The organism is Mesorhizobium sp. B1-1-7 (assembly GCF_006442705.1).
Classification (GTDB): domain Bacteria; phylum Pseudomonadota; class Alphaproteobacteria; order Rhizobiales; family Rhizobiaceae; genus Mesorhizobium; species Mesorhizobium opportunistum.
Genome location: NZ_VFWQ01000015.1, coordinates 57158 through 112840 on the forward strand (window position 1 = coordinate 57158; position 55683 = coordinate 112840).

The window sequence follows — 55683 nt, forward strand, 5'->3', positions numbered from 1 at the left end:
GGCGCGCAGGCCGTGGCAACGGATGTCTCCGATCCCGCATCGGTCGAGCGTTTGTTCGATGTCGCCGACAAGGTCGGTCCGCTTTCGATCGTGACTTTCAATGCCAGCGGGCGCGCCCGCGGCCCGATAACCGAGCTCGATCCCGAGGCGGTCCGGCAGGCATTGCTGGTCGGTGCCTATGGCGGGTTCCTGGTCGGTCAGCAAGCGGCCCGGCGGCTCCTCGCTCGAGGGGCGGGCTCGATCTTCTTCACCGGCGCGACGGCAAGCGTGAAAGGATTCGCCGGCTCCGCCGGTTTTGCCATGCCGAAATTCGGCTTGCGCGGACTGGCGCAATCCATGGCCCGCGAACTGGCCCCGAAGAACATCCACGTCGCGCATTTCATCATCGATGGCGCCATCGCTTCGGCCATGTCCGGCCAGGAGTCCGAGCCGCAGGATCGCCGGCTGTCACCGGATGCGATTGCCGAGGCCTATCTCTCCATCCATCGCCAGCAGCGCAGCGCCTGGACCTGGGAAATGGAGCTCAGGCCTTGGGTGGAGACATTCTGACGGGGCTGGCTGACGGGGCTGGCAAAAGGTGCGACTTTCCGCGTCTTGCGGGCAAGATCGAGAGGAGTCGACATTGAGCGGGGATATCACTATATAGCGGCGGCTTCGTAACGCATGCCTGAGGGCTGCACCACGGAAGCGACTGTAAATGTGCTAGGTACTGCGCCATCTTTTGTGACGAAAATCGGCTCGAAAACCGGAAAAAAGCAAATAGAAACAGTGGCGCACAGCCGGGTCGATCCGGCTAAACGGTACCAGCCCCTCCAGAATCAGAAAATGTTCTTCAAACCTCGATTTCCTACGGCTCTGTGGACCTTGGACGGCATCGGCTTGCCGGGGCGTTACGACTCGGTTGGAATGGGGACAGGCATCCTTTGCGGGATGTCGGCGTTTATGATTACCAACCGGCTTTGCCGCCAGGGAACAGCAGTATGAGTGAACACGCGATCGAGTTCTTGCAGGGATGGATCGGCGAAAAGGTCCATTGCCAGTCCCACGCCAGGATCGAGAAGCAGGCCGAGACCCTGGCCAAGGAATGCGCTGCCAAGGCGGCGGAGGTCGGCATTCCGTTGGAAGACATCCAGGAAGAAGTCGGCGACATCAAGGAACTCATCGCATCTCGGCTCGAGGAGGCAGCCGAGGCGGACGAGAACCAGCAGGCGTCCAGCAAAGCCGCCGAATAGATTTTAGGGGCGACCCTGTCTGAATGCGCGAGCCCTTCGGCCCGCGTTTTCGTCTCAGCCGAACTTTTCTCTTAGCCAAGCCTTCGGCAGTGCCGGCACGAAATTGCCGTCGCGCCCGGTCATATCGTCATTGGCGGTCAGCGCGTTGAGGATCGCCTCCTCCACGGCCTGGATCACCGCGTCGAAGAACGGGTCAATGTCGCTATCCGGGATGAAATCGGCATTGGCGATCCGGCCCGACGGCGCCAGCGCCGCGGCGGGATTGGCTGTCGAGAAGGCGAGAAAGATGTCGCCCGAGCTGTGATAGCCGAAGCCGCCGGTCATGGCGACGCCGAGCGGCACGCGGCGGGCCAGTCGTTTCATCTGGTGCGGCAGGAATGGCGCATCGGTGGCGATGACGGCGATGATCGAGCCTTCTTCGGCGCGCGGCGTGCCTTCGCGGATCGCCGGCTCCACGAGCTCCGGCCCGGCACGCAGGCCGCGAAGGATAAAATTGCGCCGCTTGCCGAAATTCGACTGCACGAAGGCGCCGACCGTATAGCCGCGGCCTTGCCATTCGACGACGCGCGACGCAGTACCGGAACCGGCTTTGAAGGCGAAGGTGATCATGCCGGTGCCGCCGCCGACGCTGCCTTCCTCGATCGGGCCGCTGGCGGCGCCGTCGAGCGCCTGCGCAACATGCTCTGACGTCAGATGGTGGCCGTTGATATCGTTGAGAAACCCGTCATAGGTCTCCGCCGCCACCGGCAGGCCCCAGGCGCTGTCGAGTGCTGCCGGCAGCACATGATGCATCCAGCGCAGCGTGCCATCGCGTGAAACACCGCAGGAATGCGTGTTGGTGATGGTGATCGGGAAGTTGAAGGCGCCGGTTTCCTCGATGATGTGCGAGCCGGTCAGTTCGCCATTGCCGTTCTGGCTGAAAATGCCGGCAAAGACCGGCGTGGCCAACTCGGCGCGCGGCCTGGGCAGGATCGCGGTGACGCCGGTGCGTACCGGCCCCTTGCCGACGACGAGCGCGCCGTCGCCCGATATCAGCGTCGCATAGCCGACTGCGACGCCCGGCACGTCGGTGATCGCGTTGAACGGCCCTGGCGTTCCGTCGAAGCCGATGCCGAAGCTTCGCGCGCGCGGCTTGCCGGACGGCGTTGCCAGATGGTGCGGATTGTCGGTCATGGTCTTAGAACAGCGATCCCTGATTGCCGGGTTCCCTAGTCTTGGCAACCGGGGTCTTGGCGGATGGCTTGGCAGCCGGCTTCGGCCGGGCCGCACCGCTGGTCGCCACCGCATCAGCAATGCCGTCGGCGAACTCCAATGAAAGCGCCATTCCCGACGCCACGTCGGCGGCCTGCTTGATGACGGCGCCGTCGGCATCCTTCACCAGCGCGAAGCCACGCGCCAGCACGGCCTTGTGCGAAAGCGTCGCCAACAGCCGGTCTGCTTGGACGACGCGCCCGCGCAACCGCTCCAGCCTGATCAGCATCGCCTGGCCGCCGCGTCGCACCAGAGCCGTCAGAAAATCCCTTTGCACGCGCTGGCGCCGCGCTGTCGGCTCGATCGTGATGCGGCCTTGCAGCAAGGCCAGCTGCTGCCTGTGCCGCTGTAGCGATGCCCTCGCGCATTTCGGCAACTGGTCCGCTGCCCGATTTAGCTCCGCACGCCGGGCCCGCGCCAGCGCGCGCAGCGCTCCTTGCGCCCGCAAAAGATTGCGTTCGTTGGTACGCCGCGCCTCGGCAATTCGCTGCGAAAGCATCGTCGGCGTCAGCTTCACGGCAACAAATCGTGCCCGCTTTCGTTCGGTGGAAACCATCAGGCCGCGGCCGAGCCGGCTTGTCGCCTCGTCGAGGCGCCGGCGCGGCAGCGCCAGCAATTGATCGGGCGAGGGCAGGGCACGGGCCGCCGCACGGGCGGCCTGCCGCTTGCGTTCGAAGTTGCGCAGGACCGCCGCCTTGAGCCGCGCGCCCAGGCTGGCAAGCGTCGCTTCGAGGTCGGCCTTCACCGGCACGGCGATTTCGGCGGCGCCCGTCGGTGTCGGCGCCCGCACATCGGCGGCGAGGTCGATCAGCGTCCAGTCCGTTTCATGGCCGACGGCCGAGATCACCGGAATGCCGGAGGCGGCAACGGCGCGCGCCAGCGCCTCGTCGTTAAAACCCCACAGATCCTCGAGGCTGCCGCCGCCGCGCGCCACGATCAAGAGATCGGGGCGCTGGATGGCGCCGTCCCATGCCAAGGCGTTGAACCCAGCGACGGCATTGGTCACTTCCAAGCCTGACGTCTCGCCCTGCACGCGGACCGGCCAGACCAGCACGTGCAGTGGAAAGCGATCCTTGATGCGGTGGATGATGTCACGGATGACGGATCCGGTCGGCGAGGTGACGACACCGATGACGCGCGGCATGAACGGCAGCCGGCGCTTGCGGTCGGCGTCGAAAAGCCCTTCTCCCTGCAGCCGGCGCTTGCGCTCCTCCAGCAGCGCCATCAGCGCTCCGGCACCTGCCGGTTCCAGATTGTCTATGACGATCTGGTAGTTGGACTTGCCGGGATAGGTGGTGAGCTTGCCGGTGGCGATCACCTCCATCCCTTCCTCGGGACGGAATTTCAGCCGGCTCATCGTCCCCTTCCACACCACGGCGTCGAGCCGGGCGCGGTCGTCCTTCAGCGCGAAATAGGCATGGCCGGAGGAGTGCGGCCCGCGATAGCCGGAGATTTCCCCGCGCACCCGCACATTGCCGAAGACGTCCTCGACCGTGCGCTTCAGCGCGCCGGAAATCTCGCTGACCGTGTATTCGGTGGCGTTGGTGCGTGATTCGGATGCTGCGTCGCTCATCGCTCGATTGGGGGCCGGTTGGCGTTCCGCGTCAAGGCGCAGTGTCGATCCAGGCACTCATGGTCCGCATATGCCTGATCCCTCCTACCAGCCCGGGAGGATCTGGTTTGGCTTGCTCCGCTTCATCTTGGCGAAGGCGAGTGCCGCGAAGTCGAATGTTCCCGTCTCCTCGCCAAGCGGCACGGAAATATTGTCCAGGCTTTCCGAAATATGGCGGGCGAGTGCGTCGACGATCTCCGGCCGCGACGTCTGGCCGCGCATGATGCCGATGCGGCAATCGGGCAGGGCGCCAAAGCCGTCGGCTTCACCCAGCACCCGCATGCCGGGCCTGAGCGCGCATTCCGGCAGCACCGAGATCGCCAGGCCCGAAAGCACCGCGGCGGTGATGACGGTCGCCGAGAAGCTGGTGAACAGGATGCGGTAGTCGCGGTTCTGCTGGTCGAGCACATCGACGGCGGCGCGCCGCCAGATGCAGTTCGGCCGGCCAAAGGCCATAGGCAGCGTTACCTGTTCATGCGTGGCATGGTTGGCCGAGGTGACCCACAGCAGCGGCTCGCGCCGCACGACCTCCGACTGGCCGCGGACATCGTTGTGCGTCACCAGCGCCAGATCGAGATTGCCGCGCTTGATATGCTCGACCAGCCCCGGCGTCGGCTCGCAGATGACGGTCAGCTCGACGCGCGGGTTGGAGCGCGTGAAGCGGGCCATGATCTCAGGCAGGAAACGGTCGGCATAGTCGTCCGGCGTGCCGATGCGGATCGTGCCTTCGAGGCGCTGGTCGTCGAAGGCGGCGAGCGTTTCGCGGTTGAGATAGAGCAGCCGTCTTGCATAGGAAAGCAGCTTGTCGCCTTCCTCGCTCAGCCTGTTGGTGCGCCCCTCCTTCTCGAACAGCGGCTTGCCGATCCGCTCCTCCAGCCGGCGCATCTGCATGGACACCGCCGACTGGGTGCGGTGAACCTCCTCCGCCGCGCGGGTGAAACTGCCGGTGTCGGCGATCGAGATGAAGGTCTGCAACTGATCGAGATCGAGTGGCGCTTTCATCAGTCCAATCCATCATTGTTGTTGATGTCTATGATTAGAAACATTCGTTGGATTAATCAATCGGCTGATGGCAAATTGGTATTGTCCACATGAAGGCATGTGAATCGAAGCCGAAACGGCCGCTGTCGCCAGCGCCGATCGCTCGGCTTTGTTCGCTCGACTCCGAAGGAAACTGCTATGACCACGATCGATTTCGCCACCGAGACCTCGCGCATCACCTCGCGTCCGGCTGTTGCGGCGCGCGTGGCAAACACCGTCTCAAACGCCTATCGCGCCTGGAAAAATCGCCGCGCCTTCTACCGCCTCGGCGAGATGTCGGACGCCGAGCTCGCCGACATCGGCCTGACGCGCGCCGACCTGCATGTCGCCATCGACGTGCCGTTTGGCCGCGACCCGACGGCGATGTTGCGGGAAATTGCCAGCGATCGTGTGGAAACGATCGAGGACATCGCCCGCAAGGTGGCTTGATCATTGAGCGGTGAACCTATTCACGGTTCAGCGCGACAAAGGTTCTGCAGGCTCCCCACTCCCTGCCGGTCCCCGCCGGCCTGCCTGCACGTTGCCCGGTCCTCCCAGGACCGGGCTTTTCTTTTGTGGCTTGCCGGGAAATGGCTGTTGGCTTGACTCCTACCGCCGGTCCATGTCCCGCTTGAATTGATCGAAGATCGTTTCCACGCCCTTCTGGTACTCGTCACGCTGCTGGGCGCCGGTCTCGAACATTTTGCCGAACAAATCGTCGAACGGGTTCCTCGCCCTACCGCTCGGATTGGTCTCTGGCTGCGGCGCCTGTCGTTGCTGCGGCCGTTGCGACGCCTGAGGTTGTGGCGCCGGCTGTCCGCCGGGCAAGCCGCCGCCACCACCTCCTTGCCGTAGCATCTCCTCGAAGATCTTCCCGAGCGGATTGTCGCCATAGGGACTCTGGGTCTGCTGCTGCGGCTGGGGCCGGCCTTGCGGCTGCGGCGTGCCACCGCCGAACATGTCCTGCAGCACCTTGCCGAGCGGGTTGTCGCCATAGGGATTGGGTGCCGGTTGCGGCTGGCTTTGCGGTTGCGGCGTACCGCCGCCGAACATGTCCTGCAAGACCTTGCCAAGCGGGTTGTCCATGGGGTTTTGAGGTGGCGGCGCCTGGCGCGGCTGTGGAGCCGGAGCCTGCATGCCCCCGCCTTGCCGCATCATCTGCTCGATGATCTCGCCGAGCGGATTGTTGCCGCCACCGCCGAAACCGCCGGCGGCCTGCATCTGATTGGTCGTCTGCTTGAACAGCCCGCCCATCACCATCGAGGCGATCGCGGGCAGCATCTGCTGCAGGATCTGCTGGCTGACACCGCTGGCTTGCGCCGCCTGGCTGGCGACCGCGCGCGACAGGTCCTTGGAGCCGAACAGATGCCCCAGAATGCCGTTGCCCTCATCGACGCCCTGCGGCGAGAAAGCCCGGGTCGCGTCCTCGAAATATTTGGCGTGCTGTCCGCTTGCCATCGCCGTCATGAAGGCGCCGAGCCCATAAGGGTCGGCGGTGTTGCGTTGCAGCCCCTGCGAAAAGGCCGGCAGCAGTGCTGCGACCGCCGCCTGTGTCTGTTGCATCGAAAGCCCATATTGTTGGGCAAGCGCCTGCATGCCATTGCCGTTCTGGGCCTGGGTCAGCATGTCGAACAAGGTAGGCATCGGCTTCTCCTCCGGGAAATCCTGGGCGGAGAGCCTAATTCGTTTCAACGCCCGATTGAAGCAGCTTTTGTCGCTCGTTATGGCTCGCGGTTAATAGGCATATTCCATGAACACCGGCTCGATCGAACCGCCCCAGCGCGTGTGATAGGCGGAAAGCATCTCCTCGGCGCTGGTGGTGCCGCGCGCAACCACTTCGTCCAGTGTGTTGAGGAACGAGGTCTCGTCGTAGCCGTCGCGGTTCTTCTTGCCGCGGTTCTTCAGCCCCGTGCGCGAAATGGCCAGCACGTCGCGCGCGATCTCCCGCAGCGTGGTGTTGCGGAAAGGCGCGGAAATGCCGAGCTCAGGCACCGCATTGCGCATGGCCAGTGTTTCTTCATATGTCCAGCTCGAGGTCAATGCCTCCGCCGCGTCGAGCGCGGCCTCGTCGTAGAGCAGTCCGACCCAGAAGGCCGGCAGCGCGCAGATACGCCGCCACGGCCCGCCATCGGCGCCGCGCATCTCGAGGAACCGCTTCAGGCGCACGTCCGGGAATAGCGTCGACAGATGGTTGGCCCAGTCACCCATCGTCGGCAGCCCGTCGGGCACTTCATTGCGCGCCGCACCGGCCATGAACTGGCGGAAGGTGATATGGGTCATGTCATGATAGCGGCCGTCGCGAATGACGAAATACATCGGCACGTCGAGCGCCCATTCGACATAGTCGGCGAACCCGAACTCGGGCGAGAAGCAGAATTCCAGCAGGCCCGAGCGCTGGTTGTCGGTATCGCGCCAGATGTCGCCGCGCCAACTCTGCAGGCCGTTCGGCCGGCTCTCCGTGAAGGGCGAATTGGCGAACAGCGCCGTCGACAGCGGCTGCAGCTTCAGCGACACCTGCATCTTGCGGCGCATGTCGGCCTCGCTCTCGAAGTCGAGGTTAACCTGGATCGTGCAGGTGCGGTACATCATGTCGAGGCCCTTGGTGCCGACCTTGGGCATGTAGCGCGTCATGATCTCATAGCGCGACTTGGGCATTTTCGGCGTCTCGACCAGCGACCATTTCGGGCTGCCGCCAAGGCCAAGGAAGCGGATTCCCATCGGCTCGGCGATCTCGCGCACCTGGGCCAGATGCGCATTGCCCTCGCGGCAGGTCTGATGGATGGTTTCCAGCGGCGCGCCGGAGAGTTCGAACTGGCCGCCAGGCTCGAGCGAAATCGCACCTTGGCCGGTCGGCTCGACCAGGCCGATGATGCGGCCGTCATCCATGATCGGATCCCAGCCGAGCTTTGACTGCATGCCTTCGAGGATGGCGCGGATGCCGCGCTCGCCGCCATAGGGCACCGGCGCATTGCCATCGACGTAGAAGGGGAATTTCTCGTGCTCGGTGCCGATGCGCCACTTGTCGCGCGGCTTGTTGCCTTCGGCCAGGTGCTCGACGAGTTCGTCGATGTCTTCGATCGGCCGGAAATCGGTTGTGTCGCGCGCCATGATTTAGCCCTCAGCACATGACCCCGAAAATCGACTTTCGATTTTCGGAAAGGATCATGTGCCCCAATCGAATGCTACAGCGTCCTTTGCGCGTCCGAAAGGACGCGCGGCGCTGTAGAGCGGCCGGACGACCGCCGGCGCTAGATGGACGAAATGTCAGTAGCCGATCAAGCGAAAAATCCTGAGCCACAGGTCAAGAGGAATTGAACTGCGGCTTCTTTCCTTCTCCCCCTGTGGGAGAAGGTGGATCGGCGCACAGCGCCGAGACGGTTGAGGGGTGGGTGACGGAGTAATGTCCGCGCCAAGCTGGAGCACCCCTCATCCGACCGAGCTTCGCTCGGCCACCTTCTCCCGCAAGGGGAGAAGGGAAGATCCTTTACCAGTCTCCGACACTTGCCTGGATCACCGCAAGCGCGGCCACGGCTGCCGTGTCGGCGCGCAGGATGCGCGGCCCGAGCGGAATGGCGCTCACGAAGGGCAGGGCGCGCAGCATCTTGCGCTCCTCATCGGAAAAGCCGCCCTCCGGCCCGACCAGCAGCCCGAGCTTCTTTTCCTTTATCGCCTGCAAGGCCGGCAGCGGATTGTTGGTCGAGGCGTCCTCGTCACAGAAGATCAGCCGCCGTTCCTTGTCCCAGCCGGTCAGCAGGCGCTCGAATTTTTCCGCCTCGCGAATCTCCGGCACCGCCAGGATGCCGCATTGCTCGGCGGCTTCGACGACATTGGCGCGCAGTCGGTCGATGGAGGGCTTTGCCACTTGCGTATGCTGGGTGATGACGGGCTGCAGGATGCCGGCGCCCATCTCGACCGCCTTCTGCACGAGATAGTCGAGCCGCCCCTGTTTCAGGGGCGCGAAACAATAGATCAGGTCGGGCAGCGGCGGCTGCGGCCGCTGCAGCGCCAGCACCTTCAGCCGCACCGCCCTTTTTGTCTTCGCGGCGATGGCCGCCGACCACTCGCCGTCGCGGCCATTGAAGACAAGGATCTCGGCCCCTTCGCCGAGCCGCAGCACGTGCATGAGATAATGGCTTTGCTGCTGGCCGGCATCGAACTCGGCATCCCCTGCGAGATCGTCGGGCACGAACAGCCGTTGCATCTTGTAGTTGGCGCGCATGGCCGAGGAATGGGCGAGCCGGCCGCTGGCGTCAAGCCTCGGCCGACGGATGCCACACCGGCCGAAAGCGATGACGCAGGACCGCAAGCGTCGTCTCCGGGGTCAGCAGGACAAGCGCCTTGCCTTCGAACTGGTCAAGGTCGATGGGCGGGCCATATCCGGCAAAGGACCACGGCAACGCCTTGCCGTTGCGTAAGGCATATGCGCAGCCGTTGGCCGCGATCACCGCACCGTCGGGCAGGGAGGCAAGCTCGGCCGTTGCGACATCCGGCCTTTTGCCGCCCGAGGCCAGCCGCTCCTTGTGCAGTCGCTTGTCGACCTGCGGCGCCCGCGGCTCGGCAATACCGAAGGCTTCACCGAAATGGCCGACGAAATCCTTGGCCCGTTCGCGCTGGCAGAAGAAGCAGGGACGATGCCCCGCCGCCAGTGCCGTCACCTCGTCGAGGAAGAACAATTCCGTCCAGCCGGCCTTGCCGCCCAGATGGTCGTCGCTCTTGCGGTTGCGGCCCATCGGCTGGCGACGCACATTGCGGAATTGGCAGACGCAGATGATCCAGGCTTGAAGCGCCCAGCGTTTCCTGAGCAGCGTCCTGGTCTCGGGGTCGTGGATGATACCGCGATTGCCCGTGAACAGCCCGCGCTCGGGCACGGCGTGGATGGCGCCGAATGGATCGACCCGGTTCTGCAGTGGCATAGTTCTCTCCTGGGATACGCATCTTGGCTGCAACGCTGGCGGCATGATATCGCTCGTCGCATCTTTTTCATGTCAGCAGGGTTTTGCGATGCGGGTGCTGGTGGTCCAGAACTACGACAATACCGGCCTCGGCCAGGTCGGAGCCGCACTTGCGGAAGCGGGTGCCGATCTCGATGTGCGCCTGCCCTACAAGGGCGACCCCCTGCCGGAAGATGCGGCCGGGCACGACGCCATGGTGGTGCTCGGCGGCGGCCAGAATGCGCTGGCCGACGATGAATATCCCTATTTTCCGGCGCTGCTCGAACTGACCCGCGATTTCGCCGGCAAGGACCGCGCCGTGCTCGGCATCTGCCTTGGCAGCCAGCTGGTCGCACGCGCCTTCGGTGGCGAGAACCGCATCGGCGGCGCCAACGAATTCGGCTGGCGCGGCGTGTCGCTGACGCCGGATGCCAAGGCCGATCCGGTGCTGGGCGCACTGCCGGAAAAGTTCCCGATCTTCCAGTGGCACGACGACACGTTCGAGCTGCCGCGAAACGCCGTACGGCTCGCCGGCAACGATGTTGCCCAAAATCAGGCGTTTCGCGTCGGCCGCGCCGTCTATGGCTTCCAGTTCCACTTCGAGGCCAACCGGCCGATGGTCAAGGACTGGAGTTCCTCCTTCGCGCCGATCATTGCCGCGCGCCATCCAGACTGGGCCGGCGAGCTCGATGGCGAAATGGCGCGTAACGGCCCCGACGCCGACGCCGCCGGCCTCGCCATTGCCCGCGCCTGGGTGGCGACTATCTGAGCCTCCGCCCTTTGGGGCGCTCTGCTGCGTGACATAATTGGCACGCAGCCGTGAATCCTTCCGGGAAAACCCCTTTCTTCCTTGGCTTGTGTCCGCCCGCCATCCTAGAAGGCGCGCGCCTTGCATCGGCTGTGCAACCGCGATGAACCTTTTGTGTGACCCGTGCGACACACCGCCGATACAGAACATGCCTAGAAGCGCGAAATCGTCGAAATTTTGAAGCGATTTTTCCGTTTCAACGCATTGGTAACCGCCTCGTGCACAGATGCAGAAAGCTCAACAAGAGATGACTTCCGTGAAAGCAGCGCTTCTGTCCTTTGCCATGCTCTCCGCCATCGTGCTTTGCGGTCTGGGTATCTATGCCGCCGACGCGGCAAACAACCACAATGCGGTCGACGGCTACGGCGTCACCGCTTCCTTGCGCTAGAGCATTTCACCGTTTTACGGAACGGCGAACCGCTCTATCTCTTTGTTTTTACGCAATTCCCAAGGGAAAGCGCTACGCGCTTTTCCCGGGAAAACCGTGTCACACTTTTCCTGGAATTGCTCTAAAGCCGCAACGTCTTCGCGTCCTCGGACGCGGGCGCTCAAGCTTCCTTTATCGTGATTTCTAGGATGCGTTTGTCCGCGCCGTCCACGACGAGCGCGGTCAGCATGCCTGATTGCCAGGCAAGCGTGTCGACATTGACGCGGTTGGCCATCACTTCCGCTTCCGGCACCGGCGTGTGGCCGTGCACCACGATCTTCGGGAAGAGGCCGGTGTAATCGTGGAAAACGTCGCGGATCCAGATCAGGTCCTGCGGGTTCTGCTTCTCCAGGGGGATGCCCGGCCTGATGCCGGCATGGCAGAAGAAGAAGTCGTCGAACGTTGCCGAGAACGGCAGCGACCGCAGGAAATCGACATGGCCGGGTGGCATTGCCTCCAGCAGCGCCGCGTGTCTTCGTCTCAGCGTTTCCGTCTTGCCGAACCAGCTGGCATCGGCGGCGAGTGACACACCATAGGACAGCGCCGTCTGCACGCCGCCATAGCGCATGAAAAGCCCTTCCGGGTCAGGGGTTCCCAGAAAATCGAGAAAGCCGATATCGTGGTTGCCGGCGAGCATCAGATTTCGCGGATCGCGTTCGCGCGCCTCGATCAGAAAATCGATGACGCCCTTGGAGTCCGGCCCGCGGTCGACATAATCGCCGAGGTGGATCACCCGCCAGTCGCGAACCGGTTCCCACTGCAGCTCGCTCTCGATCCGCCGGTGCATGGCGGCCAGCAGGTCGAGTCGGCCATGCACATCGCCGATCGCGTAGAGCCGCATGCCGTCAGGCCCATGCGCGTCGAGAAAATGGATCCCGGGTTCCGCCAACTCTCGCTGTTCTCCGTGGTCAGGTCGTCACCCGATGCTAGCGCCGGAGCTGGTCCTTGCCCATGTCGGTGACCAGACGCTTTCCGCACAGCGCCAGCGTGATGTCCATCTCCTTGCGGATGATTTCCAAGGCTTTGGTAACCCCTTCCTTGCCGAGCGCGCCCAGCCCGTAAAGAAATGGCCGGCCGATATAGGTGCCCTTGGCGCCGAGGCAGAGCGCTTTCAACACGTCCTGGCCGGAGCGGATGCCGCCATCCATATGCACCTCTATTCTGTCACCGACCGCGTCCGCAATCTCCTCCAGCGCCATGATCGAGGACGACGCGCCGTCGAGCTGGCGTCCGCCATGGTTGGAAACGATGATCGCGTCGGCGCCGGTCTTGGCCGCCATCAGCGCGTCTTCCTTGTCGAGAATGCCTTTCAGGATCAGCTTGCCACCCCAGCGTTCCTTGATCCAGGCGACATCCTTCCACGACAGCTGCGGATCGAACTGCTCCGTCGTCCATGACGACAGCGAGGCCACGTCGCCGACGCCCTTGGCGTGGCCGACGATGTTGCGGAAAGTGCGGCGCTTGGTGCCGGCCATGCCCAGGCACCAGCGCGGCCGGATGGCCATGTCGATGATGTTTGTAAGCGTCATGCGGGGCGGCGCGGTCAACCCGTTGCGGACATCCTTGTGGCGCTGACCGAGGATCTGCAGGTCGAGCGTCAGCACCAGCGCCGAGCACTTCGCCGCCTTCGCCCGGTCGATCAAATTGACCACAAAATCCTTGTCGCGCAGGACATAGAGCTGGAACCAGAAAGGCTTTTTCGTCACCGAGGCGACATCCTCGATCGAACAGATGCTCATCGTCGAGAGCGTGAACGGCACGCCGAATTCCTCGGCCGCCTGCGCCGCCAGCATCTCGCCATCGGCATGCTGCATGCCGGTCAGGCCGGTCGGCGCCAAGGCCACCGGCATCGTCACCTTCTGGCCGATCATGGTCGATTCCAGCGAGCGGTTGCTCATGTCGACCAGCACGCGCTGGCGGAACTTGATCTTCTGGAAGTCTTCTTCGTTTGCCCGATAGGTGCTCTCGGTCCAGGCGCCCGAATCGGCATAGTCGAAGAACATCTTGGGCACGCGCCGGCGCGCGAGATCCTTGAGGTCCGCGATGGTGAGAATGTCGCTCATGATAGTCCCCGCTTGATCGAATTGATTAGGTGCGTCCGCGTGCCGGTTCGGTGTCGCCGGCTTCCGAGCGCTGCCGCAGCCGCAGCCGCGACACGCGTTGCCAGTCGCCGCTGCGCTCCGCCTCGGCCATCGACCGCTCGACATAGGTGATGTGATCCATCGCCGCCTGGCGGGCGCCGGCCGGGTCGCCGGCCTTCACCGCGGCGTGAATTGCCCGGTGTTGTGCTAGCAGGGCCTCGCGTGCGCCAGGTACGGTGAAGACCAGCAGCCGGTTCTGGAACACGCCTTCCGACAGCAGCCGATAGCAGGAGCGCAACGTGTGCAGCAGCAGGATGTTGTGCGCGCATTCGCAGATCGCTTGATGGAATTCGACGTCGATTTCGGCCTCGTCGTCGAAATCGCCGGTGCGATCCGCCTGGTCCATGCGTGCCATGATGCGGTCGAGCAGCGCGAGATCCTCCGGCGTGGCGCGCCGCGCGGCATATTCGGCGGCTATGCCTTCGATCTCGCGGCGGTATTCCAGATAGTCGGTGACCGCCTTGCGATGCATCGAAATCAGGTCCGCCACCGGTTTGGTGAACAGCTGGCCGATGATGTCTGCGACATGCGTGCCGCCGCCGGCCTTGGTCGTCAAAAGCCCGCGCCCTTCGAGCGCCTTCAGGGCATCGCGCAGGATCGGCCGCGATACGTCGAACTGGCGTGCCAGTTCGCGCTCGCCCGGCAGCCGGTCGCCGGTGCGCAGCACGCCTTCGAGGATGAGGCTCTCGATCTGCTGCACCACCTCGTCGGCGGTGCGCGAATGCTCGATCCTGGAAAAAATGTCGCTCAACAGAATGCCTGGAAGGTGAAAACGGTGTCGCGCAGGATAAAGCCTGCGTCGCCAACTGGTCAAATTATTTATCCAATTGGTCGAGGCGGGTCGGTTTTGCCGCGCGGCGTCATATCGTCTTCGGCTAAAATTTGCTGTTTGCGTCACCAGCCTATTGGTCCTAGAGGGACGCAATTGCCAAAAGGTCAAAGAAAGACGGTTCAGAGAAACCGGGGAACTAGCCGTGTCAGACGACCCGTCCAATCTCGAGTTCCAGCCGCGCGCCCAAGGCAGCGTCATGGGCTTTCCGGCGCATGAAGGCCGGCCCGGCGCGCTGGGTGAGGTGCATGCCCGGCCGCATCCGCTGATCCAAAAGCCGCGCGTCCTGATCCAGCTTGCCTTCATGACCGAGGGCGGCTCCAGTGTCGATCATGCCGTCCTTTCCGAACTGTCGCGGCGGCTCGGCATCGCCGCGCCGGATCGCCAGGCCCGCCATCATGCCATGAAGTCGGGCAAGGGCTCGCTGCGTTGGGAGCGGCACACGGAATTCTCGACCTATCTGTGGGAGGGGCCGCTTTCCGAAAACGGCAGAACGCAGGAGGACTCGCCCTTCGGCAATGGCTTTTCGCCGCCGGGAACCGTCATCTCGGGCATCCGCCTGGAAATTCGCAAGTGGACGCAGGCGAGCGAGCGGCTGATCGCCGCTTTCGACCCGACCAGCCTGTGCTACTCGCTGGTCGAACGCGGCAATGCGGCCATAGTCACCGATTTCCGCCAGGACGGCGACGGCATGACGCGCATGCTGGTGCTCGATCGTGGCCTGACTCCGGCGCGCACCGGAGCGTTGTCGCAGCGGCTGATCGACATCGAGACCTACCGCACGCTCGCCATGCTCGGCCTGCCGCTGGCGCTGACCCTGTCCGGCCGCGCCCGCCGCATCGAGGACAGGCTTGCCCAGACCACGCTGGAAATGAAGGTCGCCGAGACCCGCGACAGCCAGACGCTGCTCGCCGACCTGACCGAATTGGCCGCGGAACTGGAGGCGGACGCGGCATCGAGCCTCTACCGCTTCGGCGCCAGCCGCGCCTATGACGGCATCGTCGTCGAGCGGCTGGAGGCGCTCGAGGAAGAAGCCGTGCCCGGCTACGACACCTGGGGCGGGTTCCTGCAGCGGCGCGTGGCACCGGCCATGCGCACCTGCCGGTCGGTCGAGGAGCGGCAAGCCAATCTGTCGCGCAAGCTGACCCGCGCCACGACGCTGCTGCGCACCTGGGTCGATGTCGAGGTCGAAAAGCAGAACCGCGACCTGCTCGCCTCGATGAACAACCGCGCCCGCCTGCAACTGCGCCTGCAGCAGACCGTCGAAGGCCTCTCGGTCGCCGCCGTCTCCTACTATGTGGTCGGCCTCATCGGCTATGTCGCCAAGGGCGCCTCGATTTTCGGCCATGCCTTCGCGCCCGAAATCGTCACCGCCGCATCGGTGCCTATCGCCATCCTGCTGGTCTGGTGGGGCGTGCGCCGCGTGCGCCAGATGCATTCCGAGCCCGGCAAGCACCCGGGCGAATAGCGGCAGCCCTTACCCTCCCCCTTGTGGGGAGGTTGGCTCATGATCGCAGCGAAGCGAAGATCGTGAGACGGGGTGGGGGGCATCATAAAGCGCCGCGCCGACCCCACCCGCTCACTTCGTTCGCGACCCTCCCCACAAGGGGAGGGTGAGACAGCGGCAGATTGCCGCTGCGGAAGGTTCGCTCGTCCCTGGACTTGGATCTTCGCTGCCGAGATATTTGCAACCATCGCGCTTCACTGGTAAAAGATTTTGACCAGTCAAGCGAAATGAGGCTGCTGATGTCCGGCTTGGCCATGCCGAAACCAGACGACGCCACGATCCGCCGGCGCGACGAGATCGTCGCCGACATGCGCATCATCGTGCCGGGCGAAGGCGTTGTCGATGCGGCCAATGCCATGCGGGCGTTCGAGAGCGACGGCCTGACCGCCTATCGCCAACTGCCGCTGGTAGTGGTGCTGCCCGAAACGGTGGCGCAGGTTTCCCGGGTGCTGAAATACTGCAACGATCGCAACATCCGCGTCGTGCCGCGCGGCTCCGGCACCTCGCTGTCGGGCGGCGCGCTGCCGCTCGAGGACGCGGTGCTGCTGGTTATGAGCCGCTTCAATCGCATCCTTGCGATCGACTACCCCAATCGCATCGTCGTCGCCCAGCCGGGCGTCACCAATCTTGGCATCACCACCGCCGTCGAGCAGGAGGGCTTCTACTATGCCCCCGATCCATCCTCCCAGATCGCCTGCTCGATCGGCGGCAACGTCGCGGAGAATTCCGGCGGCGTGCATTGCCTGAAATACGGCCTCACCGCCAACAATGTGCTCGGCATCGAGATGGTGCTGATGAGCGGCGAAGTGGTCCGGCTCGGCGGCAATCATCTCGACTCGGAAGGCTACGACCTGCTAGGCGTCATGACCGGTTCGGAAGGCTTGCTCGGCGTCGTCACCGAGGTCACCGTGCGCATCCTGAAGAAGCCGGAGACGGCGCGCGCGCTGCTGATCGGCTTCCCGACCAGCGAGCAGGGCGGCCAGTGCGTCGCCGACATCATCGGCGCCGGCATCATTCCGGGCGGCATGGAGATGATGGACCGGCCGGCGATCCACGCAGCCGAGGATTTCGTCCATGCCGGCTATCCCCTCGATGTCGAGGCACTGCTGATCGTCGAGCTCGACGGGCCGGGCGTCGAGGTCGATCATCTCATCACCGCGGTCGAGGCAATCGCCATCCGCAACGGTTCGACCACCTGCCGCATCTCGCAGTCCGAGCAGGAGCGGCTGAGCTTCTGGGCTGGCCGCAAGGCGGCATTTCCGGCGGTGGGCCGCATTTCGCCCGACTATTACTGCATGGATGGCACCATCCCTCGCAAGGAATTGCCACGCGTGCTGGCCGGCATGCGCGAACTGTCGGAAAAATACGGGCTCGGCGTCGCCAACGTCTTTCACGCTGGCGATGGCAATCTGCACCCGCTGATCCTCTACGATGCCAACGTGCCGGGCGAACTCGACAAGGCCGAAAGCTTCGGCGCCGACATATTGCGGCTCTGCGTCAAGGTCGGCGGCGTGCTGACCGGCGAACACGGTGTGGGGGTCGAGAAGCGAGACCTGATGCCTGAGATGTTCAACCAGGTCGCCCTGGACCAGCAGATGCGCGTCAAATGCGCCTTCGATCCCAACCACCTGCTCAATCCGGGAAAAGTGTTCCCGCAGCTTCGCCGCTGCGCTGAGCTTGGACGCATGCATATTTCGGGCGGCAAGCTGCCGTTTCCGGACATTCCGAGGTTTTGAAGGGCATGTCGGTGCGTGAACACCCCCCTCTGTCCTGCCGGACATCTCCCCCGCAAGGGGGGAGATCGGATGTCGCGTGGGGTTTCGCTAATCTCCAGCGCTGCCAGCGAGGTGAGTGGCTGAAGCTGCCAATCTCCCCCCTTGCGGGGGAGATGTCCGGCAGGACAGAGGGGGGTGCGAAGGAACGCGGCGTTTCCGCATTCGAGGACGCGTTCTCTTCATGACCACCTTCACCCCGACCACCTCATCCGAAGTCCTCTCCACCGTAGCCTGGGCGGTGGCGGAAGAGGCGCCGCTCGAAATCCTCGGCCACGGCTCCAAGCGCGGCATCGGCCGTCCGCTGCAGACGGAACACACGCTCGACCTCTCGGAACTCACCGGCGTCACGCTCTACGAGCCCGCCGAGCTGGTGCTGTCGGCAAAGGCCGGCACGGCGCTGGTCGACATCGAGAAGCTGCTGGCGGAAAACGGCCAGCAGCTCGCTTTCGAACCGATGGATTACGGCCCGCTGCTCGGTGGCGAGCCGGGCAGGGGCACCATAGGTGGTGTGCTCGGCGCGAACCTGGCCGGTCCGCGCCGGCTGAAGGCCGGTGCCGCGCGCGACCATATCCTTGGCATCAATGTGGTGTCCGGGCGGGGCGAGGAATTCAAGTCGGGCGGCCGCGTGGTCAAGAATGTCACCGGTTACGATCTGTCGAAGCTGATGGCCAACAGCTGGGGCACATTGGCCGTGTTCACCGATGTCACCTTCAAGGTGCTGCCCGCGGCCGAGACCGAGGTCACGCTCGCGCTGCGTGGCTTGCTCGACGAGGCGGCAGCAAGCGCCATGGCCCTGGCGCTCGGCTCCAGCGCGGAAGTGTCGAGCGCTGCCCATTTGCCCGAGCGCATTGCCGCGCGTGTCGCCGGCGGCGCTCTCGGCAGCGATGCCGCCACGCTGCTGCGGGTCGAGGGTTTTGGTCCGTCCGTCGCCTATCGTATCGCCGCGCTGAAGACGCTGCTCGGCAAGGCCGGACCGCTGGAGGAAATTTCCGGGGACGTTTCGCGGCAGATCTGGCGCGATGTGCGCGACTGCAGGCCGTTCGCCGACGGCAGCGAGAAACCGGTCTGGCGCGTCTCGATGACGCCTTCCCAAGGGCATCAAATGGTCCTGACCTTGCGCATGCAGGCCGCCGTCAGCGCCTTCTATGACTGGCAGGGCGGGTTGGTGTGGCTGCGTATGGAAGAGGGCGATCCGGAGGCCGCCCTGCTGCGTGGTTTGTTGCGCAAACATGGCGGCGGCCATGCGACTATGGTGCGCGCGGCACCTGCCCATCGTGCCGCGCTGCCGGTGTTCGAGCCGCAGTCGCCGGCGCTTGCCGCACTGAGCAGGCGGCTGAAGCAGGAATTCGATCCGAAGAACATCCTCAATCCCGGCCGCATGGCCCAGGACTAACGCGATGCAGACCAATTTCTCGCTTGCCCAGCTGGCCGATCCCGATGTCGCGGAATCGGAGAAGATCCTGCGCAAATGCGTGCATTGCGGCTTCTGCACCGCCACCTGCCCGACCTATGTGACGCTTGGCAACGAACTCGATTCACCGCGCGGGCGCATCTACCTGATGAAGGACATGCTGGAAAACGGCCGACCCGCCGACAAGGCGATCGTCACCCACATCGACCGCTGCCTGTCCTGCCTGGCCTGCATGACCACTTGCCCGTCGGGCGTCAACTACATGCACTTGGTCGACCATGCCCGCGCCCATATCGAGGAGACCTACAAGCGGCCGCTGCTCGATCGCCTGACCCGCGCCATGCTGGCCTTCGTGCTGCCCTATCCCCAGCGCTTCCGCGCGGCGCTCAAGCTTGCCAAGCTGGGCAAGCCGTTCATCGGCCTGTTCGAGAAGGTCCCGGCGCTGAAGCCGATTGGCGCCATGCTCAAGCTCGCGCCGGCGTCGATCCCGGCAGCTTCGCCGATGGCCTCGCCAGGCATCCATGCCGGGCAGGGGAGGAAAAAGGGCCGTGTCGCCATCCTCACCGGCTGCGCGCAGTCGGTGCTCGATCCTGCCATCAACGACACGACCATTTCGCTGCTGAGGCGGCTCGGCGTCGAGGTCGTGGTGCCTCCGGGCGAGGGCTGCTGCGGCGCGCTGGTCCACCATATGGGGCGCGAAGAGGCAGCCCTTGCCTCGGCACGGCAGAACGTCGATGCCTGGACGCGCGCCATCGACCAGGGCGGTCTCGACGCTATCATCATCACCGCGTCGGGTTGCGGCACGACGATCAAGGACTATGGCTTCATGCTGCGTCTCGATCCGGCCTATGCCGAAAAGGCCGCGCGCGTGTCGGCGCTGGCCAAAGACATCACCGAATATCTGGCCGCTTTTGGCCTGCCCGAACCTGTGCGCAAGCCAGGCACGGTCGTTGCCTATCACTCGGCCTGCTCGATGCAGCACGGCCAGAAAATCAGCCGCCAGCCGAAGGAGCTGTTGACGAAGGCCGGCTTCGTCGTGCGCGAGCCGCGCGAGGGCCATCTGTGCTGCGGTTCGGCCGGCACCTACAACATCCTGCAGCCCGAGATTTCGGCCAGGCTACGCGACCGCAAGGTGAAAAACATCGAGGCAACGGGCGCCTCGATCGTCGCCACCGGCAACATCGGCTGCATCACGCAGATCGCGTCCGCCGCCAGGATGCCAGTGGTGCACACAGTAAAACTGCTCGACTGGGCCTATGGCGGACCGAAGCCGCAAGGCGTTCTTGACGAGAGCCTGATCGGCGCGGAGTAGGGCCGCGCTCGGCGGTTACTCCGCCGCGAGCCGGTCTGCGGTTCCGTATGTCGCCTCGTAAAGCGCGCGCTGGCGGCTGAGCGCCACCATCGTGTTGCGCAGCAGGATCGCCACGGTGATCGGACCGACGCCGCCCGGCACAGGCGTGATCCAGGAGGCGACCTCGCGCACGCTTTCGGTGTCGACATCGCCGACGATGCGGCTCGTCCCGTCCGGCCCGATTTCGGAATTGATGCCGATGTCGATGACGGCAGCACCGGGCTTGACCATGTCGGCCTTGATCAGCCTTGGCTTGCCCACTGCAACGAACAGCGCGTCGGCGCGCCGCGCGTGTGCTGCGACCGACCGCGTCATGTGGTGGCAGACGGTCACCGTCGCGCCTTCGCTCATCAGCAGGAACGCGATCGGCTTGCCGACGATTTCCGAATGGCCGACGATGACGACTTCCAATCCCTTGAGGTCTAGCCCGGTTTCCTTGAGCAGCTCGACCGAGGCGGCCGCCGTGCAGGGCGCGAGATCGAGCTGGTTGTAGACGATGTTGCCGATCGAGGCCGGGTGCATGCCCTCGACATCCTTGAGCGGATGCACCGCCGCCTGCAGCGTCTTGATCGGGATATGGGCGGGCACAGGTCGTTGGATGATGATGCCGGTGACGCGCGGATCGGCGTTCAGGCCGTGGATGGCGGCCTCCAGTTCGCCCGACGTGATGGTGGCGGGAAAACGCCTTTCCTCGAAATCGATGCCGGCGAGCTCGGCCTTGGCGCGCTGGTTGCGCACATAGACATCGACCGCGTCGGTATCGCCGACGGTGATCGAGATCAGTTTGGGCGGAAAACCCTCGGCTTTGGCAATCGCAGCATCCTCGCGCACGGCGGCGATGATGCGCTGGGCAACCGGGCCGCCTTTGAGATAGCGGTTGTCGTCGGACAGGGACATGGATGAACTCTTTTGTCTGGTGGCGCTCCCATAGCAAAGGAACATCGAAAATGGCAGCACGAAAGCGAACCACCATGCCTTCGGCGCGACGTTCGGGCGCAGCCTTGCCTGGGTGTTGGCTCGGTTTTCACAGGAAAACGGAAAGGGCAGCGCGGTTTCCCGTGCTGCCCTTCCTGACCGGCCGCATCCCCATACGGCCCGTCCCCCGTTATCTCCTAGACTGGCCCCTAAAAGCTCAATGCTTTGCCGCCAAGTGATTCGCGAGAACTATTATATCACCTCGACCGTGGTTCCGACATTGACCCGCTCATAGAGGTCGACCACGTCCTCGTTGCGCATGCGGATGCAGCCAGACGACACTGCGCCGCCGATCGTCCACGGCTGGTTGGTGCCATGGATGCGGTACTCGGTCGTGCCGAGATAGAGCGCGCGCGCGCCGAGCGGGTTCTCCATGCCGCCGGCCAGATAGGTCGGCAGATAGCGGCCCTTGGCGGCTTCGCGCTTGATCATCTGCGCTGGCGGGCGCCAGTCCGGCCACTCGCGCTTGTTGGTGATCTTGTGCGTGCCCGACCATTCGAAGCCCGGCTTGCCGGTGCCGACGCCGTAGCGCCGCGCCTTGCCGTTCTTCTCGACCAGGAAGAGGAAATTCTGCGTCGTGTCGATGACGATCGTGCCCGGCTTCTGCGGGCCGTCATAGGCGACTTCCTGCGGCAGGTAGATCGGGTTGATCTGCGGGCGCATGGCCACACGCTTGGCCGGAGCCTGCACGGCTGCCGTCCGCACGCGGTCGGGCTGCGCCGGTTGCGCGGTGCGCAGGCGCGGCTGCTGCACGACCTGGCGGTTCTGCCGCACGATGCCGGGCGCATTGCCCAGCTGCAGCACCCAGGGGGCGGAAAGGTCGGGGCTGACCATCACCGGCGGCCTGTCGGCATAGCGGTCGTCAGCGGCTGAGGGCGTGACGCCGGAGGCAAACACAGCCATGGCGCCAAGCACGGGAAACAAAACTCTCTTCATCGGGAACGCACCCTTGATCGTCTGATAAAACCGGGTGGAAACGACCTCCCGGTTCAGCGATCATTGGCGCGCAAGCAGCAACCGAAACATGAATCGGAATGCGTAAAATGCGGTTCTGTCAGTAAACCTTTTGGTGTGGTTACCGCCGGGTTCAGGAATCTGGTAAAGCCACAGTAAATGCAGCGCGCAAGCGCATTAACGAACGGATTTGGGCCAATGGAAAAAGACAATAGCGGCCTGCTCGCCGGTCCCGACGGTGTCGCGCGCTGCTTCTGGCATGGCAATTTGCCCGACTATCTGCACTATCATGACCATGAATGGGGCCGGCCGGTGTCGGACGACCGCAGGCTGTTCGAAAAGATCTGCCTCGAAGGTTTCCAGTCGGGCCTGTCGTGGCTGACCATCCTGCGCAAGCGCGAGAATTTTCGCGAGGCCTTCGCCGGCTTCGACTTCGACAAGGTCGCCGCCTTCACCGACAAGGATGTCGAGCGCCTGCTTGGCAATGCCGGCATCATCCGCCATCGCGGCAAGATCGTCTCGACCATCAACAACGCCAAGCGCGCTCGCGAAATGGTGGACGAGTTCGGCTCGCTGGCCGCCTGGTTCTGGAAGTTCGAACCCGGCAAGGACGAGCGGCCCAGGATCGTCGACCTCGCCCATCTGCGCGCCAACCCGACCACGGCGGTCTCGGTGCGGATTTCGAAGGAATTGAAGAAGCGCGGCTGGAGTTTTGTCGGCCCGACCACGGTCTATGCCTTCATGCAGGCCATGGGCCTGGTCAACGACCACCTCGAGGGTTGTGTTTGCCGCAAGGAGGTCGAGAAGGAAAGGAAGGCTTTCAAGCGGCCGAAGTAGGGCTCAGGTGCCGTTGATGCTGGCCAGGAACAGGCCGGCGACGATCGCAACCACGGTGGCCACCGTCGGGTAGATCACGAGCAGGCCGGTCACCAATGCATCGCGCATCGAAGGCCCCTTGCCGATATCGGCCGGTATCTCGAATGGCCCGGCGGGCTGGCCAACCATCTTCGGAGCGCGGATGTCGGCCGGACGCAAGCGCGCCGGCAGTTCGCCGGCATCGATGTTGGCATGGAATTTTGTTGCGCTGGTCATGTCCCGAACCCCTTCATGTGGTGCGCTATATCGGCCGCGATTGTGTCGGCACGATGCCGTGCTCATGGCCGGACTGTTTCATTTTCGGTTCGTTTTTGTTTCAATCGTTTTCCTTCTCCCCTTGTGGGAGAAGGTGGATCGGCGCGCAGCGCCGAGACGGATGAGAACACCCCTCATCCGACCCCGCTTCGCGAGGCCACTTCTCCCGCAAGGGAGAAGGCAGAGGCGGTGACCCTTGCCGGTCCCGGCTGCATCGGTTAGGACACGCGCACTCAAAATAAGTCGTCATTTACCTAGCAAAAAGACCCCATCTCATGGCCGACAAATCGGAAAAGACGAAAGCGCGGCTGCCGCGCGGTTTTGCCGACCGCAGCGCCGAGGATATCCGCGCCGTCGAGAAGATGATGGCGACGATCCGCTCGGTTTATGAGCTCTATGGTTTCGAACCGGCCGACCAGCCGCTAATCGAATACACCGACGCGCTGGGCAAATTTCTGCCCGACCAGGACCGGCCGAACGAGGGCGTGTTCTCGTTCCAGGACGATGACGACCAGTGGCTGTCGCTGCGGTATGACCTGACCGCGCCGACGGCGCGCTTCGTTGCCGAGAATTATGAGCGCCTGCCAAAACCCTACCGCAGCTACCGCTCCGGCTGGGTGTTCCGCAACGAGAAGCCGGGCCCCGGCCGCTTCCGCCAGTTCATGCAGTTCGACGCCGACACGATCGGCACGCCGGGTGTCGCGGCGGACGCCGAGATGGCGATGATGATGGCCGATGTCATGGAAGCGCTCGGCATCAAGCGCGGCGACTACGTCATCCGCGTCAACAACCGCAAGGTGCTGGATGGTGTGCTGGAGGCGATCGGCCTTGGCGGCGACGACAATGCCGGACGCCGGCTGACCGTGCTGCGCGCCATCGACAAGCTCGACAAGCTCGGTCCGGAAGGCGTGAGGCTCCTGCTTGGCCCCGGGCGCTGGGACGGCGGCAAGGAAGGCGAGGGAGATTTCGCCAAGGGTGCCGGGCTGGACAACGCGCAATCCGAAGCGGTTCTTCTTGCGACGGCGAGAAATGCGCAGGGCCAGGATGCCAGCGTCAGCGCGAACTCAGTCTACCAGGAAGGTGTCGGGGAACTCTCGATAATTGAAGCTTTGGTCCGGGCTGCGGGATATGGCGAAGACCGTATTGCCATGGACCGCTCCGTCGTGCGTGGCCTCGAATACTACACCGGTCCGGTTTTCGAAGCCGAGCTTCTGGCCGAGATCCCCAATGAAGACGGCCAGATCGTGCGCTTCGGCTCGGTCGGCGGTGGCGGCCGTTATGATGGCCTGGTCTCGCGCTTCCGTGGCGAGCCGGTGCCGGCGACCGGTTTCTCCATCGGCGTCTCCAGGCTGATGACGGCGCTGAAGAACCTCGGCAAGCTCGACAGCGCCGACGTGATCGCGCCGGTCGTCGTGCTGGTGATGGACAAGGACACCGACAGCCTCGGCCGCTACCAGAAGATGGTGAGCGAACTGCGCGCTGCCGGCATCCGTTCCGAGATGTATCTCGGCGGCGCCGGCATGAAGGCGCAGCTCAAATATGCCGACCGGCGCGGCTGCCCGGTCGCAATCATCCAGGGCGGCGACGAGCGCGCCAAGGGTGAACTGCAGATCAAGGATCTGATCGAAGGCGCGCGCATGTCGGCCGAGATCACCGACAACGCCGAATGGCGCGCCGCGCGCCCCGCGCAGGTGACGGTGGCCGAAAGCGAGCTGGTCGCCGAGGTAAGCCGGATATTGGCGGCGCAGGCTGCCGATCGCGCAGAGGGTGGCGCTTGAACACCCCCCTCTGGCCTGCCGGCCATCTCCCCCGCAAGGGGGGAGATTGGATGTTCCGTAGGCCTTCGCCAATCTCCACCGTCGAAGAAGAGGCGCCGTGTCTCAAGCTGCCGATCTCCCTCCTTGCGGGGGAGATGGCCGGCAGGCCAGAGGGGGGTGCCTCGCGCCCATCCTGTCCATGACCTCCCGCTATCCCGCCATCTCAGCCGACATCACCAGCCTCTTCGCCACGCGCAACACGCATGCGGTCGAGGTTGCCATCCTGCAGCCGGCAGATCCCTTCCTCGACATGGCCGGTGAGGATCTGCGGCGGCGCATCTTCCTTACCGAGAGCGAGACCGGGCAGACGCTATGCCTGCGGCCGGAATTCACCATTCCGGTCTGTCTCGACCATATAAGCTCTCAGGCTGGAACGCCGCGCCGTTATTCCTATCTGGGCGAGGTGTTTCGCCAGCGCCGCGAAGGCGGCAACGAGTTTTTCCAGGCCGGCATCGAGGATCTCGGCGACCGCGACACGGCCGAGGCCGATGCGCGCTCCGTGGCCGACGCGCATGCTTTGCTGTCGCTGGTGCTGCCCAACCGTTCCCTGGCGGTGACGCTCGGCGACCAGGCCATTTTCGAAGCCGTGCTCGCCGCCCTTGGGTTGCCGCGTGGCTGGCGCATGCGGCTTGCCCGGGCCTTCGGCTCGGCGCCGATGCTTGAGGCAGCACTCGCCGATCTCGCCAATCCGCAACGCAACAGCCAGCTTTCAGGCGATGTCGCGGCGCTTGTCCTCGACGGCGATGTTGAAGGTCTTTCGGCGCACATCGCCGGCGGCATGGAGGAGGCCGGCCTGTCGGCGTCGGCCGGGCGCTCGCCGTCGGACATTGCACGGCGGCTGATCGAAAAGGCCGAGTTGCGCAGCGTGCGACTGTCGAACGAGGCTTTCGCGGCGCTCAAGAACTTTCTGGCCATCGATGTGCCGCTCGATGGCGCGGCCCAGGCGCTGGAGAGCTTCGCCGCCGCTGCAGGTCTTTCGCTGGGTGCGGCGCTGGAAAAGTTCGCGGCACGCGCCAGGGCGATCGAGGCGCATGGCTTGCCGGTAGGAACAATCCGCTACGATGCCGCTTTCGGCCGACCGCTCGACTATTACACCGGTGTGGTCTTCGAAATCGCGGCGCAGGATGGCGAGCGCCCCCTGGCCGGCGGCGGCCGCTACGACCGATTGCTGACGCTGCTCGGCGCCAAGACCGCGATCCCCGGCGTCGGCTTTTCGGTCTGGCTCGACCGCATCGAGGCGTTGCGGGAGACGGCACCATGATCACGTTGGCCATTCCCTCGAAGGGTCGGCTGAAGGAGCAGGCGCTGGAGGTGCTGGCCAAGGCTGGCCTCACCGTCAGCCTGCCCGGCGACGAGCGCTCCTATCGCGCCCGCATCGAGGGCGCGGAAGGCATCGAGGTCGCGCTCCTGTCGGCTTCCGAGATAGCTGGCGAGATCGGCCAGGGCGCGGTCGATCTCGGCATCACCGGAGAGGACCTGGTGCGCGAGAACCTCGCCGATTGGGAGGCCCGCGTGGAAATCGTCGCCCGTCTCGGCTTCGGCCATGCCAATGTCGTGGTTGCGGTGCCCGAGATCTGGCTCGACGTCGACACCATGGCCGATCTCGATGACGTCGCCGCCGATTTCCGCCAGCGTCACGGCCGGCGGCTGCGCATCGCCACCAAATACTGGCGGCTGACCCAGCAGTTCTTTTCGCAGAAGCACGGCATCCAGGTCTATCGCATCGTCGAAAGCTTGGGTGCCACCGAGGGCGCGCCGGCGGCTGGCCTCGCCGATGTCATCGTCGACATCACCACGTCAGGCTCGACGCTGCGCGCCAATCACCTCAAGGTGCTGGGCGATGGCGTTGTCCTGAAGTCGCAAGCCTGCCTGGTGGCGTCGAAGAAGCCGCGTGCGGCGGCCGATGAAGCCCTGCTGCGCGACATCGCGTCGAAGATGAGCGCCCTCCTCCTTGAAGGGCAGGTGACTTGAAAGGCAGCCGCTGAAGGCGGGCAGCACCTCCACTACCATCGGCGGGATTTCCACCGTCCCGGCAGGCTGATAGGTTTGGTTCGTCCTGGGAGGATACAGCGATGCCGGTCAATCTCGACGAGCTGAAGAACGCCACCAATCTGCGTGGCCGCGCCGTTCGCAATGGCAATGTCTTCGTGGCCCCTGTCGATGGCAAGGCGCATGTCTCCGGCGAGCGCGCGCCGCCGCTGCTCAAGGAGACGATCCCCGCGCTGTTCTCCGACACCGCCAGCAAATATGCCACGCAAGATGCCGCCGTCTTCGTTGGCCAGGACAAGCGCTTCACCTGGAGCGAACTGTCGGACACGGTCGATGCGCTGGCCGCCGGCTTCTTGGCGCTGGGACTGGAAAAGGGCGACCGCGTCGGCATCTGGTCGCCAAACCGCTGGGAGTGGCTGGTGACCCAGTTCGCCACCGCCCGCATCGGCTTGATCCTGGTCAACATCAACCCTGCCTACCGACTGACCGAATTGGACTATGCGCTGAACAAGGTCGCCTGCAAGGCGCTGGTGACGGCGGCCAGCTTCAAGACCTCCGATTACCTCGGCATGATCGAGACGCTGGCGCCGGAGATCGCCGAGGCCACGCCCGGCAAGCTCAAGGCGCAAAAGCTGCCGGCGCTGAAGATCGTCATCCGCATGGGCGAAGAGAACTCGCCCGGCATGTTCAATTTCGGCGACGTGCTGGCAATGGCCGGCCGCGACGAGCATGACAGTCTCGACCGCATTTCCGAGAGTCTGAAGCCTGGCGACGCCATCAACATCCAGTTCACGTCAGGCACCACGGGCGCGCCCAAGGGCGCGACGCTGACCCATTCGAACATCGTCAACAACGGCAATTTCGTCACTTCGGCGATCAAATTGACCGTCGACGACCGGCTGTGCATCCCGGTGCCGCTCTATCACTGCTTCGGCATGTCGATGGGCACGATGGGCTGCGTCTCGAAGGGCGCGACCATGGTTTTCCCGGGCGAGGGCTTCGATGCCGGCGCCACGCTGAAAGCCGTGGCGCAGGAGCGTTGCACCGGGCTCTATGGCGTGCCGACCATGTTTGTCGGCCTGCTCGATCATCCGGATTTCCAATCCTTCGATCTCTCCAGCCTGCGCACCGGCATCATGGCCGGCTCGCCATGCCCGATCGAGGTGATGAAGAAGGTGGTGTCGCTGATGCATATGTCGCAGGTGACCATCGCCTACGGCATGACCGAGACCAGCCCGGTGTCGTTCCAGAGCGGCGTCGACGATCCCCTGGAAAAGCGCGTCTCGACCGTCGGGCGCATTCATCCCCATGTCGAGGTCAAGGCGGTCGATGCCGACGGCGCCACGGTTGCGATCGGCGCGCCGGGCGAGCTGTGCACACGCGGCTATTCCGTGATGAAGGGCTACTGGGACGACGACGACAAGACACGCGAGGCGATCGATGCCGACGGCTGGATGCACACCGGCGACCTCGCCACCATCGACGCCGAGGGCTATTGCAACATCGTCGGCCGGGTCAAGGACATGGTCATCCGCGGCGGCGAGAACGTCTACCCGAGAGAGGTGGAGGAATTTCTCTACCGCCATCCCAAGGTCCGGGAAGTGCAGGTATTCGGCATTCCCGACACCAAATATGGCGAGGAGCTGTGCGCCTGGATCGTGCTCAAGCCCGGCCAGATCGCCACCGAGCAGGAGATCAAGAACTTCTGCGCCGGCCAGATCGCCCACTATAAGATCCCCCGCCACATCCGCTTCCGCACCGAATTGCCGATGACGGTGACCGGCAAGCCGCAAAAATTCCTGATGCGCGAAGCGATGGTGGAGGAACTGGGACTGGTGACGCAGAAGACGGCGTGAGGGGCGGGCGCCTCGATTTCGTCATTGCGCTCGATAATGCCAAGGTCGCGCGACCTCGCGGCATCTTCAGGAGCCGCGGACACATGGGGGGCTTGCATGACTGGTTTCGGACGATCGGCGATTTCCTACGCGATGCCCCTCGCTGCGCTGGCGATGGCTGTCGCGGTCAGAGCCAGCGGGCTGTCGGTGGACCAGGGTTCGTTGAATGCCAGGATCCTTGTCGGTGCGCTGTCGAGTGCGATCATGTTCGTCACCATTTTCGTGGTGCTCGACCACGCCGAGGCGGTAGCTCGGCGGGTAGGGGAGCCGTACGGCACGCTGGTGCTGACGTTTGCCGTCACGGCGATCGAAGTGTCGATCATTGTTTCCATGATGCTGCATGGAGAGAACAACCCGACGCTGGCACGGGAGTCCGTCTTCTCGACGGTGATGATCACGTCCACCGGCGTTGTCGGCATGTGTCTCGCGCTTGGCGGCTGGCGTCATCGCAAGCAGGCCATCGTGCGGCAAGGGACCAGTGCCTATCTGGCGGTTCTGATCGCGCTGACCGTCATGACGCTTATTCTGCCGACCTACACCCAGACTACGGATCCCGGCACGTTTTCGGCAGCCCAACTTGGTTTCGTCAGCGTCCTTTCAGTGCTGCTTTATGCAAGCTTCGTGTTCGCGCAGACCGTGCGGCACCGGGAAGACTTTATCCAGGGACAACCATACGACGTTTCGGTGCTCGCTGCCCCTCACGAGAACATCTCTGCCAGCGCTCTGCTGCTGGTGGCCGGACTGATCGGAATTGTCATGCTCGCCGAGCAGGTCGCGGCAAGCGTCGAAAATACGCTCGTTGCCTACCAGGTGACCCAGGCTGACAGCATTGTGGGGGCAATGATCGCGGGGCTGGTGTTGATGCCGGAGGCCATTTCGGCGGTGCGCGCTTCACTCAACAATGAGCTGCAGCGCGGCTTGAATGTCGCGATGGGTTCGGCTTGCGCCACGATCGGCCTGACCATACCGGGAGTTGCTGCCGCAAGCCTGCTGACGGGGAGAGGATTGACCTTGGGGCTGCCGGCTGCCGATGCGGTGCTTTTGGTCCTGGCGCTTTTCATATGCAATGTAAGCTTCAGCACCGAAAGAACGACGTTCTTGACCGGAATGGTCCATCTTGTGGTATTTTTTACCTATGTATTTCTGATATTTATACCGTGAAAGCCTTGGTGCAAGCGAAGCGCCAGCGGTAGGCATCCTTCATTATCTCAGACCGCGGATTTGAGGTGATCGATGAAGGCGCGCAGCTTCGGCAGGATTTGGCGCTTGCCGGGATGATAGAGGAAGACGCCCGGCGTCGTGGCGGCGATGCTGTCCAGCACCGGCTCGAGTTTTCCCTGCGCTATCTGAGCTTCGGCGACGGGCCGAGGGATCTGCGCCAGCCCGATCCCCCGCATCGCGGCCCCGACCATCGTTGGATAATCATGCGCGATCAGCGGGCCTGAGACCATGGCCTCGATCGCCTCGTTGCCGTCAATGAAGGACCACGGCGCGATGGCGCCGTTCGAACGGCGCAAGCGCAGGCAGGCGTGGTGGCGCAAATCCTCCACCCGCTCGGGGCGCCCGTGGCGCTCGAAATAGTCAGGACTGCCGACGACCACGAACGAGAACGACGGCGTCAGTCGCACGGCGACCATGTCGGGGGCGATGAACTGGCCGAGGCGAATGCCGGCATCGAAACCGCCGGTCGCGAGATCGACCATCTCGTCGCTGGCGGCGATCTCCAGTTCGACCTCGGGATAGGCCCGACAGAAGGACGCGATCACCGGCTCCAGGATCAACGGCACCACGGCGCGGGGCACCGACAGGCGCAGCAGGCCGGTCGGCCGTTGGCCGACGTCACGGGCGGCCTCGCCGGCGGCGACGATCTCCTCGAAGGCAGGACCGGCACGATCGAGGAACCGCTGACCAGCCTCGGTCAGACCGACGCTGCGCGTCGTGCGGACAAACAGCGCGGCGCCGATGCGGGCTTCCAGCGCGCGCACCGCCTGGCTCACGGCGGATGGCGTCACGCCGAGATCGGCGGCGGCGCGGCGGAAGTTGCGGCGCCTGGCGACAGCCAGGAACACCTCGACACCCTCCAGCGCACCATGCCTGACTGTGTAGTTCTGCTTCATGGGTCGTTGTGATTACAACGGATAGTCGAACGATGGAAGCGGGCCTAACTAGGGAGACGAAGCCAGGAGACATCTTGCGATGACCGATGAATTTGATGGTGTGCGCGAGCACTATCGCGCGACCGGCCTGACCGAGCGGTTGAGGACGGTGCTGGCCGCCCTTGGCCCGGAGGATCAGCTTCTCACGCCCCAGCAATTGGGCACCCTCGATCAATTTCACACCCGTGGGCTTGCGGCGACCGCCGAGCTTGCTCAACTGGCCGGAATCGAGGCGGACATGTCGGTACTGGATGTCGGCTCGGGCATCGGCGGGCCGGCGCGCTTTCTGGCCGCGACCTATGGCTGTCGGGTTACTGGCGTCGATCTCAGCGAGCCTTTCGTGGATGCCGCGCGCTATCTGACCGAGCGCACGGGGCAGAGCGGGCAGCTGTCCTTCCAGACCGCCAGCGCCTTGGAGCTTCCATTCGATGATGGCCGTTTCGACATCGTGCTGCTGCAGCATGTGGCGATGAACATCCCCGACCGGACGCGTCTCTACCGGGAAATTCGGCGCGTGCTGAAGTCAGGCGGCAGATTTGCCACCTTCGACGTCGTGTTGGCCGGCGGCCAGCCGCATTATCCGCTTCCCTGGGCGCGAACGCCGGCGACGAGCTTTCTCCTTACAATCGACGAGACGCGCAAGGCGATCGAACCGGCCGGCTTCCGCGCGCTGGCGTGGCAAGACGATACCGAGGTCGCCAAGACCTGGTTCGCGCAGTTGCGTGCGTCGGGTCCGCCGCCTTCGCCAAACCTCGGCGTTGTGATGGGATCGGACTTTGCCGAGGTTGCGGCCAATTTGGGGCGAAATCTCATGCAAGGCCGGCTCGGCATCCTGACCGCGGTGTTCGAGGCCGCGTCGACCAACAGCTGACAGGAGACCGGAATGTCGACGGAAGCCCTTTTTCAGACACATCTCGTCCTTGGCTATGTCGTGTGGCTGCTTTGCTTTGGCGCATACGGTCTGCCGTGGCTCGGATCGATGGATCGGATCGCGGCGCAACGCGCTATCGCCACGCTGCACAGCTTCCGCTTCTTCGGCCTCGTCTTCATCCTTCCGGGCGTCGTCAGCCCCGATCTGCCGGCCAGCTTCGCCACCTTTGCCGCCTATGGCGACTTCGCAACCGGGGTGCTGGCCATGCTGGCGCTGCTTAATGTCAAGGTACGCCAGCTGTTCTGGGCGTTCGTCGTCGCCTTCAACATCGTTGGCATGGTCGACCTCATCGTCGACTATTATCAGGCCATCCAGGCCGATCTTCCTGCCCATGCGGGGCTGCTGGGCGCCGCCTACGCGATCCCGATCCTCTACGTGCCGCTGCTGATGATCACGCATATCACCGCGTTCTATTTTCTGCTGCGTCCCCACCGGAGCGCATCTCGCGCCATCACGGAGAATGCGAGGGCTTCCTAGATCAACTGGGAGCTCGGCTGCACTTTCGAAGGCAATAGCGGCGAGGCGGAAGCGGATGCTACCGCCGTCCGCTCCTTATCTCGGTCGGCCGTGGCGCCGTGCCGGGCTCCTGCACGAGCGGTCCGAGCAGCACCTCTCCGAACAGCGGCTGATAGCTCCGGCGCACCACGGGATCCTCCTTGAAGGATAGCGCATACTGGCCGATCTGGTGGAAATAGGTGATGCGGGCCCTGACCAGGCTTTCGTCCGGGGGATAGCCCATGGCGCGGAACGAGCGGATCAGCAGCGCTATGCGCAAATCGTCCATGTCCTTCACCTCCTGCGCCAGTTTTCGGGAGGTTCGCGACCAGTCGCGGATGGCCAGATCGAGCAGAGGGCTGAACGGTGCTTCGTCGACCCACACATGCACGATGTCGGTGAAGAATTGCAGCCCGTCAATGTCGTGCATCTCGCGCATCGCCCAGAACGGCGCGCAGTTGATGTTGCGCCATTCCTGCAGCAGGCCGCCACGAAGATCGTCCAGGCTGGCAAAATGGAAATAGAAGCTGCCGCGCGTGACCTTCAACTGCTTGGAGAGGCGGTCGATCTTCACCTCGGCGATGCCACGCTTCTCCAGCACCTTGCGCGCGGCGGCGATCCAGGCGTCGCGGCTGAGCGTCTGCCGCGCGGTCTTCGAACGCGGGGCTGCCTTGGACGGTCTCTTGCCTCTGGCCGGGGCGCTGTCGGCTTTCATGTGATCAAGACCTTCATCGCCATGCGCGACGCCTCCAATCCGTTCGCCGGCTTCGATGCGCTTCGCGACTCTTCGAGGGTCCATCTATCGCGGAACGCGCGACCAGAGCAATTCCAGGAACCGCTCTATGGCAATGCGCTGATCCGCTCCAGCATGAGTTCGAAGAACGGCGCCGGATCGATGCGTCGCAGAACGTTGCAGTTCTTGGTGCGGCCGGTCACGTGCCACCAGTCGACCACCGTCATGCCGATCGTCTCCGGCGAGACGATGTCGACCGTCACCGCGCACTGCCGCTGCTCATAGATCTGTGGCGCCAGCAGGTAACCGGTGACGCAGGCATCGTGGATGGGGCGCGCCGGCGTTTCGAATTTGTGAGTGCCGTACTGGCGATAGAAGTCCGCCAGATTGGCGGCCTCGACCGCGGCGCGGCTGCCGGTTGCACGCAGGCGGTCGAGCCACTCGGGCGTCATCAGTGCGGTGTAGGTGCAGTCGATGCCGGCCATGGTCACCGGCACGCCGCTGTCGAACACCTTATGTGCCGCATGCGGGTCGACGAAGATATTGAATTCCGCCGCGGGCGTGGCGTTACCGCCCTGGAAAAAGCCGCCGCCCATCAGCACCACCTCGCGCAGCCGGGGCACGATCCTCGGCTCCATGGTCATGGCCATGGCGACGTTGGTCATCGGCCCGAGCGTGCAGACGGTCAGATCGCCCTCCGGCGCCTCCATGATCGTGCGCACCAGGTAATTCACTGCGTGTTCGCTCTGCAGCGGCGTCACGGGTTCGGGAAGATCGGCGCCGTCTAGCCCGGTTTCGCCATGAACATACTCGGCCGTGATCAGCTTGCGCACCATCGGCGCCGGGCATCCGGCATGGACCGGCACGTCAGGCCGCCCGGCAAGCTCCACGACCTTCAACGCGTTCTTCGACGTCAGGGCGAGCGGCACGTTGCCCCCGACCGTGGTGATGCCGATCACCTCGAGTTCGACCGGAGATCCCAGTGCGAAGAGGATGGCGAACGCGTCGTCCTGGCCCGGATCGGTGTCGATGATGATCTTGCGTGGTGCCATGTTTCAGCGCTCTTCCTTTTGCGGTCGAAAGCCTATTGATGAGGCCGTTCGGATGTGTAGAAATACAGTACTGTATCTTATGTTCAAGACAGGGTGTTCGAAAATGGATGCACAAGCGCGCGGCGATTTTTCCGAAATCCCGATCCTCGACGTGTCGGCGCTCTACGGCGACGACGAAGGCGCGATCCGCGAGACGGCGGCGACGCTGCGCCGCTACCTCGAGACGATCGGGTTCCTCTATGTCACCGGCCACCCCATTCCGCGCGCCGATGTCGAAGCCGTCCGCGAAGCCAGCAAGCGCTTCTTTGCCTTGCCGGAGGAGGAAAAGCTCAAGCTGAAGATCGACCGGAATTTCCGCGGCTATCTGCCCTTCGCCGGCTCGACAATCGTAACCTCCTCGGTCGCGACGGTCAGCAAGCCGAACCAGAGCGAATCGATCTTCTTCATGCACGAGGTCGGTGCCGACGATCCCAGGGCCCTGGCCGAAAAGCCCTTGCAAGGCCCCAACCAGTGGCCGGACGAGACAGCGCTGGCGGGCTTCCGGCAGACGATCGATCGCTATGTCGAGGAGATGGGTACGCTGGCGCGCAAGATGGTCCGCGCCATCGCGCTCTCGCTCGGGCTGCCCCCCGACAGCCTCGACCGCTATTTCGAGCAGCCGACGACCTTTCTGCGACTGCTGCATTATCCGACGCAGCCCCAGGAAGAAGGCCTCTTCGGCTCGGCGCCGCACACCGACTACGGCTTCATCACCTTGCTGGCGCAGGACAATGTCGGCGGCCTGGAGGTCAAGAACAAGGCCGGCGACTGGGTTCCGGCACCTCCGGTCCCGGACTCCTTCGTGATGAATGTCGGCGACATCCTGGCGCGCTGGTCGAACGACCAGTTCGTCTCAACGCCGCACCGTGTCATCAACCGGTCGGGACGCGAGCGCTATTCGCAGCCCTTCTTCTTCGATCCATCCATGGACGAGACGATCGAAGCGCTGCCGGTCTGCGTGCCGGCCGGCACGCAGCCGAAATACGGGCCGGTGCTCTACGGCGACTATCTGATGGAGCGCATCGACAAGAACTATCACTATCGCAAGAAGAAGGCGGCGGAAGCGGCCGGCGCCTGAGCAGATGCCGAGCCCGAGCCGGCCCCGAACAGCGGCCAGCTCGAGCCTTGCCTGACAAAGACTGCCAACACTGCCAACAAGGAAAAGAAAGGGGAACAGCAATGAATGCATATCTGCGAATGACCAGTCTCGCGCTGGCGATCTCCGCCATCGCCTGGGGTGGGTCCCAGGCCGCCGAGGTTCCGAAATCCACCGATGTCAAGCAGAGCGGAACGCTCGCCGTCGCCAACACGCTGGACTACGCGCCATTCGAATATCTCGATGCCGACGGCAAGCAGACCGGCATCATCGTCGAACTGGCCGGCGAGGTGGCCAAGCTCGTCGATGCCAAGCTCGACGTGCAGCGCACGCCATTTCCCTCGATGATACCGGGCCTGGCGGCGGGCCGTTTCAAGATCGCCTGGGAGACGTTTTCGGCAACGCCCGAGCGGTTGAAGCAGGTCGGTTTCGTCATGTTCCTGAAGGCCGGCCTCGCCGTCTCCACATCGCCAGACAAGAAGGCCAACTTCAGCGGCGACACGCCGCTCTGCGGCAAGCGTGTCGGCGTCTCGGCCGGCAGCGCCTCGGATTTCCTGGTCGACAAGCTCGGCAAGGAGTGCACCGACAAGGGTCAGTCGGCCATCGAAAAATCGGTCTTCAACTCATCGACGGATATCGTCCAGGCCGTGCTGTCCGATCGTGTCGATGCCCGCATGGACGATGCGACCGCATCGAGCTATTTCGAGGTGACGAGCAAGGGCCAGCTGGTGGTTCTGCCGACGCTTTACGAGGTCGCGCCGCTCGGCATGGCGATCGCCAAGGACGACAAGGAAACCGCCGACATGATGGTGGGCGCGCTTTCCGAGCTGTTCAAGAACGGCACTTACAAGGCTATCCTGGAGAAGTACGGCATGGGCGTCTATGCCATCAAGGAACCCTACTTCGTCGGCACCATGGACGCGCTTCGCGCCGAATAGAAATTACCGGCGCCTGATGGTCCGTCAGGCGCCGGCCAGCGATCAGGAGACCAGCGATGGGCGTGGCCCACCCGACCGAGATCGGCGTCGAGCCAGCAGGTGTCGCCGCCGCCGTGTCGCGATTGACCGTCGTGCCGCAGCGCCGCTACGGCATCTGGGTCGGCACGGCGCTTGCGCTGCTGCTGGCGTTTGTGATCATTCGCGCCTTCGCCAGCAATCCGGCCTTCGCCTGGGGCACGGCCGCCGGCTACCTGTTCCATCCCTCGATCATGCGCGGCCTTGGCAACACGCTGATGCTCACCGTCATCATCATGGTGCTGGCGATCGTGGTCGGCACCGTCATCGCCATCATGCGGGTGTCGCCAAGCCCGGTGCTGCGCGCCTTCGCGGGTGTCTATGTCTGGTTCTTCCGCGGTGTCCCGGCCCTGATCCAGCTGATTTTCTGGTTCAACCTGTCGCTGCTGGTGCGCGAAATCTCGCTCACTTTGCCCTTCCTGGGCACGCTGTTTGCCGTGCGCACCAATGATTTCATGACGCCGTTCTTCTCGGCTGTCGTTGCGCTTTCGCTGTGCGAGGCCGGCTACATGGCCGAAATCATCCGCGCCGGCATCAAGTCGGTGCCATCTGGCCAGTCGGAAGCGGCGAGCGCGCTCGGCATGCCCTACCGCATGATCCTGAAGCGCATCACCCTGCCGCAGGCCATGCGCTTCGTATTGCCGCCAACCGGCAATGAGGCGATCAACCTCCTGAAGATGACGTCGCTGGTGACGTTCATTGCCGTCGATGACCTGTTCTATACGGCGCAAAGCATCTATGCGCGCACCTTCGAGACGATCCCGCTCTTGATCGTGGTCGCCTTCTGGTACCTTGCGGTGGTCAGCATCATGTCGGTGGGACAGCATTTCCTGGAGCGCCATTTCGGCCGCAGCGACACGCGCCGCGAGCCCCTGACGATGCGCGCCCTGCGCAACGCCGTCAGCCTGCGCGGCGTCGCCCGATGAGCGATGTGAAGTCAGAAAATCGCGCCCGCTTCGGCGTGCCGGCCAACTCCATGGTGTTCGCGCGCGGCGTACGCAAATCCTATGGCCCGCTCGAAGTCCTCAAGGGGGTCGACTTCGACGTGCCCGAGGGATCGGTGGCTTGCATCATCGGCCCGTCGGGATCCGGCAAGAGCACGTTCCTGCGCTGCATCAACCATCTGGAGAAACTCAGCGCCGGCATCCTGCTGGTGGACAGCCAGTTCGTCGGCTACGACCTCCAGGGCGACAAGCTTTACGAGGTCAAGGACGATCTCCTGTGCCGGCGCCGGGCAGAAATCGGCATGCTGTTCCAGTCGTTCAACCTGTTCTCGCATATGACGGTGATGGAGAACCTGATCGAGGCGCCGACCCAGGTGCGGCGCATTCCCGCCGATCAGGCCAAGGCCGAGGCGGAGGTGCTGCTGCGGCGTGTCGGCCTCGTCGACAAGATCGACCGCTATCCGCGCGAACTGTCCGGCGGCCAGCAGCAGCGTGTTGCGATTGCGCGCGCCATGGCAATGAAGCCGAAGGTTCTGCTGTTCGACGAGCCGACATCGGCGCTCGATCCGGAACTGGTCGGCGAGGTGCTGCAGGTGATGCGCGACCTGGCCGAGAGCGGCATGACGATGGTCGTCGTCACCCACGAGATCGGCTTTGCCCGCGAGATCGGCGATCAGCTCGTCTTCATGGATGGCGGCGTGATCGTCGAACGTGGCGCGCCGCGCGAGATGATCGCCAACCCGAAATCGCCGCGAACCCGCGAGTTCCTGTCCCGGGTTCTGTGAGGTCTCCTTGTCGGGGCGCGGTTGCCACTTCTCGGGATCATGTCGCCAACGCCGCTGGGCCCAGGCTGCGGATGATCTTGGCAAGTTCGACGCATTCGCCGTGCCTGGTACTGTTACGACGCCAGGCAAGGCAAATCATGCGTTGCGGCATCGGCTCCTGGAACGGCACGATCTTCAGGTCCGGGATGGTGCCCGCTGGCCCGGCCGCCATTTCGGGGACGAGCGTGACGCCGAGCCCATGCGCCACCATCTGCAAGAGCGTGGTCAGGCTGGTGGCGCCGTAGCTTGCCATCGCCACCGGGCGCACATTGCCGCAGACGGCCAGCGCCTGTTCGCGCAGGCAATGACCTTCCTCCAGCAGCATCAGCCTCTCCAGTGCCGGGCTCTCTGGCGGAACCGGCGGCGAGGCGAAGGCGGGATCGCCTGATGGCACGGCCAGGAAGAACCTGTCGGGAAACAGTGCCTCGGTGGTCAGGCCCGGATGATCGAGCGGAAGTGCGGCGATGAAGGCGTCGAGCTTTCGCGATGCGGTATCTTCGACCAGGGACGTGGTGACGGCCTCGCGCAGTTCGAGCAGCAAGGCCGGAAAGTGCTTTTTGAGCTCTGGCAGGGCGCGCGGCAAGAGATAGGGCGCGACGGTCGGGATGATGCCCAGGCGGAAGCGTCCCTCCATGGCCATGCGGCCGCGCCGGGCCGTCGTTTCGACGTCGCGTATGTCGGCCAGGATACGTTCGATGCGCGGCAAAAGCGCTGCCGCTTCGTCGGTCATCCTGACCGACTTGCCGCCACGTTCGAACAGCCGGCAGTTCAGCCGCTGCTCCATCTCCGCGATCTGCGCGGACAGGGCCGGCTGGCTGACACCGGCAAGTTTCGCGGCACGCCCGAAATGCAGCGTCTGGGCCAGCATTTCGAAATAATGCATCTGGCGAACTGTCAATGCTATCATAAGGAAATCCTATCAAAACAAACAGGAAAGGCAATTTGTCTTTATCGGCAAGGCAGCCTAGTCTGGAACCATTCCAGATTGGTGCGGCCACTGGCTGCCCCCTAGAATCCTGGCAAGATCAAACCTCGGCAAATCGGAGACGAACATGGACGCGAAAACCGACGACAACAGCGCGGGCAAATGCCCTGTGGCGCATGGATCCGCCGGCCGGACCAACCGTGACTGGTGGCCGAACCAGCTCGACCTCGGCGTTCTCCACCAGCAGTCGAACCTGTCGGACCCGATGGGCGAGGATTTCGACTACGCCAAGGAATTCGCGAGCCTCGATCTCGATGCGGTCATCCAGGACCTGCACAAGGTCATGACGGATTCGCAGGATTGGTGGCCGGCGGACTTTGGCCACTATGGCCCGCTTTTCATCCGCATGGCCTGGCACAGCGCCGGCACCTACCGCATCGGTGATGGCCGCGGCGGCGCCGGTGCCGGCCAGCAGCGTTTCGCACCGCTCAACAGCTGGCCGGACAATGCCAACCTCGACAAGGCGCGCCGGCTGCTTTGGCCGGTCAAGCAGAAATACGGCCGCAAGATCTCCTGGGCCGACCTGCTGATCCTCACCGGCAACGTCGCGCTGGAATCGATGGGCTTCAAGACCTTCGGCTTCGCCGGCGGCCGCGCCGACGTCTGGGAACCTGAGCAGGACGTGGACTGGGGTTCGGAAACCAAGTGGCTGGACGACCAGCGCTACTCCGGCGATCGCGAACTCCAGGGCCATCTCGGCGCCGTGCAGATGGGCCTGATCTATGTCAATCCGGAAGGCCCGAACGGCAAGCCCGATCCGCTGGCTTCGGCCCGCGACATCCGTGAAACTTTCGGCCGCATGGCCATGAACGACGAGGAAACCGTGGCGCTGATCGCCGGCGGCCACACTTTCGGCAAGACCCATGGCGCCGGCGATGCATCGCTGGTTGGTGCCGAGCCGGAAGGCGCCGGCATCGAGGCGCAGGGCCTCGGCTGGTCGAGCAAGTATGCCAGCGGGATTGCCGGCGACGCCATCACTTCGGGCCTCGAAGTGACCTGGACGACGACGCCGACCAAGTGGAGCAACAACTTCTTCGACAATCTGTTCAACTACGAATGGGAGCTGACGAAGAGCCCGGCGGGCGCCCATCAGTGGACGCCCAAGGGCGGCGCCGGCGCCGGCACTGTGCCGGATGCGCACGATCCCTCGAAGCGCCGTGCTCCGGCAATGCTGACCACCGACCTCGCTCTGCGCGCCGACCCGGCCTATGAGAAGATCTCGCGGCGTTTCCATCAGCATCCGGATCAGTTCGCCGATGCCTTCGCCCGCGCCTGGTTCAAGCTGACGCATCGCGACATGGGTCCGGTCGTGCGCTATCTCGGCCCGTTGGTGCCGAAGGAAGAACTGATCTGGCAGGATCCGATCCCCGCGATCGACCACGAACTGGTCAGCGAGCAGGATATCGCCTCGCTGAAGGCGAAGATTCTGGCCTCGGGCCTGTCGGTTTCCGAGCTCGTCTCGACCGCCTGGGCATCCGCCTCGACGTTCCGCAATTCCGACAAGCGTGGCGGCGCCAACGGCGCCCGTATCCGGCTGGCACCGCAGAAGGACTGGGACGTCAACCAGCCGGCTGAACTGTCGAAGGTGCTTGCCAAGCTCAAAGGCATCCAGAAGGAGTTCAACGCGGCGCAGACGGGCGAGAAGAAGATCTCGCTCGCCGACCTGATCGTCCTCGGCGGCGTCGCCGCGGTCGAGAAGGCGGCGAAGGACGGTGGCCATGAGACCAAGGTGCCGTTTACGCCCGGTCGCATGGACGCTTCGCAGGAGCAGACGGATGTCCACTCCTTTGCCGCGCTCGAGCCGAAAGTCGATGGCTTCCGCAACTATGTCAGGGGCAAGCAGCCGATGTCGGTCGAAGCCATGCTGGTCGACCGCGCGCAATTGCTGTCGCTGACCGCTCCCGAGATGACGGTGCTGGTCGGCGGCTTGCGCGTTCTCGGCGCCAACACCGGCGGGTCGAAGCACGGCGTGTTCACCGACAGGCCTGGCACTTTGACCAACGACTTCTTCGTCAACCTGCTCTCGATGAGCACGGTCTGGGATCCGGCAGCGGGCTCTGTTCCGGGTGCGGAAGAAGTCTACGAGGCCCGTGACCGCAAGACCAAGGCGGTCAAATGGACCGGCACCCGCGCCGACCTGATCTTCGGCTCGCATGCGCAACTGCGTGCGCTTGCCGAAGTCTACGGATCCGGCGACGCCGGACAGAAATTCGTCAGGGATTTCGTCGCCGCCTGGACCAAGGTGATGAACGCCGACCGCTTCGACATCGCCGCCTGATCCCGGCGCAAGGACCCGGCAAAAAAGGCGCGGGCCACGGCCCGCGCCTTTTTTGTTTCAGCTTTCGAGGTCAATCCTTCTCGAAGACACGCGCCTTGGCGACGACGCCGGCGATGGCGCCGCCGATCAGCGGCGCGACGATGAACAGCCAGAGTTGGCTGAGTGCCGCACCGCCCGTGAACAGCGCCGGACCGATCGAGCGGGCCGGATTGACCGAAGTGCCGGTGACCGGGATCATGGCGAAGTGAATGCCTGCGAGCGTCAGGCCGATGACCAGGCCTGCAAACGCCGTCGAGTGCTTTTCAGCGGTAACGCCGAGGATCACGGTGACGAAGGTGAAGGTGCCGATCAGTTCCCACAGGAACGCCGAGCTCATGCCCCATTTCGTCTCGTCCCAGCCATTGGCGCCGAAGCCGCCGGTATGGCCGCCGGCCTGGCCGGAAACGATGATCCACAGCGCCAGCGAAGCCAGGATGGCCCCAATGATCTGCGCGATCCAGTAGGGGATGACATCCTTGGCTGGCAGCCGTCCGGCAAGGAAGACACCGAGTGTCACCGCCGGATTGAGATGTGCGCCCGAAATGGGACCGATCGCATAGGCCGCGGCGATGAGGCCGATGCCGAATGCCAGACCGATGCCTTCCTGGCCGAGCGGCAGCGCGCCGCCGAAGCCGCCCGTCACCACCGACGCCGTGCCGATGAACACCAACAGAAATGTGCCTAGAACTTCCGCCAGATAAGTCTTCATTGCCCTCTCCTCGTGACGATCCGCCGGTCAACGTTTTCTGCGCCGCGAATCATGGCGGCAAGAGTATTCTCAACCGAAAAACTTGGAAAGCAGAGCCGTTGCGCCACGCGCCGTGCTTGAACTCGCCAGATATGAACATTAGAGACCTTTCATCTATTGATCGATCTGCTGTTGGCTGCCAGGGAGAGTTATTGGTTGGCCAATTTCGCTGGCAACAGTCGGGATGACTCCACGCCGCGAGACGGAGCGGGGTTCAATCCGGACGTGAAAGGCTCTAAGAGCAGGCCGAGATGCTGTGCTCGATTTGATGGAATGACGAATGCGACTGGGCGGAAGGCTGGCTGCGGCTATCGAAGTGCTGGAAGACATTGGCCGGCGTCACCGGCCGGTGGCCGATGCGTTGAAGGATTGGGGCCTCTCGCACCGTTTCGCCGGCGGCGGCGACCGCGCGGCGATCGGCAACATCGTCTACGACGCGCTGCGCCACAAGCGCTCCGCCGGCTGGTTGCTCGGCGAGGATACGCCGCGCGCCATCGGCTTCGGCGCGCTGCTGCTCGAATGGAGCCAGACGGCGCAATCGCTCAACGGTGCGCTTGATGGTGACAAGTTCGCGCCGCCGCTGCTCGGCGCCAACGAGCTCCAGGCAATCGCCGAACGCCGGCTTGCCGACGCGCCGTCCGCGGTGCGGGCCGACATACCCGACTGGTGCGAACCGCTTTTCGAGCGTGCCTTTGGAGCGAGCTGGGTCGAGGAGGGCGCCGCGCTGGCGACACGTCCTCCGCTCGACATCAGGGTCAACACGCTGCAGGCCGATCGCAACAAGGTGCTGGCGGAACTGGCCGATACCGGCGCCAAGCCTGCCCGCATTGCGCCAAACGGCATCCGCATTGCGCCCATCGATGGCGACGGCAGGCATCCGAACGTGCAGGCAGAGCCGGCCTTCCAGAAGGGCTGGTTCGAGGTCCAGGACGAAGGCTCGCAAATCGCGGCCATGCTGGCCGGTGCCGGGGCCGGCATGCAGGTGCTCGACTTCTGCGCCGGCGCCGGCGGCAAGACACTGGCGCTGTCGGCTCAGATGGGCAATACGGGCCAGATCTTTGCCCATGATGCCGAAAAGGCGCGGCTGGCGCCGATCTTCGACCGCATCCGCCGGTCGGAAAACCGCAATGTGCAGGTGGTCACCAAGCCTGCCGAGCTTGCGCCGCTCTCGGGTCATATGGACGTCGTGCTGGTCGACGCACCGTGCACCGGCAGCGGCACCTGGCGCCGCCGTCCCGACGCCAAATGGCGGCTGACGCAAAGACAGCTCGATGCCCGCAAGGGCGAGCAGTCGGCGATCCTCGATGCCGCCAGCATCTATGTCAAACCCGGGGGCCTGCTGGTCTACATCACCTGCTCGGTATTCCCTGAGGAAAATGGCGAACAGATCGCCGCGTTTCGCGGGCGCAACGGCGGCTTTGTCCCGGTCGATCACCGCGCGCTGTGGGACAGCCATTTCCCGGGGCACGAGGCGGCCGCGCGGATCGGCGCCGGTGGCGATATTTCGCTGTCGCCCGCGCTGAGCGGCACCGATGGTTTTTATGTCTGTGCCATGCGCAGGCCCGGCTGAACCGTATCGGATGGCGCCGAAGCGTGGCGGGTTCGTTTCGCTGTCGCGGGTCAAGCCGATTGCTGCACTGCAGCAAAAGCGTTTGCCTGCCGCCCGTGCCTCTGCAATAAGCTTTTCCGGCAAAAGTGAAGGCAATGGCGATGGCGGCAAAGATCGTACCGGCTCCAGACTATGAGGATCGCGTCAGGGCGTCCTTTGCACGCCAGCAGGCGATGGCGACGATCGGCGCCGAACTGACGCTGGTGACGCCGGGGATCATCGAGATCGAGATGCCCTATTCGGCTGCATTGACCCAGCAGCACGGCTTTCTGCACGCCGGCGTCATTTCGACAGCGCTGGACTCGGCCTGTGGTTATGCCGCCTTCTCGCTGATGCCGGAGAATTCCGGCGTGCTGACCATCGAGTTCAAGGTCAACCTGCTGGCGCCGGGCCGGGGCGAACGATTCCTGTTCCGCGGTTCGGTGACCAAACCCGGCCGCACCATAATCGTCGCCGATGGCCAGGCCTATGCCTTCGCCGTCGACGGCGAGGCCAAGCTGATCGCCACCATGACCGGGACCATGATGACGGTGGTCGGCCGTGACGGGATTGCAGGCTGATGGCCAACGTTGTGCGAATTGGCGGCAAGGACGTCCTGTTCGTCATGGCGGTGCAAGCCGAATACGGTCCGCATCTGCAAAAACTGTTCACGCCGCTGATGACCGGTGTCGGCCCGGTCGAGGCAGGTGTGCGCCTCGGCGCCGAACTCTCCCGGTTGAAGTCTGAAAAAGCCTTGCCGGATCTTGTCGTATCGCTCGGCTCAGCCGGCAGCCGGACCTTGGAACAGACCGAAATCTACCAGGCCGTCTCCGTCAGCTATCGCGACATCGATGCCTCGCCGCTCGGCTTCGAGAAAGGCGCAACGCCGTTCCTCGACCTGCCGGTGAGCGTGCCGCTGCCCTTCAGGATTCCGCAGATAAAGGAAGCCACGCTATCGACCGGCGGCGCCATCATCACCGGCGCGGCCTACGACACGATCATGGCTGACATGGTCGACATGGAGACCTTCGCTTGCCTGCGTGCCTGCCAGCTGTTCGATATTCCGCTGATCGGCCTGCGCGGTATTTCAGATGGAGCAGCCGATCTCAGGCACGTCGGCGACTGGACAGAATATCTGCACATCATCGACGAAAAGCTGGCGGACGCCGTCATTCGCCTCGAACAGGCGATCGGCTCTGGCTTGCTTCGCGTCCAGCCGACCCGTGAAGACCCGAGGCCAGTCTGAAAGTCAGGCACCGCAACCCATTGCGCCGACTCGTTTCTTTCTCTAAACGCTCGCCATGAAAACAGCCAATCATCCCGACACCGTCCTGATTGTCGATTTCGGCAGCCAGTTTACCCAGCTCATCGCCCGCCGCATCCGCGAGGCGGGTGTGTTTTCCGAGATCGTGCCGTTCCAGTCGGCCGAAGCGGCGTTCAAGCGCATCAATCCCAAAGCCGTGATCCTGTCGGGCGGGCCGGCCTCGACGTCGGACATCGGCAGCCCGCGTGCGCCGCAGATCGTCTTCGACGCCGGCGTCCCGGTGCTCGGCATCTGCTACGGCCAGATGGCCATGTGCGTACAGATGGGCGGTGTCGCTGAAAGCTCCAACCATCGCGAATTCGGCCGCGCCTTCGTCGAGATCGAGAAGGACAGCCCGCTGTTCGAGGGCCTGTGGGCGACCGGCCAGCGCCATCAGGTCTGGATGAGCCATGGCGACCGCGTCATCGCCCTGCCGCCGGGCTTCGAGGTGTTCGGCAAGTCCGAGAGCTCGCCCTTTGCCATTTTCGGCAATGTCGAGCGCCGTATGTACGGCATCATGTTCCATCCCGAGGTGGTCCACACGCCTGATGGAGCCAGGCTGCTCAGGAACTTCGTCCACAACATCGCCGGCATCGAGGGCGACTGGACGATGCGCGCCTATCGCGAACATGCTGTCGAGACGATCCGCAAGCAGGTCGGCAAGGGCAAGGTGATCTGCGCCCTGTCGGGTGGCGTGGACTCCTCCGTCGCCGCACTTTTGATCCACGAGGCGGTCGGCGACCAGCTCACCTGCATCCTCGTCGACCACGGCCTGATGCGCAAGGACGAGGCAGCGGGCGTGGTGACGATGTTCCGCCAGCACTACAATCTGCCGCTGATCCTGGTCGATGCCTCGGAAAAATTCATCTCGGCGCTGGAAGGGGAGGTGGATCCGGAAAAGAAGCGCAAGACCATCGGCCGTCTGTTCATCGAAGTCTTCGAGGAAGAAGCCAAGAAGCTCGGCGGCGCCGATTTCCTGGCGCAAGGCACGCTCTACCCCGACGTCATCGAGAGCGTCTCCTTCACCGGCGGCCCGTCGGTGACCATCAAGTCGCACCACAATGTCGGCGGCCTGCCCGAGCGGATGAACATGCAACTGGTCGAGCCGCTGCGCGAACTGTTCAAGGACGAGGTGAGGGCGCTCGGCAAGGAGCTTGGCCTGCCCGAAAGCTTCATCGGCCGCCACCCGTTCCCCGGCCCGGGCCTCGCCATCCGCTGCCCCGGCGGCATCACGCGGGAAAAGCTGGAGATCCTGCGCGAGGCCGACGCCATCTACCTCGACGAGATCCGCAAGGCCGGCCTCTACGACGCCATCTGGCAGGCCTTCGCCGTGCTGCTGCCGGTGCAGACCGTCGGCGTGATGGGCGACGGCCGCACCTACGAGTTCGTCTGCGCGCTGCGCGCCGTCACGTCGGTCGACGGCATGACAGCCGATTTCTACCACTACGACATGGCCTTCCTCGGCGCCGCCGCCACCCGCATCATCAACGAGGTCCGCGGCATCAACCGCGTCGTCTACGACGTCACCTCGAAGCCGCCCGGGACAATCGAGTGGGAGTGAGGGGGAGTAGTGTGGAATGCTTATACAAGTATCTTGCCGAATACGACTTCCTTAAACTCTAATAGAGGACCGTCGCTCTTTTCGGCGCGCATCCGCAATAGAGTTCCCTCCCAACTATTTAATATGAAGCGGGCCAGCGACGATGCAGTGAATTGACGATCGATCGCTCCCTGGTCCTGTGCTTCCGAAATACAATCTTCAATTACGCGGCTCCAGGCATCGAAGTGCTTGGCCAAGTGCTCGCGTATCAATGAGCTGTGATCCGCAGCCTCGGCGCTGAAATTGCCCATCAAGCAGCCACGGACATAGTTCGAGGCCCTGAAGCTCTCGATCCTGTCGTCAAAAAAGGCCTCCAACCGGGCGAGTGGCGCGATCTTCGGATTACATAGGAACTCGCGCAGCCTGATCTGGCCGCGCTCAGAATATCCATCGATCACTTCGGCCCCAAACGCCTCCTTGCTGGCAAAGTAGGTGTAGAACGATCCTTTGGGCGTGCCGGCTCCCTCGACAATGCTCTGAATGCCAGTCGCGGCATATCCTTCAGCGTGAATCATCCGGATGCCGGCCGCGACGAGATTGTGTCGGGTGTCAGGCTTCGGCTTCGGGCCTCGACGGGCTGGATGAGATTTCATGAAAAACCCTCTTGACTAATTACAGACGACCGGTCATCTGGTGTTATCGCCGTTCAAACGACGCATGTCAACAGGGACGTTCCTGCCGTGCGCCAAGGCATGCGGCGAGGTTGAGAACGCGAGTATTGCGCCGATGACGAAAGCTGCCGTCGGGAGACCGAACATGGTTCGCAAAATTGACGTGACGGTGCCTGCGGAAGGTGGAATCGACCTCGGTGCTTGGCTGTTCGTGCCCGAAGGCGTCGGCGCTCGCCCGGCCATTACGATGGCCCACGGCTTTGCCGGGACCAGGGGGCACGGCATCGAGCGGTTCGCCCAAGCCTTTGCCGCGGCAGGATTTGTCGTTCTAGTCCACGACCATCGCAATTTCGGGACGAGTGGGGGAGATCTTCGAGGGGATATCGATCCCTGGCGGCAGGTCGCGGACTGGCGTCGCGCAATCTCCTATCTCGAGGCGCGGCCGGAAGTCGATCCAACGCGCATCGGCTTGTGGGGCACGAGCTACGCTGGCGGACACGCTCTTGTGTTGGGCGCCACAGATCGACGTCTGCGCTGCGTCGTTGCGCAAGTTCCGACGATCAGCGGCTATGAGCAGGGATTGCGGCGAATCTCGCCCGACGCTCTGCCAACTTTGGAGCATGCCTTCGACGACGATGAGCGAGCGCAGTTGCGGGGGGAGCCGCCTCGCCGGCAGGCTGTCGTGAGCGCCGATCCTTCGGTACCCGCCGCTTACCGGTCTCAGGACGCCATTGATTTTTATCTTCAGTCTCTTCCTGCGGACCTCTGGGAAAACGAAATCACTCTCCGCTCGACACGGGCAGCGCGCATGTACGAACCCGGCAATTGGATTGCCCGCGTTTCGCCAACGCCGTTGCTGATGATTGTCGCACGCGATGACCGGATCACTGTGGCAGATCTGGCGCTTGCTGCTTACGAGCGCGCGCAGGAACCCAAACAGCTCGCCTTGATGGCGGGCGGCCATTTCGACCCTTATCTGGACCAGTTTTCGCTCGCCGAAGGCGCGGCAACTGAGTGGTTTTGCGAGCATCTCGGCGACCCGCTTCGACGCTCCAGCGTCGTTCACCGGTCGTAGCAATCCATGTCAATCGAAAATGAGGCGAGTGAGATCATGACAAATGCCAAGTATTCCACTGCGGTCAGTGCGGGAGACGTCGAGGAGATTCGCGCCCTGTTCTTGCGCCAAGCCGCGGGCGAAACCGCCCATGATATCGAGGTGATCGACGCTGTGCTTGCGCACGCGCTGCCGGGACAGCCGGATCCCGTGAACTTCGTAGCCCGCGCCTATCGGTTCTGGGGGCGCGAGGCGGTCATCGAACACTTCCGTACCATCTTCACCGGAACGTGGCGCTTCGAACCGGACGAGGAAGCGATCCGGATCATACCCCTCGGCCCTGACGCGGCGCACATCTATGCGCCGACGCGCGTCACCGCGGGTCCGGCTGGCCAGGAGGCGGCGACCTACACGTTTCTCGTCAATGAGTTCGCGATCCGCACCCCCGAAGGCTGGCGCATCTCGGCCATCGTTCCCGTCCCGGCGCAGTGAGTGGCATCACCGATAGCAAGCATGAGGCGCTCACTATGACCCATCTGACCTGCACCATCGACCATCATGTCGCAATCATCACACTCAACAACGCTCCGCAGAACCGCATCGGAGACCAGATGGTCGAGGAGCTCGCTGCCGCGATGGCGCGTATCGCAAGCAGCGAAGCCAGGGCTGTACTGCTGTGCGCCGCGGGGCCCGACTTCAGCTTTGGCGGCGACATCTTATCCTGGCCGGAGCGCAGCCGCTCGGAGCTCCGGGCGACCTTCGAGCGCTACATGGACGTATTCAACCAGTTCGAACGTCTGCCGTTGCCCGTCGTGGCGGCCGTGCAGGGACTTTGCTTCGGAGGCGGGCTTGAGCTCGCCTTGCGCGCCGACATGATATTCGCGTCGAGCTCGGCCCGGTTCGGCCATCCTGAGCAGACGCTAGGCATCGTGACTTTGCTTGGTGGTATCTACCGCGTTGCCGAACGGGCGGGTCGTGCGCGCGCATCGGAATGGGCACTGACGTCCGAGCAGATCTCCGCCGCAGCCATGGAGCACGCCGGCGTCGTCAACAAAGTTTTTCCTGACGCGGACCTGCTCGCGGAGTCGCGCGCCTTCGTGGAAAAGCTCGCGATGGGGCCGACTCGCGCCTACGCGGCGCACAAGGTGTTGCTGCGCGCCTGGGCGAATGGCGGGGTCGCCGCGGCCGACGAAATCATGTTCGACATAGCAATGCCTGTTTTCGACTCGCGAGACGCGACCGGCGGCATCGTCTCGGCCGTGGATGCGATGAAAGCCGGGAGGCCGCGACCCTCCTTTCCTTTCGACGGCCAGTAGAGACGTTCGCCGTAGCGAGCGAACCTTGCCGGCGATCGCCGTAGGTACGCTCCATCAGCGAACTGACTGTGAATCACACAAGGGATTACTGAAATGCGCAAGACGCTCTTAGCCGCTGTCGGTCTGATAGCCCTCGCCAGTGAATCTGTCTCCGCCGCACCGGCCGATTATAAAGATCCTCTCGACCCATCGACCCTGGCGGTCATCGGGTCACAGTTCGCCAAGGTCATGGAGTTAGCCAATCGGCATGATGTCGCGGCCTTGCACGGAATGTTCTGGCAATCGCCGTCGGCCCTTATTGTCGCAAAGAGCGCAAATCCATCGTCAGAAGGGAACTGGGCAGGCTTTTGGGGCAACGAGGCAATCGATCAAAAACTCCGCGCTATCGCCGCATCCGGGCCGGTCGTGCTTCAGCCAGATTTTTCAAGACTCAAGGTCGTTGGCCTGACGCAAGACGTTGCGGAATCCTATGCGCCGATAACCATTACGGTTTCATATGCGGGTCAGGACGGCACGCCGAAGCCGTTTCTGATGATCATGAACTGGATAAAGGTCGGAACGGATTGGAGGATCGCCTCCGAAGTGATCCTGCCGGTCCCACCGACGCCTGCCGTGAAGGAGTGACCGGCGATGATGAACAGGCGAACCTTCTCCGCCACCCTGGTTGCCGGCGCTGCCGCCTCGCTGGTAGCCACCCGCGGCCTCGCCGCAATCCCCGTTCCGACGAAAGCACGCAACGTCGTTCTCCTGCATGGACTGTTCGCCGATGGCTCATGCTGGTCCGAGGTGATCGCGCGTTTACAGGGGGCTGGCTCAATGCCACTGCCGTGCAAAATCCCCTGACGACGCTGCCTGAAGCAGTCGCATCAGCGCAGCGCGTGCTGGATCGGCAGGACGGCCCGACCGTGCGCGTTGGGCATTCTTTCTCCGGAATGATCGTCACGGAGGCTGGCGTTCATCCCAACGTCTCGGCGCTTGTCTATGTGGCGGCGCGGGCGCCGGACACAGGTGAGGACTATACGGCTCTGGCAAAGACTTTTCCGACGCCTCCGGCATCCGCAGGGATCGTTTATGATGGTGATGAGGGTCGCCTCAGCGAAGCGGCGTTCCTGCGTGATTTCGCGGGCGATCTGCCGAAGGAAAAGGCCAGGATCCTCTATGCTGTCCAGGAGCCGTTCCAGAAGGCCCTGCTGACGGGAAAGACCTCGCACGCGGCCTGGCGGTCGAAGCCGAGTTTCTATGCCGTTTCGACGGAAGATCGAACGATCAACCCCGATCTCGAACGCTTCATGGCCAAGCGCATGGGCGCCAAGACCATCGAAGTGAAAGCAAGCCACCTTTCACTGATCTCTCATCCGGGCGACATCGCCCAGCTCATTCTGGAAGCGGCAGGACAACCCGGATAACCGGGCGGTGCGAGAGACATCTCCGCCCAGGCGATGATCGCGGGTTCGCCTTCCATTGATCGGCGAGGCCGCTCGGGAGAAACGATCTGGCTCGGCACATGTCGAGCAAGCTTCAAAACAATGTGAAAGTGGAGTCTACAATGACCGAAAACCTCAGCACCGAAGTTACGATACCTGTGAAACATCTGAAGGTCGTGGTGAACCGACCATTCGACCAAGTGCGCGATGCGTTTCAAGCGGCTTTGCCGCAGCTCGACGACACCGGACAGGCGCTGCTGCACGCCGGTGATATCGATCGTGCGCGCGCGGCCCTCGAAGCACTCCCCGAGCTCTCGATTTTCCAAAGCCGAATCATGGGGATGTGCTGCAAATCGCCGGATTAACGCGCAAAGCGCTCCAGTACGACATCGGCAATCCGAATACGGCGTCGAAGATGACCAGGCATCAACTCGCGGCCGCGCAATATGCGCCGTTTCGCGTCGTACTCTACGAAGTCGTACTCTACGAAGATGCCGAGGGCCGCGCCGTCTTCGAGTACGACAAGCCCTCCTCACTCTTTGGCCAGTTCGGCGATCCTGCGGTGACGGCAATTGCCGAAGGCCTCGATCGCGCTATCGAGCGGGCCATCGCCCAGGCTGTCGGCTGAAACGGCGCCAGGGCAGCGGCGAGGCAGCCCTGGCCTGCTCTAGCCACCAGAGCAAAATCCAGCCCACTGGCGATCTCCGATCGGCGTGCCTAAACTAGATAGCGTCGTGACAGGCATGACGGTACTTTTCCCCTGCTAGCGGAGCGGCAAGCTTTAAAATCAACACCGTAAGATGTTGACGGCCCGTGGGCCGGCTTTCGGCGCCGAAGAAAAGAAAAAATCTAGATAGATCAATTATATAACTGGATTTTAAACAATCGAGTAGGAATGATTCAGACCCACTCAAACGCCGCCGAAAATACGTCAGTGTGCGACGTAACACGCTGAAAGCAAAAATAGATCCCTCCAGGGACAATCAGCGACAATCGGGACGCAGAGATTGGCTCTGATGGACCGCTTGACGGACCTCCCACATACCATGACGACCGCAGTGCTGGCCTCTCATAGGCCAAGCTGCGGTTTCCCATCGTTACCCCCGTTCCCCATGGCAATTCTTCCATTCAGCCGGAACAAGCCCCTTCGTTTCCATTAGGCGCGGTGGAGGAGTTTTCCATGGCAAGAATGCTTTCTGACCGCAAAGGGCGATATGACTTTGTGTCAACCGATCTGGCGTCGGGCAGGGCGCTGGCTGTTCCAGGAACATACTTGCCTGGATTGCGTTTCCTATTCCGGACCTTCGAAAACAGGGAGACCGGTGTCATGGACTGGAACCGCGTGGAAGGAAACTGGAAACAGGTGAAAGGCGAGGTCAAGCAGCAGTGGGGTAAACTCACCGACGATGACCTTGACCGCATCGCCGGCAAACGCGATCAGCTCGAAGGCAAGATCCAGGAGCGATACGGCATCGAGAAGGATCGTGTGCGGCGCGATGTCGATGATTGGTACAGCCGACAAGGTTGGTAGGCGTCAGGCCCTGTGCGCCGGCGGTCGCCGCCCCTTTGTGGCGCTCCAGGTGGAACAATATACCGACATCGAAATTCTCCTATCAAAGGAGGCGAGTGATGGAACTCATTGATACTCGGGTGCTCCACCAAGCAGGAGCCGACTGGGTCGAATTCCATGGAGAAGGCGGCGAGTCCGTCAGAGTGACGCTTGCCGCCGGCGACAGGAACCGGACAGACGACGAAATCATAAATGCCGCCAAAGCCGTGCTGGTGCAGGTCGCGACATTCGGCATGGCGGACGAAGAAGCGAATGCCCGCGCGCCACAGACTCCGGCATTCACCGTTGCCAGGCAGAACTGACATGGACCTGTTTAGACGTGTTGTTGAATTCCTCGGAAGGACGCGGTCGCCTCAAGCCTCCGGTGACATGCTCACACAGACGGGGGCTGGCCCAGCTGTTGCGGCTCACTCAAAGGATGCGGCCTCGAACACCCCGACAGGCCACAATCCGCTGGCCACGGCAAAGAAAGCACGGGTCGAAAGACGGCGACACGGGCTGCTGGACGTTGATTGACACCGCGTCGGGCACAAGCCCGAGGCGTATCTTAGGCGGAATTCGTAGCAAGGAATCGTGCAGTGGCAGAAAATCTTTCGCGAGAGAAGGAGCAACAAGGTACCAGGAGGTTAATGATGTGGGCGGTCGCGGCTGTGGCCGTGATCTTTATAGTTCTGCTCGCTCTCTTCGTGTTCGGCCCTTGGGCATAATCCTCATCGTGACTTGGCTGCCGTCCTTCGATCCTGCGTAATTCCCGTTGATGACGAAAACGGGACTGTCGAACATCCACTCGTCCTCCAATCCGAAACAGCTCCAGGTTGCGTAAGCCGGCGCCGAGCGACTGCCGGAGGAGTTTCAAAGGCCATGATTAACAACTCAACGATCGACGGAACATATGTTGAGACCGCTGGTTTGGTAACTGCAATGCAACCTCATCAAAAAGGATGTTCGCTATGTTTGCCAAACTTCTTTCTGCATCAGTGCTGACCCTGGCGTTGGCCACATCGGCCATGGCACAATCAAATGGATCCGGTACCAACAGCGGTACCGGCTCGAACAACGGTACCGGCGCCGCGTCCGGAACCAGCGGCGGAACCACCGGCTCTGGCACGCCCGTGAACCCTTCCGATCCCAGCACCACAAATTCCACAACCCAATCGAACGGCATGACCGACCGCTGTAAGGATGCCGCGGGCAACGACACCGACAACAACACCGCCTCCGGCACGACGACATCGGATATGCAGAACTGCAACAAATGAGCGGGTGCACCAGAGCGCTGCCGGACGCTGCTCCTTTCCACGCGTCGGCAATGATCCGGCGGCGTTTTTGCGGATGCAATAGCGGCAGACGCCGATGAGCCGGATCGGCTCCGTCTCTTTTCGTTCACGCCGCTCCCCATCAGAATTTGACGTTGAAGTTGAAGCGCGCCGACTGATCGGAGATTCCCGAGCCGAACTGGCCGCCATAGGAAACGCCGAGGGTGGCATTGGGCGTGATCGCATAATCGAGACCGGCTTCGATCACCGCGGCATCCCGGGCGATCGGGATCCCGCCGATGTTGAAGGCATTGCCGCCGCCAGCAAAGCGCATGGTCGAGGTCGGCGCCATGTCCCCGAAGGCATGGCGCCAGCCGGCCATGCCCTTGGCGGTGAGCGTGGTCCCGCCGATGTCGAAGGTCGTCGATGCTCGAAGGCCGAGTGTCGCGAAGGTCGAGTCGGTGTTGGCCGAGGCGCCGGTCAGCGCCGCTGCGCCGCCCTGCTCGGTGAAACCATCGGTGCGGAGGTTCACGTAGGCAAGGTTGGCAAAGGGCTCGAACCGGGCGCCGCCCGCCCTGAAGCCATAGGCGAGTTCGCCGAACATCTGCGCCGTCGCGGCGTTGTAGTCGCCCTTTAGACTGTCGCCGAAGCCGGGGAACGTCACGCTCCGGCTGGTCGAAACGTCATGCCAGGTGTAGGCAGCACCCGTTCGGAACGCGACATCACCCCAGGCGGTGCCACCGTAGAGTCCGACATAGTAGTTGTCGCTCGAACCTGAGGAGTGGCGATCCTTCACGTCGAAGGAGGTCTGGCTGTAGCCGGCAACCGCGCCGAAGCGCCAGGTGTCGAACACCGGCGCATCGGCGCCGAAGAAGAAGCCGCCGATCTTGCGGTTCAGATGGGCGGCGTTGCCGTCACTACTCGTATGGCCCCACGAGCCGAAGCCCTGGCCCCAGACCGCGAAACGGTCGGTGTTCGCCTTGACCGTCACAGGCTTTCCGCCGTCATAGGTCGAGACCGTGCCCGATGCGCCGGCGGCATCGAAGGCCGCGCGGATACGGTCGTTGACGGCGTTGCGGATGAAGCGGCTGTCCTCGATCAGCGCGGTCCTGGCCGAGCCATGGATCTCCCCCGAGAGCTGGTCGAAGGCATATCGCGCCTGCGGAGCCGACAGGTTCACGACCGCGCCATAGAGCGGGTTGCCCCAGCCGAGGCTCTCGACGCCGCCGCCGGTGGCCCTCTGGTTCGCAGTCAGGCCGACGCCCGCGAAGTCGATATTGTTGCGAGCCATCGTCAGGTAGACATTGTTGGCGTCGTAGCTGAGCGAGGGATCGAGGAAGGCCAGGTCCGAAGTCGCCCCGGTGAAAGTGCCGGTTCTCCCGCCGCTCGCGGTCACGATCGTATACTGGGTTTGCGGTGCGTAGCTGCCCGCCCCCGCCAGCACCGTCACCGTGCCGCCGTTGATCGCGGCGGCACCGGTCGCGATGATCCTGTCGGATTGCCCTCCCGCATCGACCTCGACCTCATAGATCGAGCCGGTGTTGAAGGTGATGTTGCCGGCGATATCGATTG

Annotated in this window: 55 protein-coding genes and 2 pseudogenes (2 of these 57 only partly in view); 37 read left to right on the forward strand and 20 right to left on the reverse strand. The window is 63.6% G+C overall.

Features of this window, described 5'->3' with window-relative positions; all coding sequences use genetic code 11:
* Both FJ978_RS24390 and FJ978_RS24395 read left to right on the forward strand, forming a co-directional pair.
* Positions 1 to 549: the 3' portion of an SDR family NAD(P)-dependent oxidoreductase gene (locus FJ978_RS24390; RefSeq protein ID WP_140574592.1), read on the forward strand. The gene continues 141 nt to the left of window position 1, outside the view; 549 of the gene's 690 nt are visible here — the last part of the coding sequence; its start codon lies beyond the left edge, outside the window; the stop codon is at positions 547 to 549.
* A gap of 431 nt (positions 550 to 980) precedes the next feature.
* Positions 981 to 1232, forward strand: coding sequence for a DUF768 domain-containing protein (locus FJ978_RS24395; RefSeq protein WP_140574594.1), 252 nt, complete (start codon positions 981 to 983; stop codon positions 1230 to 1232).
* A 54-nt stretch (positions 1233 to 1286) separates the two neighbouring features.
* Here the strand turns inward: FJ978_RS24395 and FJ978_RS24400 are convergent, their stop codons facing one another.
* The 3 genes from FJ978_RS24400 to FJ978_RS24410 form a co-directional block, all read right to left on the reverse strand.
* On the reverse strand, positions 1287 to 2405 hold the full coding sequence (locus FJ978_RS24400; RefSeq protein WP_140574596.1) for a P1 family peptidase: 1119 nt from the start codon (positions 2403 to 2405) through the stop codon (positions 1287 to 1289).
* A gap of 4 nt (positions 2406 to 2409) precedes the next feature.
* A complete protein-coding gene (xseA, locus tag FJ978_RS24405; RefSeq protein ID WP_140574598.1) occupies positions 2410 to 4056 on the reverse strand; it encodes an exodeoxyribonuclease VII large subunit in 1647 nt (548 codons plus the stop codon).
* 84 nt (positions 4057 to 4140) lie between these two features.
* Positions 4141 to 5097 (reverse strand): LysR substrate-binding domain-containing protein, encoded by a 957-nt coding sequence (locus tag FJ978_RS24410; RefSeq protein ID WP_013893864.1) that lies wholly within the window; start codon positions 5095 to 5097, stop codon positions 4141 to 4143.
* 177 nt (positions 5098 to 5274) lie between these two features.
* Here FJ978_RS24410 and FJ978_RS24415 point away from each other — a divergent pair, with 177 nt between their 5' ends.
* Positions 5275 to 5565: a DUF1127 domain-containing protein gene (locus FJ978_RS24415; RefSeq protein ID WP_140574600.1), complete on the forward strand. Its 291-nt coding sequence runs from the start codon at positions 5275 to 5277 to the stop codon at positions 5563 to 5565.
* A gap of 159 nt (positions 5566 to 5724) precedes the next feature.
* Here FJ978_RS24415 and FJ978_RS24420 read toward each other — a convergent pair whose 3' ends face one another.
* The 4 genes from FJ978_RS24420 to FJ978_RS24435 form a co-directional block, all read right to left on the reverse strand.
* Positions 5725 to 6759, reverse strand: coding sequence for a DUF937 domain-containing protein (locus FJ978_RS24420; protein ID WP_140574602.1), 1035 nt, complete (start codon positions 6757 to 6759; stop codon positions 5725 to 5727).
* A 90-nt stretch (positions 6760 to 6849) separates the two neighbouring features.
* Entirely contained in the window at positions 6850 to 8223 is a 1374-nt protein-coding gene (locus tag FJ978_RS24425) for a glutamate--cysteine ligase (RefSeq protein WP_140574604.1), read from the reverse strand.
* Between the two features lie 376 nt (positions 8224 to 8599).
* Positions 8600 to 9334: a 16S rRNA (uracil(1498)-N(3))-methyltransferase gene (locus FJ978_RS24430; RefSeq protein WP_140574606.1), complete on the reverse strand. Its 735-nt coding sequence runs from the start codon at positions 9332 to 9334 to the stop codon at positions 8600 to 8602.
* A 31-nt stretch (positions 9335 to 9365) separates the two neighbouring features.
* Positions 9366 to 10028, reverse strand: coding sequence for a hypothetical protein (locus FJ978_RS24435; protein WP_140574608.1), 663 nt, complete (start codon positions 10026 to 10028; stop codon positions 9366 to 9368).
* An 88-nt stretch (positions 10029 to 10116) separates the two neighbouring features.
* Between FJ978_RS24435 and FJ978_RS24440 the strand changes: the two genes are divergently transcribed.
* Both FJ978_RS24440 and FJ978_RS33415 read left to right on the forward strand, forming a co-directional pair.
* Positions 10117 to 10815 (forward strand): type 1 glutamine amidotransferase, encoded by a 699-nt coding sequence (locus FJ978_RS24440; protein WP_140574610.1) that lies wholly within the window; start codon positions 10117 to 10119, stop codon positions 10813 to 10815.
* A gap of 295 nt (positions 10816 to 11110) precedes the next feature.
* A complete protein-coding gene (locus FJ978_RS33415) occupies positions 11111 to 11242 on the forward strand; it encodes a hypothetical protein (protein ID WP_013893872.1) in 132 nt (43 codons plus the stop codon).
* Positions 11243 to 11402: 160 nt separating this feature from the next.
* Here FJ978_RS33415 and FJ978_RS24455 read toward each other — a convergent pair whose 3' ends face one another.
* Genes FJ978_RS24455 through FJ978_RS24465 form a run of 3 tightly spaced genes read right to left on the reverse strand, consistent with a single transcriptional unit; the run spans position 11403 to position 14173 of the window.
* Positions 11403 to 12170, reverse strand: a complete 768-nt coding sequence (locus tag FJ978_RS24455) for a metallophosphoesterase family protein (protein WP_140574614.1) — start codon at positions 12168 to 12170, stop codon at positions 11403 to 11405.
* 37 nt (positions 12171 to 12207) lie between these two features.
* Positions 12208 to 13344: an alpha-hydroxy acid oxidase gene (locus FJ978_RS24460; RefSeq protein ID WP_140574616.1), complete on the reverse strand. Its 1137-nt coding sequence runs from the start codon at positions 13342 to 13344 to the stop codon at positions 12208 to 12210.
* 25 nt (positions 13345 to 13369) lie between these two features.
* Positions 13370 to 14173 (reverse strand): FCD domain-containing protein, encoded by an 804-nt coding sequence (locus tag FJ978_RS24465; RefSeq protein ID WP_023767447.1) that lies wholly within the window; start codon positions 14171 to 14173, stop codon positions 13370 to 13372.
* Positions 14174 to 14396: 223 nt separating this feature from the next.
* Between FJ978_RS24465 and FJ978_RS24470 the strand changes: the two genes are divergently transcribed.
* The 4 genes from FJ978_RS24470 to glcF all read left to right on the forward strand — a co-directional run bounded on the left by FJ978_RS24470 (position 14397) and on the right by glcF (position 20256).
* Positions 14397 to 15719, forward strand: coding sequence for a DUF3422 family protein (locus FJ978_RS24470; RefSeq protein WP_013893876.1), 1323 nt, complete (start codon positions 14397 to 14399; stop codon positions 15717 to 15719).
* A 278-nt stretch (positions 15720 to 15997) separates the two neighbouring features.
* Entirely contained in the window at positions 15998 to 17494 is a 1497-nt protein-coding gene (locus FJ978_RS24475; protein ID WP_140574618.1) for an FAD-linked oxidase C-terminal domain-containing protein, read from the forward strand.
* Positions 17495 to 17714: 220 nt separating this feature from the next.
* The gene (locus tag FJ978_RS24485; RefSeq protein ID WP_140574622.1) at positions 17715 to 18926 is read left to right on the forward strand and encodes an FAD-binding protein; all 1212 of its coding nucleotides are present in this window, start codon (positions 17715 to 17717) and stop codon (positions 18924 to 18926) included.
* 4 nt (positions 18927 to 18930) lie between these two features.
* Positions 18931 to 20256 (forward strand): glycolate oxidase subunit GlcF, encoded by a 1326-nt coding sequence (gene glcF, locus FJ978_RS24490; RefSeq protein WP_140574624.1) that lies wholly within the window; start codon positions 18931 to 18933, stop codon positions 20254 to 20256.
* A 15-nt stretch (positions 20257 to 20271) separates the two neighbouring features.
* Here glcF and FJ978_RS24495 read toward each other — a convergent pair whose 3' ends face one another.
* The gene (locus FJ978_RS24495) at positions 20272 to 21192 is read right to left on the reverse strand and encodes a bifunctional 5,10-methylenetetrahydrofolate dehydrogenase/5,10-methenyltetrahydrofolate cyclohydrolase (RefSeq protein WP_140574626.1); all 921 of its coding nucleotides are present in this window, start codon (positions 21190 to 21192) and stop codon (positions 20272 to 20274) included.
* A gap of 270 nt (positions 21193 to 21462) precedes the next feature.
* Positions 21463 to 22206 (reverse strand): L,D-transpeptidase, encoded by a 744-nt coding sequence (locus tag FJ978_RS24500; protein WP_140574628.1) that lies wholly within the window; start codon positions 22204 to 22206, stop codon positions 21463 to 21465.
* A 216-nt stretch (positions 22207 to 22422) separates the two neighbouring features.
* Here FJ978_RS24500 and FJ978_RS24505 point away from each other — a divergent pair, with 216 nt between their 5' ends.
* Positions 22423 to 23061, forward strand: a complete 639-nt coding sequence (locus FJ978_RS24505) for a DNA-3-methyladenine glycosylase I (RefSeq protein ID WP_140574630.1) — start codon at positions 22423 to 22425, stop codon at positions 23059 to 23061.
* Positions 23062 to 23064: 3 nt separating this feature from the next.
* Here FJ978_RS24505 and FJ978_RS24510 read toward each other — a convergent pair whose 3' ends face one another.
* Positions 23065 to 23316 carry a hypothetical protein gene (locus tag FJ978_RS24510; protein ID WP_140574632.1) on the reverse strand — a complete coding sequence of 84 codons (252 nt, stop codon included), beginning with the start codon at positions 23314 to 23316 and terminating at the stop codon, positions 23065 to 23067.
* Positions 23317 to 23630: 314 nt separating this feature from the next.
* On the opposite strand from FJ978_RS24510, the gene hisS reads away from it, so the two are divergent.
* From hisS to FJ978_RS24540, 5 genes are all read left to right on the forward strand, one after another.
* Positions 23631 to 25133 carry a histidine--tRNA ligase gene (hisS, locus tag FJ978_RS24515; RefSeq protein ID WP_140574633.1) on the forward strand — a complete coding sequence of 501 codons (1503 nt, stop codon included), beginning with the start codon at positions 23631 to 23633 and terminating at the stop codon, positions 25131 to 25133.
* Between the two features lie 178 nt (positions 25134 to 25311).
* On the forward strand, positions 25312 to 26433 hold the full coding sequence (locus FJ978_RS24525; protein WP_140574638.1) for an ATP phosphoribosyltransferase regulatory subunit: 1122 nt from the start codon (positions 25312 to 25314) through the stop codon (positions 26431 to 26433).
* Positions 26430 to 27143 carry an ATP phosphoribosyltransferase gene (gene hisG / locus FJ978_RS24530; RefSeq protein WP_140574640.1) on the forward strand — a complete coding sequence of 238 codons (714 nt, stop codon included), beginning with the start codon at positions 26430 to 26432 and terminating at the stop codon, positions 27141 to 27143. The genes FJ978_RS24525 and hisG overlap by 4 nt, the downstream gene beginning before the upstream one ends.
* Before the next feature lie 101 nt (positions 27144 to 27244).
* The gene (locus FJ978_RS24535; protein WP_140574642.1) at positions 27245 to 29017 is read left to right on the forward strand and encodes an AMP-binding protein; all 1773 of its coding nucleotides are present in this window, start codon (positions 27245 to 27247) and stop codon (positions 29015 to 29017) included.
* 96 nt (positions 29018 to 29113) lie between these two features.
* Entirely contained in the window at positions 29114 to 30217 is a 1104-nt protein-coding gene (locus FJ978_RS24540; RefSeq protein ID WP_140574644.1) for a calcium:proton antiporter, read from the forward strand.
* A 47-nt stretch (positions 30218 to 30264) separates the two neighbouring features.
* Here FJ978_RS24540 and FJ978_RS24545 read toward each other — a convergent pair whose 3' ends face one another.
* On the reverse strand, positions 30265 to 31173 hold the full coding sequence (locus FJ978_RS24545) for a LysR family transcriptional regulator (RefSeq protein ID WP_140574646.1): 909 nt from the start codon (positions 31171 to 31173) through the stop codon (positions 30265 to 30267).
* 100 nt (positions 31174 to 31273) lie between these two features.
* Here FJ978_RS24545 and FJ978_RS24550 point away from each other — a divergent pair, with 100 nt between their 5' ends.
* Positions 31274 to 32083 carry a class I SAM-dependent methyltransferase gene (locus FJ978_RS24550; protein WP_246678195.1) on the forward strand — a complete coding sequence of 270 codons (810 nt, stop codon included), beginning with the start codon at positions 31274 to 31276 and terminating at the stop codon, positions 32081 to 32083.
* Between the two features lie 12 nt (positions 32084 to 32095).
* Positions 32096 to 32620, forward strand: a complete 525-nt coding sequence (locus FJ978_RS24555) for a hypothetical protein (RefSeq protein ID WP_140574650.1) — start codon at positions 32096 to 32098, stop codon at positions 32618 to 32620.
* Positions 32621 to 32678: 58 nt separating this feature from the next.
* On the opposite strand, the gene FJ978_RS24560 is transcribed toward FJ978_RS24555, so the two are convergent.
* Positions 32679 to 33353: a TetR/AcrR family transcriptional regulator gene (locus tag FJ978_RS24560; protein WP_140574652.1), complete on the reverse strand. Its 675-nt coding sequence runs from the start codon at positions 33351 to 33353 to the stop codon at positions 32679 to 32681.
* 125 nt (positions 33354 to 33478) lie between these two features.
* Entirely contained in the window at positions 33479 to 34423 is a 945-nt protein-coding gene (locus FJ978_RS24565; protein ID WP_140574654.1) for a nucleoside hydrolase, read from the reverse strand.
* A gap of 103 nt (positions 34424 to 34526) precedes the next feature.
* Between FJ978_RS24565 and FJ978_RS24570 the strand changes: the two genes are divergently transcribed.
* The 4 genes from FJ978_RS24570 (at position 34527) to FJ978_RS24585 (ending at position 38300) form a co-directional block, all read left to right on the forward strand.
* Positions 34527 to 35540 carry a 2OG-Fe(II) oxygenase family protein gene (locus FJ978_RS24570; RefSeq protein ID WP_140574656.1) on the forward strand — a complete coding sequence of 338 codons (1014 nt, stop codon included), beginning with the start codon at positions 34527 to 34529 and terminating at the stop codon, positions 35538 to 35540.
* 101 nt (positions 35541 to 35641) lie between these two features.
* A complete protein-coding gene (locus FJ978_RS24575) occupies positions 35642 to 36496 on the forward strand; it encodes an ABC transporter substrate-binding protein (RefSeq protein WP_140574658.1) in 855 nt (284 codons plus the stop codon).
* A 56-nt stretch (positions 36497 to 36552) separates the two neighbouring features.
* Entirely contained in the window at positions 36553 to 37497 is a 945-nt protein-coding gene (locus FJ978_RS24580; RefSeq protein WP_140574660.1) for an amino acid ABC transporter permease, read from the forward strand.
* Positions 37494 to 38300 carry an amino acid ABC transporter ATP-binding protein gene (locus FJ978_RS24585; RefSeq protein ID WP_140574662.1) on the forward strand — a complete coding sequence of 269 codons (807 nt, stop codon included), beginning with the start codon at positions 37494 to 37496 and terminating at the stop codon, positions 38298 to 38300. The genes FJ978_RS24580 and FJ978_RS24585 overlap by 4 nt, the downstream gene beginning before the upstream one ends.
* Before the next feature lie 37 nt (positions 38301 to 38337).
* On the opposite strand, the gene FJ978_RS24590 is transcribed toward FJ978_RS24585, so the two are convergent.
* Positions 38338 to 39246, reverse strand: coding sequence for a hydrogen peroxide-inducible genes activator (locus FJ978_RS24590; protein ID WP_140574664.1), 909 nt, complete (start codon positions 39244 to 39246; stop codon positions 38338 to 38340).
* 145 nt (positions 39247 to 39391) lie between these two features.
* Between FJ978_RS24590 and katG the strand changes: the two genes are divergently transcribed.
* Positions 39392 to 41602 (forward strand): catalase/peroxidase HPI, encoded by a 2211-nt coding sequence (katG, locus tag FJ978_RS24595; RefSeq protein ID WP_140574666.1) that lies wholly within the window; start codon positions 39392 to 39394, stop codon positions 41600 to 41602.
* 70 nt (positions 41603 to 41672) lie between these two features.
* On the opposite strand, the gene FJ978_RS24600 is transcribed toward katG, so the two are convergent.
* Positions 41673 to 42350 (reverse strand): MIP family channel protein, encoded by a 678-nt coding sequence (locus FJ978_RS24600; RefSeq protein ID WP_027042616.1) that lies wholly within the window; start codon positions 42348 to 42350, stop codon positions 41673 to 41675.
* Between the two features lie 319 nt (positions 42351 to 42669).
* On the opposite strand from FJ978_RS24600, the gene FJ978_RS24605 reads away from it, so the two are divergent.
* The 4 genes from FJ978_RS24605 to guaA all read left to right on the forward strand — a co-directional run bounded on the left by FJ978_RS24605 (position 42670) and on the right by guaA (position 46841).
* Positions 42670 to 43959, forward strand: coding sequence for an RsmB/NOP family class I SAM-dependent RNA methyltransferase (locus FJ978_RS24605; RefSeq protein WP_140574668.1), 1290 nt, complete (start codon positions 42670 to 42672; stop codon positions 43957 to 43959).
* Between the two features lie 140 nt (positions 43960 to 44099).
* Entirely contained in the window at positions 44100 to 44558 is a 459-nt protein-coding gene (locus FJ978_RS24610) for a PaaI family thioesterase (protein ID WP_013893903.1), read from the forward strand.
* Positions 44558 to 45223: a 5'-methylthioadenosine/S-adenosylhomocysteine nucleosidase gene (locus tag FJ978_RS24615; protein WP_140574670.1), complete on the forward strand. Its 666-nt coding sequence runs from the start codon at positions 44558 to 44560 to the stop codon at positions 45221 to 45223. The genes FJ978_RS24610 and FJ978_RS24615 overlap by 1 nt, the downstream gene beginning before the upstream one ends.
* A 55-nt stretch (positions 45224 to 45278) precedes the next feature.
* Positions 45279 to 46841, forward strand: coding sequence for a glutamine-hydrolyzing GMP synthase (guaA, locus tag FJ978_RS24620; protein ID WP_140574672.1), 1563 nt, complete (start codon positions 45279 to 45281; stop codon positions 46839 to 46841).
* A gap of 20 nt (positions 46842 to 46861) precedes the next feature.
* Here the strand turns inward: guaA and FJ978_RS24625 are convergent, their stop codons facing one another.
* The gene (locus tag FJ978_RS24625) at positions 46862 to 47473 is read right to left on the reverse strand and encodes a TetR/AcrR family transcriptional regulator (RefSeq protein ID WP_140574674.1); all 612 of its coding nucleotides are present in this window, start codon (positions 47471 to 47473) and stop codon (positions 46862 to 46864) included.
* 163 nt (positions 47474 to 47636) lie between these two features.
* On the opposite strand from FJ978_RS24625, the gene FJ978_RS24630 reads away from it, so the two are divergent.
* The 11 genes and pseudogenes from FJ978_RS24630 to FJ978_RS24675 all read left to right on the forward strand — a co-directional run bounded on the left by FJ978_RS24630 (position 47637) and on the right by FJ978_RS24675 (position 54114).
* Positions 47637 to 48566 carry an alpha/beta hydrolase gene (locus FJ978_RS24630; RefSeq protein WP_013897100.1) on the forward strand — a complete coding sequence of 310 codons (930 nt, stop codon included), beginning with the start codon at positions 47637 to 47639 and terminating at the stop codon, positions 48564 to 48566.
* Between the two features lie 36 nt (positions 48567 to 48602).
* Positions 48603 to 49037 (forward strand): nuclear transport factor 2 family protein, encoded by a 435-nt coding sequence (locus FJ978_RS24635; RefSeq protein WP_140574676.1) that lies wholly within the window; start codon positions 48603 to 48605, stop codon positions 49035 to 49037.
* Positions 49038 to 49072: 35 nt separating this feature from the next.
* On the forward strand, positions 49073 to 49861 hold the full coding sequence (locus FJ978_RS24640; protein WP_140574678.1) for an enoyl-CoA hydratase/isomerase family protein: 789 nt from the start codon (positions 49073 to 49075) through the stop codon (positions 49859 to 49861).
* A 93-nt stretch (positions 49862 to 49954) separates the two neighbouring features.
* Complete coding sequence (locus FJ978_RS24645; RefSeq protein ID WP_013897097.1) at positions 49955 to 50485, forward strand: hypothetical protein; 531 nt, start codon at positions 49955 to 49957, stop codon at positions 50483 to 50485.
* A 6-nt stretch (positions 50486 to 50491) separates the two neighbouring features.
* Positions 50492 to 51267, forward strand: a pseudogene (locus tag FJ978_RS24650) (alpha/beta hydrolase).
* Positions 51268 to 51407: 140 nt separating this feature from the next.
* Positions 51408 to 51650, forward strand: a complete 243-nt coding sequence (locus tag FJ978_RS33295; RefSeq protein WP_245265014.1) for a hypothetical protein — start codon at positions 51408 to 51410, stop codon at positions 51648 to 51650.
* A pseudogene (locus FJ978_RS33525) lies at positions 51629 to 51700 on the forward strand (DUF302 domain-containing protein); the annotation flags it as partial. The gene FJ978_RS33295 and the pseudogene FJ978_RS33525, both read left to right, overlap by 22 nt.
* Complete coding sequence (locus FJ978_RS33300) at positions 51701 to 51913, forward strand: hypothetical protein (protein WP_348640329.1); 213 nt, start codon at positions 51701 to 51703, stop codon at positions 51911 to 51913. It abuts the pseudogene before it with no gap.
* Positions 51914 to 52612: 699 nt separating this feature from the next.
* A complete protein-coding gene (locus FJ978_RS24660; RefSeq protein WP_140574716.1) occupies positions 52613 to 52816 on the forward strand; it encodes a CsbD family protein in 204 nt (67 codons plus the stop codon).
* 98 nt (positions 52817 to 52914) lie between these two features.
* Positions 52915 to 53157, forward strand: coding sequence for a hypothetical protein (locus FJ978_RS24665; protein ID WP_013897094.1), 243 nt, complete (start codon positions 52915 to 52917; stop codon positions 53155 to 53157).
* A gap of 648 nt (positions 53158 to 53805) precedes the next feature.
* Positions 53806 to 54114, forward strand: a complete 309-nt coding sequence (locus tag FJ978_RS24675) for a hypothetical protein (RefSeq protein WP_013897093.1) — start codon at positions 53806 to 53808, stop codon at positions 54112 to 54114.
* A gap of 139 nt (positions 54115 to 54253) precedes the next feature.
* On the opposite strand, the gene FJ978_RS24680 is transcribed toward FJ978_RS24675, so the two are convergent.
* Positions 54254 to 55683, reverse strand: the 3' portion of a protein-coding gene (locus FJ978_RS24680) for an autotransporter domain-containing protein (protein WP_140574680.1). 1279 nt of this gene lie beyond the right edge of the window; the window shows 1430 of its 2709 coding nt (coding positions 1280–2709); the start codon falls outside the window, past its right edge; its stop codon occupies positions 54254 to 54256.

Bases quoted from the DNA above. Each gene is read 5' to 3' on its own strand.
- FJ978_RS24395 (WP_140574594.1), top strand. From the start codon at position 981: ATGAGTGAACACGCGATCGAGTTCTTGCAGGGATGGATCGGCGAAAAG.
- FJ978_RS24400 (WP_140574596.1), bottom strand. From the start codon at position 2,405: ATGACCGACAATCCGCACCATCTGGCAACGCCGTCCGGCAAGCCGCGC.
- xseA (WP_140574598.1), bottom strand. From the start codon at position 4,056: ATGAGCGACGCAGCATCCGAATCACGCACCAACGCCACCGAATACACG.
- FJ978_RS24410 (WP_013893864.1), bottom strand. From the start codon at position 5,097: ATGAAAGCGCCACTCGATCTCGATCAGTTGCAGACCTTCATCTCGATC.
- FJ978_RS24415 (WP_140574600.1), top strand. From the start codon at position 5,275: ATGACCACGATCGATTTCGCCACCGAGACCTCGCGCATCACCTCGCGT.
- FJ978_RS24420 (WP_140574602.1), bottom strand. From the start codon at position 6,759: ATGCCTACCTTGTTCGACATGCTGACCCAGGCCCAGAACGGCAATGGC.
- FJ978_RS24425 (WP_140574604.1), bottom strand. From the start codon at position 8,223: ATGGCGCGCGACACAACCGATTTCCGGCCGATCGAAGACATCGACGAA.
- FJ978_RS24430 (WP_140574606.1), bottom strand. From the start codon at position 9,334: ATGCGCGCCAACTACAAGATGCAACGGCTGTTCGTGCCCGACGATCTC.
- FJ978_RS24435 (WP_140574608.1), bottom strand. From the start codon at position 10,028: ATGCCACTGCAGAACCGGGTCGATCCATTCGGCGCCATCCACGCCGTG.
- FJ978_RS24440 (WP_140574610.1), top strand. From the start codon at position 10,117: ATGCGGGTGCTGGTGGTCCAGAACTACGACAATACCGGCCTCGGCCAG.
- FJ978_RS24460 (WP_140574616.1), bottom strand. From the start codon at position 13,344: ATGAGCGACATTCTCACCATCGCGGACCTCAAGGATCTCGCGCGCCGG.
- FJ978_RS24475 (WP_140574618.1), top strand. From the start codon at position 15,998: ATGTCCGGCTTGGCCATGCCGAAACCAGACGACGCCACGATCCGCCGG.
- FJ978_RS24485 (WP_140574622.1), top strand. From the start codon at position 17,715: ATGACCACCTTCACCCCGACCACCTCATCCGAAGTCCTCTCCACCGTA.
- glcF (WP_140574624.1), top strand. From the start codon at position 18,931: ATGCAGACCAATTTCTCGCTTGCCCAGCTGGCCGATCCCGATGTCGCG.
- FJ978_RS24495 (WP_140574626.1), bottom strand. From the start codon at position 21,192: ATGTCCCTGTCCGACGACAACCGCTATCTCAAAGGCGGCCCGGTTGCC.
- FJ978_RS24500 (WP_140574628.1), bottom strand. From the start codon at position 22,206: ATGAAGAGAGTTTTGTTTCCCGTGCTTGGCGCCATGGCTGTGTTTGCC.
- FJ978_RS24505 (WP_140574630.1), top strand. From the start codon at position 22,423: ATGGAAAAAGACAATAGCGGCCTGCTCGCCGGTCCCGACGGTGTCGCG.
- FJ978_RS24510 (WP_140574632.1), bottom strand. From the start codon at position 23,316: ATGACCAGCGCAACAAAATTCCATGCCAACATCGATGCCGGCGAACTG.
- hisS (WP_140574633.1), top strand. From the start codon at position 23,631: ATGGCCGACAAATCGGAAAAGACGAAAGCGCGGCTGCCGCGCGGTTTT.
- FJ978_RS24525 (WP_140574638.1), top strand. From the start codon at position 25,312: ATGACCTCCCGCTATCCCGCCATCTCAGCCGACATCACCAGCCTCTTC.
- hisG (WP_140574640.1), top strand. From the start codon at position 26,430: ATGATCACGTTGGCCATTCCCTCGAAGGGTCGGCTGAAGGAGCAGGCG.
- FJ978_RS24535 (WP_140574642.1), top strand. From the start codon at position 27,245: ATGCCGGTCAATCTCGACGAGCTGAAGAACGCCACCAATCTGCGTGGC.
- FJ978_RS24540 (WP_140574644.1), top strand. From the start codon at position 29,114: ATGACTGGTTTCGGACGATCGGCGATTTCCTACGCGATGCCCCTCGCT.
- FJ978_RS24545 (WP_140574646.1), bottom strand. From the start codon at position 31,173: ATGAAGCAGAACTACACAGTCAGGCATGGTGCGCTGGAGGGTGTCGAG.
- FJ978_RS24555 (WP_140574650.1), top strand. From the start codon at position 32,096: ATGTCGACGGAAGCCCTTTTTCAGACACATCTCGTCCTTGGCTATGTC.
- FJ978_RS24560 (WP_140574652.1), bottom strand. From the start codon at position 33,353: ATGAAAGCCGACAGCGCCCCGGCCAGAGGCAAGAGACCGTCCAAGGCA.
- FJ978_RS24565 (WP_140574654.1), bottom strand. From the start codon at position 34,423: ATGGCACCACGCAAGATCATCATCGACACCGATCCGGGCCAGGACGAC.
- FJ978_RS24570 (WP_140574656.1), top strand. From the start codon at position 34,527: ATGGATGCACAAGCGCGCGGCGATTTTTCCGAAATCCCGATCCTCGAC.
- FJ978_RS24575 (WP_140574658.1), top strand. From the start codon at position 35,642: ATGAATGCATATCTGCGAATGACCAGTCTCGCGCTGGCGATCTCCGCC.
- FJ978_RS24580 (WP_140574660.1), top strand. From the start codon at position 36,553: ATGGGCGTGGCCCACCCGACCGAGATCGGCGTCGAGCCAGCAGGTGTC.
- FJ978_RS24585 (WP_140574662.1), top strand. From the start codon at position 37,494: ATGAGCGATGTGAAGTCAGAAAATCGCGCCCGCTTCGGCGTGCCGGCC.
- FJ978_RS24590 (WP_140574664.1), bottom strand. From the start codon at position 39,246: ATGATAGCATTGACAGTTCGCCAGATGCATTATTTCGAAATGCTGGCC.
- katG (WP_140574666.1), top strand. From the start codon at position 39,392: ATGGACGCGAAAACCGACGACAACAGCGCGGGCAAATGCCCTGTGGCG.
- FJ978_RS24600 (WP_027042616.1), bottom strand. From the start codon at position 42,350: ATGAAGACTTATCTGGCGGAAGTTCTAGGCACATTTCTGTTGGTGTTC.
- FJ978_RS24605 (WP_140574668.1), top strand. From the start codon at position 42,670: ATGCGACTGGGCGGAAGGCTGGCTGCGGCTATCGAAGTGCTGGAAGAC.
- FJ978_RS24610 (WP_013893903.1), top strand. From the start codon at position 44,100: ATGGCGGCAAAGATCGTACCGGCTCCAGACTATGAGGATCGCGTCAGG.
- FJ978_RS24615 (WP_140574670.1), top strand. From the start codon at position 44,558: ATGGCCAACGTTGTGCGAATTGGCGGCAAGGACGTCCTGTTCGTCATG.
- guaA (WP_140574672.1), top strand. From the start codon at position 45,279: ATGAAAACAGCCAATCATCCCGACACCGTCCTGATTGTCGATTTCGGC.
- FJ978_RS24625 (WP_140574674.1), bottom strand. From the start codon at position 47,473: ATGAAATCTCATCCAGCCCGTCGAGGCCCGAAGCCGAAGCCTGACACC.
- FJ978_RS24630 (WP_013897100.1), top strand. From the start codon at position 47,637: ATGGTTCGCAAAATTGACGTGACGGTGCCTGCGGAAGGTGGAATCGAC.
- FJ978_RS24635 (WP_140574676.1), top strand. From the start codon at position 48,603: ATGACAAATGCCAAGTATTCCACTGCGGTCAGTGCGGGAGACGTCGAG.
- FJ978_RS24640 (WP_140574678.1), top strand. From the start codon at position 49,073: ATGACCCATCTGACCTGCACCATCGACCATCATGTCGCAATCATCACA.
- FJ978_RS24645 (WP_013897097.1), top strand. From the start codon at position 49,955: ATGCGCAAGACGCTCTTAGCCGCTGTCGGTCTGATAGCCCTCGCCAGT.
- FJ978_RS33295 (WP_245265014.1), top strand. From the start codon at position 51,408: ATGACCGAAAACCTCAGCACCGAAGTTACGATACCTGTGAAACATCTG.
- FJ978_RS33300 (WP_348640329.1), top strand. From the start codon at position 51,701: ATGACCAGGCATCAACTCGCGGCCGCGCAATATGCGCCGTTTCGCGTC.
- FJ978_RS24660 (WP_140574716.1), top strand. From the start codon at position 52,613: ATGGACTGGAACCGCGTGGAAGGAAACTGGAAACAGGTGAAAGGCGAG.
- FJ978_RS24665 (WP_013897094.1), top strand. From the start codon at position 52,915: ATGGAACTCATTGATACTCGGGTGCTCCACCAAGCAGGAGCCGACTGG.
- FJ978_RS24675 (WP_013897093.1), top strand. From the start codon at position 53,806: ATGTTTGCCAAACTTCTTTCTGCATCAGTGCTGACCCTGGCGTTGGCC.